This window comes from Pantoea sp. B566 (genome assembly GCF_024793925.1).
Classification (GTDB): domain Bacteria; phylum Pseudomonadota; class Gammaproteobacteria; order Enterobacterales; family Enterobacteriaceae; genus Pantoea; species Pantoea ananatis.
Genome location: NZ_JANUQL010000003.1, coordinates 56,899 through 114,361 on the forward strand (window position 1 = coordinate 56,899; position 57,463 = coordinate 114,361).

Annotated in this window: 54 protein-coding genes, 3 pseudogenes and 1 riboswitch (1 of these 58 cut by a window edge); of the genes and pseudogenes, 31 read left to right on the forward strand and 26 right to left on the reverse strand. The window is 48.6% G+C overall.

Features of this window, described 5'->3' with window-relative positions:
- The 3 genes in view from NYE92_RS01985 to NYE92_RS01995 are tightly spaced (at most 18 nt apart) and all read left to right on the forward strand, a layout consistent with a single transcriptional unit that may run on beyond the window.
- Positions 1–443, forward strand: the 3' end of a protein-coding gene (locus NYE92_RS01985) for a sugar porter family MFS transporter (RefSeq protein WP_014593545.1). Its footprint begins 1,003 nt before the window's first position; only the last 443 of its 1,446 coding nucleotides appear in the window; its start codon lies beyond the left edge, outside the window; the stop codon is at positions 441–443.
- 18 nt (positions 444–461) lie between these two features.
- On the forward strand, positions 462–1,385 hold the full coding sequence (locus NYE92_RS01990; protein ID WP_029568697.1) for a sugar phosphate isomerase/epimerase: 924 nt from the start codon (positions 462–464) through the stop codon (positions 1,383–1,385).
- A 14-nt stretch (positions 1,386–1,399) separates the two neighbouring features.
- Entirely contained in the window at positions 1,400–2,578 is a 1,179-nt protein-coding gene (locus NYE92_RS01995) for a Gfo/Idh/MocA family protein (RefSeq protein ID WP_024471205.1), read from the forward strand.
- A gap of 598 nt (positions 2,579–3,176) precedes the next feature.
- Here the strand turns inward: NYE92_RS01995 and NYE92_RS02000 are convergent.
- On the reverse strand, positions 3,177–3,473 hold the full coding sequence (locus tag NYE92_RS02000; RefSeq protein WP_029568698.1) for a hypothetical protein: 297 nt from the start codon (positions 3,471–3,473) through the stop codon (positions 3,177–3,179).
- A 358-nt stretch (positions 3,474–3,831) separates the two neighbouring features.
- Here NYE92_RS02000 and NYE92_RS02005 point away from each other — a divergent pair, with 358 nt between their 5' ends.
- The gene (locus tag NYE92_RS02005) at positions 3,832–5,796 is read left to right on the forward strand and encodes a methyl-accepting chemotaxis protein (RefSeq protein ID WP_033770758.1); all 1,965 of its coding nucleotides are present in this window, start codon (positions 3,832–3,834) and stop codon (positions 5,794–5,796) included.
- 173 nt (positions 5,797–5,969) lie between these two features.
- On the opposite strand, the gene NYE92_RS02010 is transcribed toward NYE92_RS02005, so the two are convergent.
- Together NYE92_RS02010 and NYE92_RS02015 are read right to left on the reverse strand one after the other, a co-directional pair.
- The gene (locus NYE92_RS02010; protein ID WP_259018447.1) at positions 5,970–7,394 is read right to left on the reverse strand and encodes a trehalose-6-phosphate synthase; all 1,425 of its coding nucleotides are present in this window, start codon (positions 7,392–7,394) and stop codon (positions 5,970–5,972) included.
- Positions 7,395–7,505: 111 nt separating this feature from the next.
- Entirely contained in the window at positions 7,506–8,057 is a 552-nt protein-coding gene (locus tag NYE92_RS02015) for a GNAT family N-acetyltransferase (protein WP_024472141.1), read from the reverse strand.
- 569 nt (positions 8,058–8,626) lie between these two features.
- Positions 8,627–8,800, forward strand: a riboswitch (M-box (ykoK) riboswitch).
- 73 nt (positions 8,801–8,873) lie between these two features.
- On the opposite strand from NYE92_RS02015, the gene NYE92_RS02020 reads away from it, so the two are divergent.
- From NYE92_RS02020 to NYE92_RS02060, 9 genes are all read left to right on the forward strand, one after another.
- Positions 8,874–9,893 carry a magnesium transporter gene (locus NYE92_RS02020; protein ID WP_014606023.1) on the forward strand — a complete coding sequence of 340 codons (1,020 nt, stop codon included), beginning with the start codon at positions 8,874–8,876 and terminating at the stop codon, positions 9,891–9,893.
- A 129-nt stretch (positions 9,894–10,022) separates the two neighbouring features.
- Complete coding sequence (locus NYE92_RS02025; protein ID WP_014606022.1) at positions 10,023–10,412, forward strand: hypothetical protein; 390 nt, start codon at positions 10,023–10,025, stop codon at positions 10,410–10,412.
- Between the two features lie 691 nt (positions 10,413–11,103).
- On the forward strand, positions 11,104–12,318 hold the full coding sequence (locus NYE92_RS02030; protein ID WP_014606021.1) for a phage integrase central domain-containing protein: 1,215 nt from the start codon (positions 11,104–11,106) through the stop codon (positions 12,316–12,318).
- 326 nt (positions 12,319–12,644) lie between these two features.
- Positions 12,645–12,845 (forward strand): AlpA family transcriptional regulator, encoded by a 201-nt coding sequence (locus NYE92_RS02035; protein ID WP_014606020.1) that lies wholly within the window; start codon positions 12,645–12,647, stop codon positions 12,843–12,845.
- Between the two features lie 149 nt (positions 12,846–12,994).
- Positions 12,995–13,279, forward strand: a complete 285-nt coding sequence (locus tag NYE92_RS02040; protein ID WP_019105355.1) for a hypothetical protein — start codon at positions 12,995–12,997, stop codon at positions 13,277–13,279.
- A 72-nt stretch (positions 13,280–13,351) separates the two neighbouring features.
- Positions 13,352–13,654, forward strand: coding sequence for a hypothetical protein (locus NYE92_RS02045; RefSeq protein ID WP_014606019.1), 303 nt, complete (start codon positions 13,352–13,354; stop codon positions 13,652–13,654).
- A gap of 68 nt (positions 13,655–13,722) precedes the next feature.
- Positions 13,723–13,974 (forward strand): DNA-binding protein, encoded by a 252-nt coding sequence (locus NYE92_RS02050; protein ID WP_014606018.1) that lies wholly within the window; start codon positions 13,723–13,725, stop codon positions 13,972–13,974.
- 187 nt (positions 13,975–14,161) lie between these two features.
- On the forward strand, positions 14,162–14,896 hold the full coding sequence (locus tag NYE92_RS02055; protein ID WP_019105354.1) for a hypothetical protein: 735 nt from the start codon (positions 14,162–14,164) through the stop codon (positions 14,894–14,896).
- Between the two features lie 9 nt (positions 14,897–14,905).
- The gene (locus NYE92_RS02060) at positions 14,906–16,018 is read left to right on the forward strand and encodes an ImmA/IrrE family metallo-endopeptidase (RefSeq protein ID WP_014606016.1); all 1,113 of its coding nucleotides are present in this window, start codon (positions 14,906–14,908) and stop codon (positions 16,016–16,018) included.
- Positions 16,019–16,202: 184 nt separating this feature from the next.
- On the opposite strand, the gene NYE92_RS02065 is transcribed toward NYE92_RS02060, so the two are convergent.
- The 3 genes and pseudogenes from NYE92_RS02065 to NYE92_RS23235 all read right to left on the reverse strand — a co-directional run bounded on the left by NYE92_RS02065 (position 16,203) and on the right by NYE92_RS23235 (position 20,438).
- Entirely contained in the window at positions 16,203–16,937 is a 735-nt protein-coding gene (locus NYE92_RS02065; protein WP_014606015.1) for a replication/maintenance protein RepL, read from the reverse strand.
- A gap of 1,016 nt (positions 16,938–17,953) precedes the next feature.
- The gene (locus NYE92_RS02070; protein ID WP_019105353.1) at positions 17,954–19,672 is read right to left on the reverse strand and encodes a retron Ec67 family RNA-directed DNA polymerase/endonuclease; all 1,719 of its coding nucleotides are present in this window, start codon (positions 19,670–19,672) and stop codon (positions 17,954–17,956) included.
- A 388-nt stretch (positions 19,673–20,060) separates the two neighbouring features.
- Positions 20,061–20,438 (reverse strand): annotated as a pseudogene (locus NYE92_RS23235) (hypothetical protein).
- Between the two features lie 638 nt (positions 20,439–21,076).
- Between NYE92_RS23235 and NYE92_RS02080 the strand changes: the two are divergent.
- Together NYE92_RS02080 and NYE92_RS02085 are read left to right on the forward strand one after the other, a co-directional pair.
- Entirely contained in the window at positions 21,077–21,628 is a 552-nt protein-coding gene (locus NYE92_RS02080) for a DNA-directed RNA polymerase subunit beta (protein WP_259018448.1), read from the forward strand.
- Between the two features lie 10 nt (positions 21,629–21,638).
- A complete protein-coding gene (locus NYE92_RS02085) occupies positions 21,639–21,914 on the forward strand; it encodes a hypothetical protein (RefSeq protein ID WP_014606012.1) in 276 nt (91 codons plus the stop codon).
- 91 nt (positions 21,915–22,005) lie between these two features.
- Here NYE92_RS02085 and NYE92_RS02090 read toward each other — a convergent pair whose 3' ends face one another.
- Positions 22,006–22,815: a hypothetical protein gene (locus tag NYE92_RS02090; protein WP_014606011.1), complete on the reverse strand. Its 810-nt coding sequence runs from the start codon at positions 22,813–22,815 to the stop codon at positions 22,006–22,008.
- 338 nt (positions 22,816–23,153) lie between these two features.
- Positions 23,154–24,542 (reverse strand): MobQ family relaxase, encoded by a 1,389-nt coding sequence (gene mobQ / locus NYE92_RS02095; protein ID WP_014606010.1) that lies wholly within the window; start codon positions 24,540–24,542, stop codon positions 23,154–23,156.
- A gap of 862 nt (positions 24,543–25,404) precedes the next feature.
- On the opposite strand from mobQ, the gene NYE92_RS02100 reads away from it, so the two are divergent.
- Both NYE92_RS02100 and NYE92_RS02105 read left to right on the forward strand, forming a co-directional pair.
- A complete protein-coding gene (locus NYE92_RS02100; RefSeq protein WP_014606009.1) occupies positions 25,405–25,659 on the forward strand; it encodes a hypothetical protein in 255 nt (84 codons plus the stop codon).
- Positions 25,659–25,943, forward strand: a complete 285-nt coding sequence (locus NYE92_RS02105) for a conjugal transfer protein TraD (RefSeq protein WP_014606008.1) — start codon at positions 25,659–25,661, stop codon at positions 25,941–25,943. Before NYE92_RS02100 ends, NYE92_RS02105 begins: the two co-directional genes overlap by 1 nt.
- Before the next feature lie 304 nt (positions 25,944–26,247).
- On the opposite strand, the gene NYE92_RS02110 is transcribed toward NYE92_RS02105, so the two are convergent.
- A complete protein-coding gene (locus NYE92_RS02110) occupies positions 26,248–27,039 on the reverse strand; it encodes a DUF6615 family protein (RefSeq protein WP_014606007.1) in 792 nt (263 codons plus the stop codon).
- Positions 27,040–27,334: 295 nt separating this feature from the next.
- Between NYE92_RS02110 and yafN the strand changes: the two genes are divergently transcribed.
- From yafN to NYE92_RS02125, 3 genes are all read left to right on the forward strand, one after another.
- A complete protein-coding gene (gene yafN, locus NYE92_RS02115) occupies positions 27,335–27,628 on the forward strand; it encodes a type I toxin-antitoxin system antitoxin YafN (protein WP_014606006.1) in 294 nt (97 codons plus the stop codon).
- Positions 27,625–28,029, forward strand: a complete 405-nt coding sequence (locus NYE92_RS02120) for a type II toxin-antitoxin system YafO family toxin (RefSeq protein WP_014606005.1) — start codon at positions 27,625–27,627, stop codon at positions 28,027–28,029. The genes yafN and NYE92_RS02120 overlap by 4 nt, the downstream gene beginning before the upstream one ends.
- Positions 28,030–28,892: 863 nt before the next feature.
- Positions 28,893–29,072: a hypothetical protein gene (locus NYE92_RS02125; protein WP_014606004.1), complete on the forward strand. Its 180-nt coding sequence runs from the start codon at positions 28,893–28,895 to the stop codon at positions 29,070–29,072.
- Positions 29,073–29,265: 193 nt separating this feature from the next.
- Here NYE92_RS02125 and NYE92_RS02130 read toward each other — a convergent pair whose 3' ends face one another.
- Together NYE92_RS02130 and NYE92_RS02135 are read right to left on the reverse strand one after the other, a co-directional pair.
- Positions 29,266–30,096, reverse strand: coding sequence for a hypothetical protein (locus NYE92_RS02130; protein ID WP_014606003.1), 831 nt, complete (start codon positions 30,094–30,096; stop codon positions 29,266–29,268).
- A gap of 22 nt (positions 30,097–30,118) precedes the next feature.
- A pseudogene (locus tag NYE92_RS02135) lies at positions 30,119–30,205 on the reverse strand.
- Positions 30,206–30,373: 168 nt separating this feature from the next.
- On the opposite strand from NYE92_RS02135, the pseudogene NYE92_RS02140 reads away from it, so the two are divergent.
- Positions 30,374–31,541 (forward strand): annotated as a pseudogene (locus NYE92_RS02140) (IS3 family transposase).
- Positions 31,542–31,811: 270 nt separating this feature from the next.
- On the opposite strand, the gene ychF reads toward NYE92_RS02140, so the two are convergent.
- Complete coding sequence (ychF, locus tag NYE92_RS02145; protein WP_259018451.1) at positions 31,812–32,903, reverse strand: redox-regulated ATPase YchF; 1,092 nt, start codon at positions 32,901–32,903, stop codon at positions 31,812–31,814.
- A gap of 106 nt (positions 32,904–33,009) precedes the next feature.
- Positions 33,010–33,597, reverse strand: coding sequence for an aminoacyl-tRNA hydrolase (gene pth / locus NYE92_RS02150; protein WP_029568701.1), 588 nt, complete (start codon positions 33,595–33,597; stop codon positions 33,010–33,012).
- A gap of 260 nt (positions 33,598–33,857) precedes the next feature.
- Between pth and ychH the strand changes: the two genes are divergently transcribed.
- Complete coding sequence (gene ychH / locus NYE92_RS02155; RefSeq protein WP_013025519.1) at positions 33,858–34,136, forward strand: stress-induced protein YchH; 279 nt, start codon at positions 33,858–33,860, stop codon at positions 34,134–34,136.
- Here ychH and NYE92_RS02160 read toward each other — a convergent pair.
- The 4 genes from NYE92_RS02160 to lolB form a co-directional block, all read right to left on the reverse strand.
- Positions 34,128–35,282 (reverse strand): GGDEF domain-containing protein, encoded by a 1,155-nt coding sequence (locus NYE92_RS02160; protein WP_029568702.1) that lies wholly within the window; start codon positions 35,280–35,282, stop codon positions 34,128–34,130. The genes ychH and NYE92_RS02160 overlap by 9 nt on opposite strands.
- 220 nt (positions 35,283–35,502) lie before the next feature.
- Positions 35,503–36,450 carry a ribose-phosphate diphosphokinase gene (gene prs / locus NYE92_RS02165; protein ID WP_006118899.1) on the reverse strand — a complete coding sequence of 316 codons (948 nt, stop codon included), beginning with the start codon at positions 36,448–36,450 and terminating at the stop codon, positions 35,503–35,505.
- Between the two features lie 136 nt (positions 36,451–36,586).
- On the reverse strand, positions 36,587–37,444 hold the full coding sequence (ispE, locus tag NYE92_RS02170; RefSeq protein WP_259018455.1) for a 4-(cytidine 5'-diphospho)-2-C-methyl-D-erythritol kinase: 858 nt from the start codon (positions 37,442–37,444) through the stop codon (positions 36,587–36,589).
- Positions 37,441–38,064: a lipoprotein insertase outer membrane protein LolB gene (gene lolB, locus NYE92_RS02175; RefSeq protein WP_014605999.1), complete on the reverse strand. Its 624-nt coding sequence runs from the start codon at positions 38,062–38,064 to the stop codon at positions 37,441–37,443. Before lolB ends, ispE begins: the two co-directional genes overlap by 4 nt.
- Before the next feature lie 217 nt (positions 38,065–38,281).
- Between lolB and hemA the strand changes: the two genes are divergently transcribed.
- From hemA to kdsA, 6 genes are read left to right on the forward strand one after another with little or no spacing between them, the layout of a single operon-like run.
- Positions 38,282–39,538: a glutamyl-tRNA reductase gene (hemA, locus tag NYE92_RS02180; RefSeq protein ID WP_014605998.1), complete on the forward strand. Its 1,257-nt coding sequence runs from the start codon at positions 38,282–38,284 to the stop codon at positions 39,536–39,538.
- A 42-nt stretch (positions 39,539–39,580) separates the two neighbouring features.
- The gene (prfA, locus tag NYE92_RS02185; RefSeq protein WP_013025524.1) at positions 39,581–40,663 is read left to right on the forward strand and encodes a peptide chain release factor 1; all 1,083 of its coding nucleotides are present in this window, start codon (positions 39,581–39,583) and stop codon (positions 40,661–40,663) included.
- On the forward strand, positions 40,663–41,505 hold the full coding sequence (gene prmC / locus NYE92_RS02190) for a peptide chain release factor N(5)-glutamine methyltransferase (protein WP_259018456.1): 843 nt from the start codon (positions 40,663–40,665) through the stop codon (positions 41,503–41,505). Before prfA ends, prmC begins: the two co-directional genes overlap by 1 nt.
- 41 nt (positions 41,506–41,546) lie before the next feature.
- A complete protein-coding gene (locus NYE92_RS02195) occupies positions 41,547–41,945 on the forward strand; it encodes a SirB2 family protein (RefSeq protein ID WP_013025526.1) in 399 nt (132 codons plus the stop codon).
- Positions 41,942–42,751, forward strand: a complete 810-nt coding sequence (gene sirB1 / locus NYE92_RS02200) for an invasion regulator SirB1 (RefSeq protein ID WP_014593560.1) — start codon at positions 41,942–41,944, stop codon at positions 42,749–42,751. The genes NYE92_RS02195 and sirB1 overlap by 4 nt, the downstream gene beginning before the upstream one ends.
- Positions 42,752–42,776: 25 nt before the next feature.
- The gene (kdsA, locus tag NYE92_RS02205; protein ID WP_013025528.1) at positions 42,777–43,631 is read left to right on the forward strand and encodes a 3-deoxy-8-phosphooctulonate synthase; all 855 of its coding nucleotides are present in this window, start codon (positions 42,777–42,779) and stop codon (positions 43,629–43,631) included.
- A gap of 65 nt (positions 43,632–43,696) precedes the next feature.
- Here kdsA and chaA read toward each other — a convergent pair whose 3' ends face one another.
- Positions 43,697–44,788: a sodium-potassium/proton antiporter ChaA gene (chaA, locus tag NYE92_RS02210; RefSeq protein ID WP_013025529.1), complete on the reverse strand. Its 1,092-nt coding sequence runs from the start codon at positions 44,786–44,788 to the stop codon at positions 43,697–43,699.
- Between the two features lie 365 nt (positions 44,789–45,153).
- Here chaA and chaB point away from each other — a divergent pair, with 365 nt between their 5' ends.
- Positions 45,154–45,384: a putative cation transport regulator ChaB gene (gene chaB / locus NYE92_RS02215; protein WP_176017827.1), complete on the forward strand. Its 231-nt coding sequence runs from the start codon at positions 45,154–45,156 to the stop codon at positions 45,382–45,384.
- 451 nt (positions 45,385–45,835) lie between these two features.
- Positions 45,836–46,510, forward strand: a complete 675-nt coding sequence (locus tag NYE92_RS02220; RefSeq protein ID WP_024472169.1) for a gamma-glutamylcyclotransferase — start codon at positions 45,836–45,838, stop codon at positions 46,508–46,510.
- A 60-nt stretch (positions 46,511–46,570) separates the two neighbouring features.
- On the opposite strand, the gene NYE92_RS02225 is transcribed toward NYE92_RS02220, so the two are convergent.
- From NYE92_RS02225 to NYE92_RS02260, 8 genes are all read right to left on the reverse strand, one after another.
- Positions 46,571–47,983 carry a serine/threonine-protein kinase gene (locus NYE92_RS02225; RefSeq protein WP_259018457.1) on the reverse strand — a complete coding sequence of 471 codons (1,413 nt, stop codon included), beginning with the start codon at positions 47,981–47,983 and terminating at the stop codon, positions 46,571–46,573.
- Between the two features lie 44 nt (positions 47,984–48,027).
- On the reverse strand, positions 48,028–48,975 hold the full coding sequence (locus NYE92_RS02230; RefSeq protein ID WP_014605993.1) for a hypothetical protein: 948 nt from the start codon (positions 48,973–48,975) through the stop codon (positions 48,028–48,030).
- A 13-nt stretch (positions 48,976–48,988) separates the two neighbouring features.
- Positions 48,989–49,765, reverse strand: a complete 777-nt coding sequence (locus tag NYE92_RS02235) for a PP2C family serine/threonine-protein phosphatase (RefSeq protein ID WP_013025534.1) — start codon at positions 49,763–49,765, stop codon at positions 48,989–48,991.
- Entirely contained in the window at positions 49,762–50,889 is a 1,128-nt protein-coding gene (gene tagH / locus NYE92_RS02240) for a type VI secretion system-associated FHA domain protein TagH (RefSeq protein ID WP_013025535.1), read from the reverse strand. The genes NYE92_RS02235 and tagH overlap by 4 nt, the downstream gene beginning before the upstream one ends.
- Positions 50,890–50,923: 34 nt before the next feature.
- On the reverse strand, positions 50,924–51,622 hold the full coding sequence (gene tagF / locus NYE92_RS02245) for a type VI secretion system-associated protein TagF (protein WP_014593563.1): 699 nt from the start codon (positions 51,620–51,622) through the stop codon (positions 50,924–50,926).
- Between the two features lie 13 nt (positions 51,623–51,635).
- On the reverse strand, positions 51,636–53,744 hold the full coding sequence (tssM, locus tag NYE92_RS02250; protein WP_013025537.1) for a type VI secretion system membrane subunit TssM: 2,109 nt from the start codon (positions 53,742–53,744) through the stop codon (positions 51,636–51,638).
- The gene (gene icmH, locus NYE92_RS02255) at positions 53,744–54,961 is read right to left on the reverse strand and encodes a type IVB secretion system protein IcmH/DotU (protein WP_259018460.1); all 1,218 of its coding nucleotides are present in this window, start codon (positions 54,959–54,961) and stop codon (positions 53,744–53,746) included. The genes tssM and icmH overlap by 1 nt, the downstream gene beginning before the upstream one ends.
- Positions 54,962–55,031: 70 nt before the next feature.
- Positions 55,032–55,520, reverse strand: a complete 489-nt coding sequence (locus NYE92_RS02260) for an SH3 domain-containing protein (protein WP_015700446.1) — start codon at positions 55,518–55,520, stop codon at positions 55,032–55,034.
- A 487-nt stretch (positions 55,521–56,007) separates the two neighbouring features.
- Here NYE92_RS02260 and NYE92_RS02265 point away from each other — a divergent pair, with 487 nt between their 5' ends.
- Positions 56,008–57,231, forward strand: a complete 1,224-nt coding sequence (locus NYE92_RS02265; RefSeq protein ID WP_064373651.1) for a nitrate regulatory protein — start codon at positions 56,008–56,010, stop codon at positions 57,229–57,231.
- Positions 57,232–57,463: the final 232 nt, after the last annotated feature.

The following is a 57,463-nucleotide window of genomic DNA, read 5'->3' on the forward strand; positions in this document are numbered from 1 at the left end:
TCGGCACCTTCATCTGTCTGGCGCTTACCTTCCTGACTTTCTATTTTGGTATTAAAGGCTATGCCTCAATCATCGGCCTGTTAGGCTTCATGTTCATCTTTGGCTTAACATGGTCGCAAATCGCCTGGACCGTGGTGGGCGAAATTCTGCCTAACCGCCTTCGCGCAATGGGCATGGGGATCGCTTATGCCTCGATGTGGGTATCCAACTTTATCATTAGCCAGGTTTTCCCGATTATCAATGATAATCCATGGCTGCGTGAAAAATTCCACGGTGGATTCCCGCTGCTGCTGTTCTCAGTATCCTGCCTGATATCCTGGTGGTTCGTAAAACGCTACATTCCGGAAACAAAAGGTGTGGCACTCGAGAAAGTCGAAGAACTCATGAATGCCCGTATCAATAAAAATTCTGTATCCGTCACGACCAGTGATATAAAACATTAATATAGTAAGGACGTAATTATGACTATTCATATTGCTAATGCACCTTGCAGTTGGGGGGTTGATGATCCAAAAAATCCGTTTCTGCCGCCCTGGCAAAAAGTTCTCAGTGAGGCAAATCAGGCGGGTTATAAAAGTATTGAACTCGGACCGTGGACATATTTACCAACGGATCCGGTCAAACTGACGGAAGCCTTAAATAAGGCCTCGCTTTCAATCGTGGCGGGTACAATTTTTGATGATTTAGTCAGTGACAGTAATTTTGATAACATGATTGAGTTGACGCATAATCTGTGTCGAAATCTTTCTAAAATACCCACTGCGGTGAAAGATCACAGCTCTAATTATCCCGCGCCATATCTGGTGATTATTGATTTTGGTAATGCAGAACGCGCTCGTTATGCCGGACATTCAGATAAAGCACCTCGCCTGAGTGCTGATGACTGGCAGCGCATGGTCTCGCATATTAAAGAAATAAGTTCTCTGGCCTGGAATGAATACGGTGTTCGCCCGGTAATTCATCCGCATGCGGGGGGATGTATTGAGTTCTCAGATGAAATTATCAAAATTGCTGAGGATATACCGCATTCAGTTGCTGGGTTATGTCTGGATACAGGGCACCTTTATTATTCTGGCATGGACCCTGTAAGCTGGCTTGAGAGTTATTTCGATCGCCTTGATTATATTCATTTCAAAGATGTGAACGAAAGTGTCCATAAAGATGTACTCAAGCGTGGACTGGATTTCTTTGCCGCATGCGCAGAAGGCGTAATGTGCCCCATTGGCAAAGGGGCAATTGATTATCCCACAATTAAGAAACTCCTTAACGACTTGAATTATCAAGGCTGGATCACGATTGAGCAGGAACGCGATCCACGCCAGGCTGATGGCAGTCTACACGATGTGACCGAAAGTCTTAAGTGGCTAAAATCAGTCGGCTTCTAACCGGAGATAACATTATGATTAACGGACTAAAACCGCTTAACAGATCTGTTCGTTGGGGAATGGTTGGGGGAGGTGGCACAAGCCAGATTGGTTATATTCATCGTTCTGCAGCCTTAAGAGACAACGCATTCACTTTACTGGCAGGCGTATTAGATATTGATGCTGAACGAGGTAAAGCCTTTGGTGTTCAACTCGGTATTGCAGAAGATCGATGCTATCCCGATTATGCAACCCTGTTCCGGGAAGAGGCGAGTCGTGAAGATGGCATTGAAGCTGTCTCAATTGCCACCCCAAACAATACACACTTTGCTATATGCAAAGCTGCACTGGAAGCCGGTTTGCATGTGATTTGCGAAAAGCCGCTCTGTTTTACCGGCGAGGAAGCAAGCATTCTTGCGGCGTTATGCAGAACCCATACAAAAATCATTGGTGTCACATATGGATATGCAGGGCATCAATTAATTTTGCAGGCGCGGCAGATGATCGAGGAAGGGCTGCTCGGTGATATCCGTATCATTAACATGTCCTTCGCGCACGGTTTTCATGCAGAAGCAGTAGAACTGGATAATCCCTCCACCCGCTGGCGCGTGGACCCTAAATATGTCGGGCCAGGTTATGTTCTGGGCGATCTGGCTACCCATCCGCTGTTTCTGGCTGAAACGATGCTGCCTCAATTGAGCATCACACGGTTGCTGTGCTCGCGGCAGAGCTTTGTCAAATCCCGCGCACCGCTGGAAGATAACGCCTATGTGCTGATGGAATATGACAACGGTGCGGTGGGTTCTATGTGGTGCTCAGCGGTGAACTGCGGTTCTATGCATGGTCAGAAAATTCGTGTTGTGGGTTCGAAGGCAAGCCTGGAGTGGTGGGATGAGCAACCTAACCAGCTTCGCTATGAAATCCAGGGGGAGCCTGTTCGGATCCTTGAACGCGGAATGCCTTATCTCAGTTCGCAGGCTCTGGCTGACGATCGCATCGGGGGTGGACACCCGGAAGGATTGTTTGAAGCATGGTCTAATCTTTATCGCCGCTTTGCGATTGCAATGGATGCAACCGATCGTGGCGACGCGAAATTCCTGGAATCATTCTGGTATCCCGATGTGCACGCCGGTCAGATCGGTGTGAACTGGGTAGAGCACTGCGTCAAATCTGCTGATGCGGGCGGTGAATGGATTGATTTCAATATTAAATAATCATTAACGTACCTGGCCACTGTGGCAAGTGGCCAGGTAATGGGTGAGGGCTTAAAACCACCAGTATTCTTACCCTCTCATAACGCCACTCCCGCTTAGTAATCCCCACCTGTATCAGAGACAACAAGGCCTTAACGGTGATATCTGCCCTCATCAAACAAGCCCGGAAATGAGCTTTCGAGCGTTATAAAACATAAACACGGGCGAAATAACCCGCCGCACCCGATTTACTGTAGAAACAGACATCCAGATTTAGGTCTGTTATCCCTAAGCTCCCGCGCGATGTGGCTCAAATGAAATGACGAACAGATCGCTCAGACAACACTTTCCAAAAGGAAGCGACGCATCTGTTCCCCCCTGGCAAAGATTAAACCCTGTTGTCAGGCAGCTCAGCGAAAGGCCGGGAAATGCGCCAGGCTCTGAATTCCCCGGAGAGCGTTTCGACCAATGTGTTTCATCCGTTGATTGAACTCACAGCCGGAAGTGAACCGATCAATTGCTTTCTGTCTGAACACCGCGATAAGGGCGACTGAGTTGCGGTGTACAAATTTCAGAGGCTAAAAAGGGAACGCCTCAGTTGACTGAGAACGTCGCGTGGTCAGAAAAGTGTTTCTTTAATGGTGATTTCGTCCACCCGGAGGATTGAAGACATGTCGAAACCTTTCATATCTGATATGAACGCCTCGCTGCTCATGTATTTCTGATTGATAGCCTGTATATCTGCTCCCTCCTGATAGGTCACTGTTGCAATGACCTGGCAGTTTTCTCCCAGATAGACATCATTGACATAAATGTCAAAAGCAGAAAGAGAAACCCTGTGTCGGGGCCAGTGTTTGTGAAAATAAATTTCTGCTGACTGGCTGTCTTTGAGTGTATAAATCCTGACCTGTTTCATCTTGTCCATCCTGTTGTGAAGGTGTTCATCAAGGCGGAAAGTCAAAGCATACCCATTTTATTTCTGGAAAATTAACAAAAGACCACTTCTCGCTCTGAGCCGACGTTCATTCTTTTAAACTGGCGCAAACTTTCTCTATACCTGACGGACATCAAACGCAAACGCTTACCCGCACGCATCGCTAATAATAATCCCGGTAATCGCTGAAGCTATGGCCGCGTGAGTCGATAACGCATGCTCAGCTCATTTTTGGGGCTGAAGAGGGCTCATGCGTTCTGGTCATACCGGCGCAGCATTTGGCCCTCTTTTTTACAACACCAGTACGTGCATTCCTTTTAATTACAATGGAAATAACAATATGTCTGTCATTAAGACAATGACCAGAAGCTTAACCGGTTCCCGTTTTGCAGGGGCCGCTCGGCCCGCGGACGGGATCTTTCACTGTGAAAGCTTACCTGCATCGCTCTCTGCTGCAGGCCTTAGCAAACGTGCTGCGGGTATTTTGCTGACGTTTGTACCGCCAGAGGCAGATTTTCAGAAGGTCAGTCAGGCATGGCAACGTTTAACATCGGCGGATCTGACCGTCATTACGCTCTCCTCGAACGGGGCGCTCAGCGCCAGCGGCAAGCAGACAACTTACTGCAAGGGAGACGGACAAGAGGGCAGCTGGCTCTGGCTGCCTCGCAACCTGATAGCGGAGCATGAAACGCACATTGTCGATCTGCATCTTCACGACACGCACACGGCGACCGATCGCATCAGCGCCATTCAGCATGAATTGGCCGCACTGAAGCTGCGCATGCCGCTTTCTGCCGATCGCACCTTCGCTATGATTTACTGCGACGGACTGTCCGCATCAGAAGGCTTTCTGATGCAGGCCTGGTATAACACCGGGCGCTTTCCGTGCCTGGCGATTGGTGGCTCCGCAGGAGGACGTGCAACCTTTGACGGCACATGGATGGGTGTCGGCGGTCGTGTGCTGCAGGGCAAGGCCGTTATCGTGTTCTGCAAAATGGCAGCGGGTAAATCCTTCGCACCCTTCAAAAGCCAGAATTTCGAACCGCTGAATAAAAGCTGGCTGATTGCAGAGGCCGATCCGGTAAAGCGTACGTTGACGTCGGTGTTCAACGCGCAGGGACAGCAGCAGCCATTCACCCAGGCGCTGGCCGAACATCTTGGCTGCAACGAACAGCAGCTCAGCGAGCGGCTTAAAGGTCTGACATTTGCCGTCAAGGTAGGCGAAGCCTTCTTTATTCGTTCCGTGGCGAAAATGGACAGCCAGAGCGTGCAGTTTTTCTGCGACCTGGAATTTGGCGATCGGCTTTACTTAATGCGTGAAACCGATTTTAAACAGGCCACGCAGCGTGACTGGCAGGCCTTTACCCAACGCCACGGCAAACCGGCAGCGATTCTGATGAACGATTGCATACTGCGTCGCGTAGGGAATGCCGATAAGCTGCACGATGCGCATTTCTTTAAAGGGATCCCGGCCGCCGGCTTCTCCAGTTTTGGTGAGATTCTCGGCGTGCCGATCAACCAGACGCTCTCTGCGCTGGTGTTCTTTAATCACAGCGTCAATGCGATGGCGCAATTCCCGGTGGAATATGCCAGCTATGCGGCTCACTACGCTCAGCGCGCCCTGCGTCGCTGGGAGGCGCTGAACAGGGTGCAGTCCGGCGTGCTGGCGCGCGTGGTGAATTATCAGCAGGAGTTAGCGCCTATCGTCCAGGCACTGCCGGTGCTTGAGGCGGCAACCCAGAGCCAGAGTGAGGCGTTGACGATGGCCGAGAGCAGCATCCGCGCTATCAGCGATATCGCCAAAGAGAGCCAGCAGGCACAGGGCCGCTTAGGCGACGGGTTGGACGATCTGGAGGCGATCTCCAATGGCATCAACGTCATTACGCATGGCATCAGCAATATCGCGTTCCAGACCAATATTCTGGCGCTTAATGCGGCTGTTGAAGCCGCCCGTGCGGGTGAGGCGGGCAGGGGGTTTGCGGTTGTCGCCGGAGAAGTGCGTCGTCTGGCGCAATCCTCCAAAGAGCAGGCGGAAGCCACGGCAAGCAATATCAACGATGCGGTCAGCACGATTTCCCGCATTCGCAATGTGGCGACAAACACCGTGCAAACTGCCACGGACATGGCAGAGCGCAGTATCCACGCAGCCGATGCCATAGCGGCGATGAGCGACCGCACCCGCCATGAGCGGGCAGGTATGGCGAAACAGCTGGATAGCCTGCGCACCTTAACGGCGGGAATGGATGCCATGCAGGAAGCGGTGGCCGAGCTGAAAGTGCTGCAAACCCTTTCGGCTTCTCGTTAACGCACGCCTCAGCCGTTATCACCACGCTGCACCAGCGGCTGCGATTCAATAGCTTGATGAAAATGGCTCAGGGCTGAGCCGTTTTCAGGCTATTTCATCGTTGTGTTGCAGCTAAAAGCCCGGTCCGCAAAGCAGAGGCGATGCAGACCTGCCGCTTACTGAGGACGGTAACGTCAGTATCGGGCCCGACTACTGTTCAGACGCAAAGAGGGGGCGGTTGCGACGACCGGCCCGGGCATCACGGGCTGATCGCTCAGCATGGACAAAAATGCCTGAGACCAGCGATGACTACTGTGCAAATGCAATCCCTTCATCAGACGCGCGTGAAGATGACGCCGTTCCCTGACCGGCATCAGCAGTGCGCTATGAATGGCATCGGCCATCGCATCGGGATCGTAAGGATTGACGATTATCGCGCCGTCCATCTGCTCTGCTGCGCCTGCAAACTGCGACAGGATCAGCACGCCAGGGTTATCGGGATCCTGAAGTGCAACATACATCTTCGCCATCAGGCTCATGCCCGCCATCAGTGGGGTCACCAGCGCAACACGGGAAGCGCGATAGATTCCCGCCTGCTCTTCCCGACTGTAAGCATGCGTCAGACAGTTCACCGGATACCAGTTCATCATGCCGTGCACGCCGTTAAACTCGCCGCACAGGGTTTCTAAGGTGTGACTGATTTCCGGCGCGCGATGCGCATACCCGGCAGAGGGCGGAGCCAGCTGCAACAGGGTAATATTTTTTTGGTAAACAGCATGTTTGCGCAGCAGCACTTCCACGGCGCTGATTCGGTAAGGCAGTCCGGCACTGTCATCAAGATGGCCGCCACTCAGTACGGTATTTTCTGGCAAGTTTTCGCGGCACTGCATTTCCATGAAGGCACAGCTATTGCTGTCGCGCAGACAGCGGGCATCGTCAAGGTCAATCCCCACAGGAAAGACGCCGAGCCGGACAATACGGCCTTGTACCCGAAAGCTGTCGCCAGCCAAACGCTCTGTACGGAATTCACTTTCCAGCCAGACAATAAAGTTGTTCATGTCCTGTACCGTTTGAAAACCCATCACGTCACAGCACAGCAGGGATTCGGTGAGCCAGCGCCAGTCGGGAATGGCCTCAAACATCTTGCCCGATGGGAAAGGCTGATGCAGAAAAAAGCCCACTGGATTGGTCAAACCGGCTTCGCGAAGATAGCGGGCGCAACCCAGCAGATGATAATCCTGTATCCAGATTCTGTCCTCGGGCAGGGCGTGCTCACAAATAGCACGCGCATAAGCCTCATTAATATTTTTATATTCCCGATAGCCGTCAGCGGAAAAACGGGCCAGATCCGGGCGCTGGTGGAAAACAGGCCAGAGTCCTTTATGTACGTAATTGTGATAACCCTCATTCGCCTCGCCGGGTGTCAGGGGAAAGGTCAGGGTTTCATAGTGATCTTTCTGCTGAGATGACAGAGGTCTTGCCGTATCCGATGGCAGAACTGCGGTCTGGCCATCCCAGCTCACCCAGAGCCCACCTTGATGGGCGAGAATGCCTTCGTAAATCGCAGTAAGCGTGGAACGTTGAGAATGATTATGTGATACCAGGATAAGACCTGACATGGTGTTTTCCTTGTGAGACAGAGGTTCGTCAGTCGCATTGCTTAACGACCAACAGCCGGATAATTGAGGCCGAATGAGAAACTGAAGCAGGCTGCTCATCGTTATAGTCGCTTAATGTCTACGTGTGATATCGGAGCCTGCTGGGTAGTCAACGCCGTGATACTGAGGCGGCGTCACGTAAATACCCGGCAGTGAGGGATGACAGATGAAGCCGTTGTGTTGAAGAAACTCCGGGGCGGATTCACTCAGGGCGATAATACGATGGCAGCCGCAGGCACCTGGATGCGACAGACAGCAGCGCAATAGCCAGGATCCCAGACCGATAAAGCGATATTCTGGCGAAATAAACAGATCCTGGATTACCCAGGTTTCGGCCATATCGGTTATGACGCGTGCAAAGCCGATTTGTCGTGCATTGCGGTAGACGCCAAAACAGAGACTGCTGTTCAACGCCAGCGTCAGAAGGCGCGCATCGGGGATCGTCGCCCCCAGCCATTGAGCAATCAGCCGCGGGTTAAGCCTGGCCGGATCGGTGTTGACCTCAATTGCGTCTCTGAACCATTTACGGGGTGACATCAGCCGAAGACGTTGCTGCTCAGCCAGCTCGATTAAAGCGGCATCGCCACTGACAGGCAGAGAAAAGGGCGCATTAACGCATTTCATCAACGACTTCCTTATGCATGGGCCATGAGTACCCGGTGCCGTTGATTAAAACGCCCGGCGTGTAAAAGTGGCGTAAAAAAGAAATGGCGAGGTGTAAAAAGGGTGCAAAGGAAAAGCGGTGATATGGGCTGGCTGTACCCATTATCAGGTGTTAAGGGATCGGTCTTAAACATAGCGACTATGTCTGAAAGCTGGCTGTGTGCCTGAAATGTCTCCTGAGTCTTTTTAGCAAAGATTCATCCCTGCAGAATGGAGACGTGCATGCGTTAAATGACGTTACTGATAAACGGCTAAGACAGTATCTGGGTAAACACAGGTACAGGCTCCCACGTTTTAGCAACGATTATTGACGAATGTTCATTGGGTTGGGAAATGAAATGGCACAGGAAGCGTCACTGATTACGCTGAACGATTCATAAAGGGGTGATTTCTATGGTTGTCCACCAAGAATATTAATGTAAAGTAATTTTATTTATATTTTTGTAATTCCTTAAACGTATTCTCAATAAGAATCGATTGTTTCTTTTTATATCAGCATTCTCCCTCTATATTAGCCGCGTTTTAAGTACACAGTATCTCGTTTGGCGAGGCTCCTATACAAACACAGGTTACTGATCTGACGACATCGAGAGATGCCCAAGGTTAAGACAGGCTTTATCGGATTAAGGTTCAGCCCAAGGTAACTTCTGATTAATGAATCAGATACGTTGTATAGTGCTAAAACCTGGACGCGGAGATAGCCTACGTTCACTCCCTCTTTGGTTACGCCCCTGTACGATTCGCTGATGACGTTTTAGCCGATATAGGGACACTTCAATGCAAAAAATACAGCATCTTTCTACCGGTTCGCGCCTCAATGCTGACGGCGTAAATGACGCCTCCGTTGCGCAGTATATGAACCCGAATTTTATTACGCTCCCCTACACACTGACGGTAAAAGAAGCAAAGCTTTATTTTCTGTCGCAGTTAAAAACAAATGAGATCCCTTCGTTAGTCTTTATTACCGCACGCGATTACCATTTACGCGGCACGCTTGCGGTTAAAACATTATTGCAATGCCATGATGAAGATAAACCGGTTGGTGTCATGATGCGTCATGCTTTCACGAAAGTGACGCCGGATGACAGTCGCGGTGATATTGCTCATATTCTGATGGAGGAGAATATCGATATCCTGCCCGTCGTCGCCAACCATACGCTGGTTGGTGTGCTGGGTGAACGGGAGATTGCACGCCTGATTGCGGATGAGAACACCGCAGATGCACAGCGTCAGGGCGCCAGTCTGCCGCTGGACAAACCTTATCTTGAAACCAGTCCTTGGGCGCTCTGGCGAAAAAGAGCCGTCTGGTTGCTGATGCTCTTTGTGGCTGAGGCCTATACGGGCAATGTCCTGAAAGCCTTCGAAGATCAGCTGGAGGCGGCAATTGCGCTCGCCTTTTTTATTCCTCTGTTGATTGGCACCGGCGGCAATAGCGGTACACAGATCACCTCTACCCTGGTGCGGGCCATGGCGTTAGGGGAGGTTAGTCTGGCAAGGCTTGGTGCAGTGCTACGCAAAGAAATCTCCACGTCCCTGCTGATCGCGGCCACTATCGGCCTTGCGGCATGGATACGGGCATGGATGATGGGCGTTGGCGCAGAGGTCACGCTGGTTGTCAGTTTGTCGCTGGTGGCCATTACTGTGTGGAGCGCGATTGTGTCGTCAATCATACCGATGTTACTGAAAAAGTTAGGTGTTGATCCGGCGGTGGTTTCTGCGCCCTTTATTGCCACTTTTATTGACGGCACAGGGCTCATCATTTATTTCAAAATCGCGCAGTATGTGATGGGAATTTGATTCGGGCTCTGCCTCAATAAATGGGGCTGACGCGCCATCGGGTGAGTCTGATGGCGCGAAAATGCAGCTGATCATTACTGGCTTGTTACCCTATCTGTCTGACAGACATTAACCCTCAGGAGTACAACGTTGAAAAAACACCTGCAGTATGATTTTCACCACTTAGGGATTCCAGTCAGTGATGGCCTGCAAGACGGCAGTTACAGTCAACGTGCCGGCATGTACACCGCCGATAACCCAGGCCAGTTCCGGGTGCAGTGGCACCGTTTTGAAGCCGATTCACCTTTGCATCATCTGATCCGCACTGTGCCACATGTGGCATTTAAGGTGGCCGATCTCCTGGAGGCCATTCGCGATGAGGAGGTTATACTTGGGCCCTATGAGCCGATCGACGGTTTTTTTGTTGCGATGATCAACGATGCTGGCGTGCCGATTGAACTCATCCAGACTGAACTTACGGATGATGAAGTGTGGCGGAAGGCGAGGTCGGGCGAGGGACGTCTTTATCAGGCTGAGTAATGCCAGATGGTTGTTGCGAATGCGAAGAAACAGTCGTATTCGTTAAGCGTAGTAGGATAGCAGCATGGCGAATACCACTTCTACCCTCACTTATTGGAGCAACCGTATTGAACTATGCACCTTAAAAATTCCTTTCAGGATTTCTATAAATGCTTACTTATAACTTGCTATGGTCGCTATGATTTCGGTGTTTCTCTTGTGAGGATGTAGATCGTGTGGAGGAAGTTACTTACGCTTTCTCTTTATGAAGCGTTTGTAAAATCAATTTGAGATAATATGAAAAATCCACGCAGTTGCGTGGATTTTAGAGGATTTTGAGAGTTCATGATATTTTCTGACATCTCAAAGACAACACATTTTATTTAGACGTTGAACCGTGACTTATGTTTTATTTTATTGATATTTATTGGTTTATTTAACGTCATATCTTTCATGCACTCATGCTTGTGCTCATTTTGAAGTTGGCTCGCTTTCGTAATGCGAAGGTCGTAGGTTCGACTCCTATTATCGGCACCATCCTACTTATTTTAACGTCTCCCAAAGTCTACTCAAACACCCTTTAAACCCTTATAATACGCGGTTTTACGGCCCTTATTGTCTCTGCTCGTATACTCGCGTTCACAGAAATCTACGGTGAGTTGGGGGCATCGGTGGGGGCATATCGTGTTCGGTCTAAAGGAGATGCCCCCAAATGCAGCTCAATGCCAGACAGGTAGAGACTGCCAAGCCCAAAGATAAACCCTACAAGTTAGCGGACGGTGGGGGCATGTATCTGGAGGTGTTCCCGAACGGCACTAAAAGCTGGCGCATGAAATACCGGATCGCAGGTAAAGAAAAATGTGTGGTGTTTGGTGTCTACCCGACCATTACCTTAGCCGATGCCAGAAGTAAAAGAGATGATGCTAAAAAGCTGCTGGTTAATGGCGTTGATCCGAGTGCGTTTAAGCAAGAAAGCAAACAAGCCCACATCGAAGAAGTCAAAAACACCTTTCAGCAAATTGCGCTCGAATGGCACAACATGAAAGTGAAGAAATGGTCGGCAGGGTATGCCTCTGACATTCTTGAAGCCTTCAACAAAGACGTCTTCCCGTTCATTGGTCAACGTCCTGTTGCAGACATCAAGCCGTTGGAACTACTGAACGTGCTGAAAAAGATGGAAGACCGAGGAGCAACCGAAAAAGCCAAGAAAGTGCGTCAACGCTGCGGCGAAGTGTTTCGCTATGCCATCGTGACAGGCAGAGCCGAGTATAATCCCGCGCCTGATCTCACCAGTGCTATGCAGGGGCATGAATCTACACATTACCCGTTCCTGACCACTGAAGAGCTTCCTGCTTTCTTTAAAGCCCTTGCTGGCTACTCTGGTAGTGAACTGATGGTGCTGGCAGCAAGATTGCTGATCATTACTGGCCTGAGAACAGGTGAATTGCGCGGTGCGTTATGGTCAGAAATCGATACCAAGAAAGCGCTATGGGAAATTTCTGCTGAACGCATGAAAATGCGCCGCCCTCATATCATCCCGCTATCTACCCAAGCGTTAGCCATTATCGAACAGATCAGAGCAATGACGGGGCAATTTCCTTTACTGTTTCCGGGACGCAATGACCCAAGTAAGACCATGAGCGAAGCCAGTATCAATCAGGTATTTAAGCGAATTGGCTATACAGGCCGGGTTACAGGTCACGGCTTCCGTCATACCATGAGCACCGTTCTTCATGAACAGGGCTATAACACCGCATGGATTGAAACCCAACTGGCGCATGTGGATAAGAATGCTATCCGTGGCACCTACAACCATGCGCAATACCTAGATGGTAGACGTGAGATGCTGCAATGGTATGCTGACTACATGGCAAGCCTTGAGAAAGGCGGCAATGTGGTGCAGGGAGCGTTTAATCGGCGTGAGTAAGGATAACTGCTGATGAAAGAAGGGCTATGTCTTAACGGGCATAGCCCTTTTTCTTGGCTAAAGCAGATAAGAATTAAGTCAGAATTTAAACTGACATTTATTAACTAATTGATTAATATGAAAATTATAAAATACTTTAAAACAGCAAAATAAATAGCACTTTTTGCTAAATCACTCTACACCCCGCCCAGTGACAGCTCTCCCACCATTTCATACTGATTTGTATAAAAAACGATCAATTCAGGTTCAATTCTGATTTTCCGAGGGTTGAACGTCATAAGCGATCTGCAGATACTACATTCATCAAAACAACAACGGAGAAATATATGACAACAAGAAGACTTATTCGCCTGCCGGAAGTGATGAATAAAACAGGATATAGTAAAGCATGGATTTATCGACTTATTAGCAAGGGCGTATTCCCCGAACCGATAAAGATCGGAATAAGAGCCAGAGCTTTTGTTGAAAGTGAAATCGATGAATGGATTGAAAATATTATTCAGTTTTCACGTAAACATGCTGATTAATGGAAAATACACTATTAATACGATGAGGAGGTTCTATGTAAAATGTTAAACGCTGTGTTTTTTACAATACTATAAAATAAAAACTAAAATATTTTATGCATTAATAATGCAGGGTATTTTACACTTTAAACAAAGAAAAGGAAAAATATATGAATAAGAAAAATAATGGTTTTGATAGGATCGCTACTGAGATGTTTCTACTATCAGCGATGAAAGAGTATTACCGTATTTATTGGGATATAGTCAAAAAAGGGCCCAAAGAGGCATTTAATTTACTTACTGATAATCATCATATGGAAACAGTCTATGACCAAGTAATAGAACGAGCTAAAAAGGGTGTAGCAAAAAATAAGCGCTATCTTATCGATTTCGAAGGGGTGAGAATGGAGGTAATGACATTGCATACCAAAGCCTTAGTGTTAGCCTATATGTAAATCTATTTGGCCCCTTCTTGGGTCTGAAAATAAACTAAATATTAAATAATCATATAAAAGTGAGAGTTAATCATGTCTAAAGATAATAAAGTTAAAAACAAATCTACAAAACTGTTCCTTGATCTTGCTAAAAGATCGTTTGAGGCAAGTTGGAGCAGTTTACAAAATGATCACGATGGGGATATAAGAGAGTATATTAGTGATCATGATTTTATGAGTGCAACTATCATGTGCGTGATAATGCATATTAAAAATAACTTTGAGAGTTTAACACAGAAAGAAGGAAATAATGGAAATATTGACGAAGTTGATCTTAAGGTTATTTCTAATCTGTTGGTAAGGCATTCGTATTTATTTGTTCATAAATCTTTGTAGTTTCCTTTGAAGATATATTTACCCCGTAAGGGGCAGATAAAAACACTTACGACAATAGGAGAAAACTGATGATTGATGAGTTCCACGTTATGTTTATGTATAAAAAAATCCAAGCTGAAGCCGCCACTACAGATATGAAAACACTGAATCAACTATTGAAGAAGTTTCGAAAAGTGGTAGAGGAGCGGCGTGATGAGTATTATCAGGAGATTGGTGAGAAAAAGGCGCGTAAACTGAGGATAAAGAGGATTCTCACGTTGATGGGGAAGGATAGAATTTCACCAGAGGAACTATGCTCTGTTGGCTCAGATTTGATCTAAAACTTCTGTAGCTCAGGGCAATACCAAATCTGACAGACAGCTTTATGCCAGAGGCGAATGCTAAACCATCAAAAGAGATAGTAAAGCGGAAGTAGCTCAAAACGACGTGCCTTGCGCCTCTGTTGATTCATCCAGTTATTTTCTTGTTTTCACCCCTCAAATGAGGTATAAAAAAGAGAAAATGAAGATGGAGCCTTTACCGATGTACTCGCATAATCTCGCAAAAACCGTTGTATTGGCTGATCCGAATGATGTCGAATCTTACCTGCAGCCGATGAACCTTAGCCAAAGCGATCTTGCGCTTATCCTTGAGCGTGGCTTGTCTGGTCGCTATTCGACGACACAAAACCACCCCGCAACTTCTCGGGGGCAGTATTTCTACGGTGAAGGTGTAAGTGCAGCCCGTGAAATTCTAGCATCCAAAGGATATTCGCGATTGTCTTTGCGAAACGTAGAGTTGACTGTCAGCGATAAGGTGGCAATTTACCTTTGCCGTGGTTGCAGCCAGACTGGCTTTGTTCATGGCTATCCTGAGTCACGTATGAAGAAGGGAGACTTTACTCGCGAGCTTATGGGGTTAATCCATAATAACAACCCGGGTCAGGGGGAGTTAACGCTGGGCGATAGTCAGATCAAGCTAGATTTAGACCTGCCGGAAGGCGATATTATTCCCCTACTTCCTAATAAAATCGGAAGGGACTTATGGTTTTTACTTTACGAGTTATATGATCTGGATGAGTTCGATCGGAAAGGCATTCGTGCAGAGCTATCTCGACCTGTTTCTTACAATAACAAGAATGTTGTTAACAGCTTCTCTACTCGTTTGATTCTTGATATCCATCAACCGGATCCAATTGTTCGGAAAGGTGATGCTCCTCAGTTTACACCTGACATCGATCTCGACATTTTGAAAACAGGCTAAATATGCAACATGTTTAATTCAGAGCGTTTATGTATAGCAAGAGAACGAAGAGGCCTGACTCAAAGAGCACTAGCTGAAGCGGCTGGGTTAACCAGCAAGACAATTTCTAACTATGAAAAAGCCGGTATCTTTGATGCGATCGCAAGCGATAGCATGGAGAGAATCTCTGCTGTCTTAGAATATCCCATCGAGTTTTTCCTCGATCGGGATGTTCCTTCGTTAACACCCGAGGCAGTCAGTTTTCGCGCAATGACAAAATTAAGTGCGCAAAAACGTGATTCAGCTCTTGGGGCTGGGAAGTTGGCACAGGAATTATCGGCATGGATTGACGGGCAATTCAAGCTACCAAAACCTAACGTTCCTGACAGTAGCTTCGATGGCTATTCAGAGCCTGAACGTGCCGCCAGAACGGTTAGGGAAGCTTGGGGGATAGGTGAACTATCGATATCCAACATAGTTCACTTGCTTGAAGCCAATGGTATTAGGGTTTTTTCACTTGCTGAAAATTGCGTTGAGGTGGATGCTTTTTCTTTTTGGATGGACGAAAAACCTTTTGTTCTGCTGAACACAATGAAAACTCCAGAACGAAGTCGTTTTGACGCGGCTCATGAGCTTGGTCATTTAGTTCTTCATAAGCATTCATGTAACAATGGGCGTCAGGCGGAACAGGATGCAGATCGTTTTGCATCGGCATTCTTGATGCCTGAACGTAGTATCTTAGCCTCGGTTCCAAGGATGCCAAGACTGGAACAGCTCATTTTGCTAAAGAAGAACTGGAAAGTTTCATTAGCTGCACTAGTGCGACGTACGTTTGATGTTGGGTTATCGACAGAGTGGCATTATCGCCAACTCTCAATAGAGCTTAACCGTCGTGGTTACCGTACGGGAGAACCTCAAGGTATGCCGGAACGTGAGAAGTCATTGATTTTGGAAAAGGTCTTTTCAGCATTGCGCACTCAAGGGATAAAGCGCACCGAGATCCTCGGGCAACTTAGGTTCCCTGCTGATGAAGTAAGTGCCCTGACGTTTAACAACCGCTTCTTCATGGAAGCTATTACAGGCGACGGTTCTCAATCGAATATTGAGCGTAAGCAACCTCCCCAGTTAAGCCTTGTCAAATAGGATTATCTGTTACGAACGGCGGTTGATTCCGCCGTATTTATAGTTATCTCCACAAGCCCTGTATACTGTTCCTTCCAAATAAATTTTAATACATTTTCTATACTCAATTTTCGTGTGTAATTTAGGCTGTTGTATCATTTATTCTTAAACTACGATGTTAGTTCCTCACTGAATATTCACTTCTTCAGGAAGCAGTTTTTAAGTGAATGTTTAAGTTAACTAAGTCTTTTCTTGCCGCTTCATTTTCCTTCGTTCGTTTGTATACCTTTCTGGGTTTATCGATGTTAATACTATTTTTAGCATTGGGAACGGCGTTATTCTTTTTCTTCTTACTAAAAACAAAAGCATCCGTGTAGATCTCTTTCGTTTCTGTTTCCAACGCTAAGCTTCGTCTTTCTTGCTTTGAGTAATCAGTATAGTTTTCTGGATATTGTTCAATCTCAGCATTAAGACTTCTGGCATTACTTAAATGCTCTTTACGTTTCTCATCAAGTTGATGACTCATACCCTTAGCGAAAATATTTGAGTTGATATACAGATGTCCATGATGCTCAACGAGTATTCCTTTCTGTTTTAGCTTTTTAAAGATGTTTGACATATTACCTGACGCGATATTCAACGCTTTACAGAGTGAAGACTGTGAAAGGTTGATAAGATTTCCGAACTCCATGTATTCTAAAATATAAGTTAATACGCGGAATTCATTCTTAGATATATCTAAATCAGAAAGAATACGAAAGTTGGAAGTGAAAGCAAAAACATAAGGCTGTGCAAATGAGATTGCTTTATCTTCTTCTGTTGCAATAACGGTAGTTGATTTTATATCTTTGTTTTGCAGTAAGTGTCTTGCGATATCAATCTTTTGTTCAGTGTTTAATGTTTCAAATAAACGAAGTAGTTCAGTGTCATTAGTATTCATATTATTCTCTCTTATAGTTTTTATTATGTTATTTTTAATACTATGCAGAAAAATAAAAGTCAATAGTTAAACTATAAATAAAATAGAACTTTTATTATTATGCTATTGCTATATGTTAAAAAACCTATGTTCAAACATAGATCTTGCTATGTCCGAACATAGGACGGATCTATGTGCGCACATAGGTATTTACTATGTTTGAACATAGCAAAAAGAGGTGTGAAACCTTGATTTTATTGGGCTGGGACCGTGCTTATAATTAAATAATTAGTAAGAAGTTAAGAGAGTCTAGCTTTCCTTTTTTCTTATTTACAGAGAGTTTAGGTAGAAATATGTGGTTTTCATGATGATTATATTCAGCGATGTGATTGTTTCGTACAATCACGAAGCGCTGCTTTCTGTTGCTAAATTAATAATCATAGTATTGTCATTAAGAATTAAATTTCCTTTTAACTTTATTAGCGGCTGTCGCCGCTATCTTTTCTGGATAAATCCATCACTAACAGGGCAAGCCCTGTTCCAGCAATGTGATTGTTTTGGACAATCACTAAGTGCTGCTTCTTTGAATATAGTTTTCCTATACGTTTAAGAGCAAATGCTATATGTTATCGCGGTAATGCTGTGTGCAGATATAGGATCAATTTTGTTATTTTATGATGAAATAATCTGAAAAAGATCGTCCCTCCATATACTATCAATATTGAAAAGTAACTTCATCGAGATAAAAACACATATTTCAGAGTTAAGGCGTAGCCGTGCTCATGAAAACAGGTTCATCGTTTTCGATGGAACATGAGCGTTAGCTCATAATATAAATATATTTTCAAAAGAAGATGGAAATAAAAAAAGGAAAATGTTATCACGAAAAAGTTAATTTTTTTGCTGGAATTGATGAATAACATTAAAATCAAGAGGCATATTATTATGCCAATAAGCTCTTACTATTTATGGCTTGTGACCTTAAATATGTTAACGGAATAAAGAAATAATTAAAAGGCACATCGCAACGATAAAATTTATTTCTTCGAATGATGCTTGATTATTTCCTCAATTGAATCAAAAATTTTGATGAAATTTTTAAAGTCAATAGTGTCTTTGTTTTTTAGAACAACGTGTTTGGCAAAATATTCTTTACCATATTCATTTGGCTTACAGTCTTTATTGGTATTGTTAAATACTTTACCATTCAATGTAGTGGCTAGTGTTTTAGTATCAAATAAATCTTCCAGCGAAGAGTCTTGACCATCTTTTAAAGGTGTGAATATAACATAAAGGTTTTTTGTAACCCATAACCAATCTACCTTTCTTATATCCTCACGACTTAACTTTATATTAGGAAAAACATTCGACAAGAGCAATGAAAAAATACCCCCGCTTCCAGTGGAACCGCTATCATTATCCAATATAATTATAACGGGGTTAACACCACCATCTGCCTTATACTTCTCTATATTCCGGTCATAATCTTTTATGAAATTTTTGATATGTGAACTGCCATCTTCCAATTTCAGCAAAAATTTTGTTTTTGCATTTTTAATAAAAAATGAAAATTTATAATCATTAATCTCGCCTTTATATGATTTCTTTTTTTCAATAAGAGAAGGATATTTTTTGCACAGTGCGTTTAATGCCACTCTTAAGTAGGTTATATCAGTCTTACCTTCTGTAATAATCGTTGGTTTTGTATTGAAATGAAATCTAGTAAAATAAATGAAATCAGCAAGTAATCTTTCTCGCTTATTAGGCGTATGTTTTGAATTATTGGGAAGGTTGTTATTATACTTATCGATTGAATCAACAAATCCAAGCATGCCTTGAATTTCATTTATTGTTCCAAATCGGGGTTCTCTTGTCTTTTTGTCTATAAGAGTGTATTCTCCGCTAAGAAATAGTTTATGAACCATAGATCTAACTCTACGTGAATATTTATCATCAACTGAAATCTTAGAATTTACAGTTAACCCAGTAACCTCTTGTCTTAGTGTATTAAAGCGTAGGCGAGTCTTATCATTGTTTATACTAAACCCAGCCCTTAGTATTTCTTTAATAAATCCATTATTTAGATTAATCTCTTTGTCACTGTGGTTTGATACAATGGCCTTTGGAAATTTCTTCTTGTTTGTTGATATGGTTATATCATCAGCGTATCGACTATAAGTACATCCATTTTTCTTACAGATATTGTTAAGTCGCTGATCAAGTGATTGTAAAATTAAATTTGAAATTACTGGTGAGCAAGGGCTTCCCTGAGGGAGTTTGTTTTTATAACAAGCTATCTTAGCTATAAGATTGGCAATATTACTATGGAGTTCAAAAAACTTGTTTTTGATGAAATAGCCACTTACTCTCCCATAATTAAATTGATCAAAGAAATTTGAAAGATCAATATTCAGAACCCATTTTTTTGATTTATGTCTCTCAGCATTAGTTATTATATTTTTACCAAGTTCAAAACCATGAGATAATTTATTATTGGATTTGTTCTCATTTCGTATAGTGGTAAGACAATCTAAAAGCAAATCAGAAATTTTTCTTTGAATCTCTTTCAACTCTTCGTCAGGAGCCGAAATAACTCTTTGGGTTTTATTTTTTTTTAATATGGTAAAGTCGGTATAGAGTTTTTCGGTGTCTCTCATATAGACAACTCTAGTTAGAAATACCGGATCTAATTCTAATAACCGAGCGAAGTCTGGTTTACTGAAGCAAAGCTTCAAGCGTGCAAGCTGAGTTGTCATCGTCTCTCCTTGAATAGCGGTGCGCGGGCACTCCTATGCATTTAACCGTTGACCGCAAGATACGCTATGAGAATCATAGCAGGCGAGAACTTGTAACATTGAAAATAAAAGATTGCGAAACACAACCTAAAAATCTGCCTGCGCACCTCTAATTAATATCCCATGATGTAAATCACTTTGCAATTTTTTTTCATTAAATTGCTCTAAATTTATTGTCGCAACTATTCTAAATAGCTTCACGTAATAGCACTACATTTGGAAGTGCGCGCCCTTCCGTCCGCGTTGGCCTCGTTCGATGCGTAGTGAAGCATCAATGTGCGAAGCTATTTAGTTGTGAATTATACGAAATTGAAACCATTTGTCATGTTGACAAGTAGTCATGGCAAGATTAATCCAACATTCCGCGCGAAACCTTACTTGCTGTCTGGCTGAAATTATATCGGTCAACAACATTCCCCTTGAACCAGATCTCAAGGGAGTTCATATGCGTTGTGTTGCTGTTTTTCAGCAGGGCCAGACCGGGGATGTAGTTCGAGATCTGGCTTTCGCCTGACATGCTGGAGTAAGATCACATTTCCTGACCGTCATTGGTAGCTCGTGTTTGTGGTTCTCCGAATGCGTTAATAACATCTTGCTGGGTAGTTTTCTCTTTAACTATTTTGGTTTTTACGGTTTGTTGCGATTCGTCTTTCAGGGATTTGTTGCCATAGGTGGTGCAAGCGGCAAGAGGTAGGATCACCAACGCAGCAATAAACAGTTTTCTCATGTTAACTCCATATAAATAGTAAACGTAAAAATAGGCGCAAAGAATCCGGGGCCAGTGTTGTGCCGCATCTAGCTATTAAAGTTTGTGTTAATTAATAGTGAAGAAAGCCGCTTATCAGAAGCCTGTGAGTTTTTTTTATCTAATCAGCTACCGGCATCCTTCATTGTTGTTTTCCCTGATGTTGCATTAATAAAGGCCAAGGAAGGGCCATAGGGCAGTGCTGGCTGTTAGTCATTAGATTTGACGTTCTATACCCATAAACCTACCCACAAACGGTCCAGTGATCCTTCTGTCTGTTCACTTTATCCAGTAACGATTCATCTAGCAAGAAAATGATCGGTATCACAGATCAATTTGCTATCATTGATAGTTTATAGCGATTGATGATGCTATATCGATCGGTGCTTTAATTGATTTAATCGATCGAATAATTAAATATGATAGTCAATAGTTATCGTTATTTTGATTTTGATCGTTACAAACGATATGACGGCCCACAAAAATAATTGAATCCTATCAATTGGTTAATCAGGTGGTTTTGTTGCGTTATGCCTGTAAGAACAAGCTTTAACGACTACAGGTGCGCAGCAGACTACCTCTACATAACAGCATTGTTGATTATCAGGATGGAAAGGAAGATGAAGAATATTTTGCTCGTTGCTGGTGCTGCTCTCGTTTTGGCAGGATGTGGAGAGAAAGGAGACTTTGAAAAGGCTATCAACGCGAAAATTTCAAAATCAAAGGTGTGCTACTCACTGCAAAACAATGATTTTGCATTTAACAAAGGTTTTCCAGTAAAGGTTAATCATGGCTACCGTTCTGCCGGATACAATGCGGGTGATGATATCCTGAAAGGGCTTGTTGAGCAGGGGCTGCTCACTGTTTCACAACAGGCGAATGGTTTTAGCAGTGTTGATGTTCTGGAAGTAACAGACAAAGGCCAAGAGGTTGAGTTTTGGGACCGTGAGGAAGGTGCCTGTGTCGGTCATCAAGAAGTTTCTGAGATAAAGGACTGGACCGAACCGGGAAACGGTAATCAGAAAGTTGTTCGAGTGTCCTATACATGGAAGCTGGATGGCGTTCCGGGCTGGGTTGATAAAAATGCTTTCTCCAGCGTCAAAGGTATGAATGAAACTGAAGAGAGAATAATTAATCTTGTTAAAACCAGCAATGGCTGGAAAGCGATTTAAGGGGGCTATCATGGAAAACAATACAATCCAGTGTCCGTTTTGCCTGAAAGAAAGCCAGCGGGGTGTTCATGTCTGCACCGGCTGCATGGCGACTGTTTTATATGGAGCCTACCCCCGCTGGTATGCTGTTGTGGTTATCTTACTTACATTCGGCCTGTCTATTCTGATCGGAATGTCTACAGGCATGGCGGGAGCTACTATCAGCCTACCGATAATTGCTGCTATTGGGTTTGTCGCTGGTAAGGCAATTTTCTCTGATAATGTTGTGTTCAGACGAAGAATGTAGTTTTACTACTATTAGTTAACCTGAACCACGTCTGGTTATACAGACGTGGTTTAAATTTGAATTTGAAAACTCATAATTTAATAATGCTTTTTTAATTACCTCTACGATTAAATATATCATCAATTAAACTATTTTCATTACTGTTTGTTAATGTTAAAGATTCTTGAAATGGATGCCCAATCATCACTTCTGTGCTTTGAAGTTTAATATTATTGTCTTTGTTTATAGCATCTTTAAGGTATTTCCATGTTGTATATGAAATTATATCACTTACAAATGTCAAAGCACTATTTTCAGTTTCTATACTGATGTTTATATCTTCTAATGTATCAAACGCAGGCTCTTTATTCCCAGACTCATCTTCTTTCATTACAGTAACTTCGCCACGAAGAAATCTTAAAGGGTATGCTATATCTTTTTTGAATTTATTTATAGTGACGGTTTCAATATGATCACTAATACATTTAAGAGAAAAGGAATTTATTTTTCTAGATATGGCGAGTTTAATTCCATTTATGAGGAATTTTGTCATTAAATGCTCAAATAGAGTGCTGTGTAATAGCTCTTTATTTTTAGAGTATTTATCAGGTGAACCATTGAATCGATGGTATCCTTTAACGTAGAACGCAGAATATGACCATTTTATTTTGTAAATTTTAAGGAGATTTTTTACCCTTAGTATTGCTCTCTCTTTATCATCTTTATTTAATTCTGTCATATGAAGTTTCCCTTCACTAACAAAGTCATTGAAACTTTCATTGATTATATATCTCATTCTAGATAAATCATTTTCATCTAATAAGAAGCCCGCCATGATTCCGAAATCACCAATGTAATGCTCTGTATTTTTTGCATAACCTTTCGCTCCGGATTCATCTATTATAATTACATGTTTCAACATCACTTAACTCCTTGTGTTTCTTTGCGTTTTTAAAAAAAACCAAAATTATTCTATACCGATTGTTAATTATTTAAAATACTATGTTGCGATTTTTTATTTGGCTGTTTGATATAAATTTCACACATAACATGAACTGTTCAGTTGATGTTTATTAAGCTAAATAGCTACGCGGAATAGTGCTCCACTTTCGACCGTCTCTTGCAAGTAAAGCATCAGGGCTGTGTCCACTACCTAACAGTGCTTAATCGGGCTTGAGATGTGTTGCCCATACACAACATCAGTAAACGGCAGGTGTAGTGGTATTAGGTGCAGCTATTTAGCTATAAGGATTTTAGATGCTATTTCACTCGAATTCTACTCGTATCAAACTTTGGCCCAGATGATTTTTTTCTGGTCGCCGGAATAGGTCTGTAGTCGAGATCGCTATCAAGTTGGGCTGGTTTAACCGCACGGCTTGGAAAACGCCTTATCTCCTCCTTGGTTGGCTTATAATCATCACTGTTGAACCTTGCGCGTCTCTCATGTTCAGCGCGTGGAACATAGATCCCCAGTACCTCATCAAACACGTAGTTTTCGGCAATACGTTTATCGTGCTCAACATCAGAGGCAACGGGCTTCTTCTTGGCCCAGACGAATTTCTCCCTTATATATTCAACCACCAGTAGGGTGAAACGCTTGAACAAACCATCTTGACGAGGTTTAACCTGCTTTCTCTTACTTTTAACAGGAGCGCGTTTAACCGCTCTGGCCGTTGTAGAGGACGGGGTTTTCAGTGTAGTGCGTGTATGAGGTGTAGGGGCAACCAGAACAGGCTGTTGCTCTTCGGATGATGACGACTGCGAACCTGTTTCAGGCAATACGATTTCAACAGGCTCAGGCATTTCTGATACGGTAAAGCTTTTAAGGTCAACAACGATCTGCAGATCTAAATCTTTGAAGGTGTTGTATGTGGCCTGAGCTTCTTGTTTCATCTCATCACGAACAGCCTGTTCAGCAGCACGATTCTCCTGAACGTGCTTACTGTTCCATTTGGCACGATGAACACGCTGCATTGGTGGACGGCTGGTCAATGTTGCCTTGGCAAGCCATAACGCTTTTTCTTCAACATCCAATGTAATAGCAGCGTTTTCGAGTGTTTCAGCGTGTTGAGCATCAATAGAGCGATGATCAATACGTTCATTACTGCCAGCAGCAGTAAGATAGCGATTGGCAATCACTGACCATGATTCGCGCCAAAGGATCACGTTTTTCTTGTCGTTCCAGCTTCTTTCTTTTTTACCGAAGCCATCGGCGGTGATCGATTTTAATGTCAACATCACATGTGCATGAGGATTAGTGCCATCGAGATCGTGAAAGGCGATATCTGCAATCATGCCCTTATCAACGAAAATTTTCTGGCAGTATTCAACAACCAATTTTATTTTATCTTCATTGTTAAGCTCACAGGGAATAGCAACATCAAAATAACGGGCTGTTTGACCATCTTTCTGACGCTCAACCTTTTCTACTTCATTCCATAGGGCGGTAGAGCTTTCAATAATATGGGCGGGTGCGGGAGCAGGTGCTAATATCTGATGATAGAATAAATCTGATCTGTGGCTGAAATCATATGTGTTGCCTGTGCGATCATCTGTTATTTTGCAACGCGCATGGTAGGCAGCCTTCCTACAGGAAGACATGCCCTCAGAACGTTTCACAATTTTAAACTCCAGATGAAATATCGCCATATACTAATTAACCTCAAATATAACCATGCTGCTATTAGTTTTTTGCAAGAAAAACTCTATGTCTTGATCTTGGTTTTGCTTTTAGCTTGCGGCAGGCAACCCCCGGTAGGGCCCACACGCTCACGAAGTGAGTGTATAAGTGGGCATTGTTTTTTCTAGCAATGTAAAAACCGCTTACTTAATTAATACGAAATATATGAATGTCTGTAAAACCAGAACAGAACAAAACGCCAAATTAAGCGGCGCTATATGGATGAAAGGGCGAAGTATTCCGCTATATTAAACAGAGGGGTTTTGGATGGTTTTATATGTAGTTTTCCCTGTTGCACAATTCACAGCTTAAGATGGAAAATTAGAGTGAAAAACTAACAGGTAAAATTAAAAACACTAACGAAAAAAATTAAGTAACGTGGTGAGCATTAGACGAAATAGTTAGTAGTTACTATTGTGTAGTGTTGCTTAATTTAATTTTCCGCCATGATTTTTGCATTTCATTCAACTGGTCAGACCGTCACATCCTTATAGTATGAATATTCTGATACTCTTAAGCTCTCACATATAAATGCTTAATCTACTTAATCGCTCATATATAATCGATTAAGTTAATTATATAGTGGCTAATAACTGAGCTTGCCAACGTAAGTGATATAGGTTAAATAAAATAAAACGTGAAAAGGAGTATGATATGAAGTTAGATGAGTTGGATGAGACAGCATTAATTTTAATTGGCATTAATGCTGCGGCATGAGCTTTAAATACCAGTCTTATGATTTTTTGTTTTATAAAATATAATTAGTTTCCTGTGTTGATAATTATTCAAAATATGGTAAAGGATAATTTATAACAAACGCAAGGAGGTTTAATGTATAAAAATAATGATGAAGCCATTGATTGGGAAGCCAAGCGACTTCTTGATGATGGCATCTATACCGATACAGAACAAGCCTATTTAGAAGCAGAAAAAATAGTAGTTAACATAAGGGATAAAGCAAGGCAGCGCCAGATAAAGCAACAGTTCAAGATGAAAATAAAATCAATCAAGAAACAGATTGGTAATAGTTATGACTATGCTGACATCCCTTATTTCAACAAGAAAAAATATTGGGGAGATGAATAATGACAACAAAGACGATTAAACAACAAATAGCTTCAGCACAGGAACGCCTATACTTCTTGGAAGCTAAAAAGAAACAACAAACGAAAAAAGAAAATACCCGTCAGAAAATTATTTTCGGTGCAGAGGTTGCCAAAGTTTTAGGATGTGATATTGGTTATGTAGATAAGGAACTGGTCTTTGGGATTCTGCTTGATATCCCGAATCTTCATGAAAATGATGTTGATGCCTACAGAGCACAAGGCCAAGCCTATATCGAAAGTGTTTTAAATAAATCTAAGTCCTAATCATGTTTTTCACGTCCGAACGGTGAACCGGCCTAAAACTTGCTTCAATGACTGAAGCCTGCAGAAATGGTGGAAACAACAATACGCTTGTTCTGACATCTTTATAAATTAAATGATGGCTAATCTGTTTTTAATGAGTATCAGTAAAAATAATAAATGAAAAAACAAGACTGTTTATTATCTGAATTTGTACCAGTTTTTTGGGTATTCTGTCTTTTTTGAGCTATCATCACTCAACTAGACAGATTAAAAAGCTGAACCAAGGTATATCTGAATGAGAAGCGGGCGTTAAAGCCCGCTGTATTTACTCGTTTAATTTTTCATCGGTATCTATAAGTAAAATTCGCCTTGGATAAAATCCCAACTCGTGATCGTAATACTCACTGGGCATTTGTTTGAAAGAACTTAGGTGGCCCATTTCACTAATCCACCCCCAAGGATTCTTATAGACCTTTGCTTCTATCTCGAAACGCTGAATATTTATCGTTCCATTCTGCTCAGGTGCAAAAGCTATGTTTGGACACTCGGCAAGACATCGTAGCGGCACTGTTTCAGGGAACTGGTGTATCTTTTCGAACGTTCTCCAGCCTCTATTTTTAAGAGCCGTTTTAATATTTTTTAAGGGAGTGACGGTACAACCAAGCTTTGTTAAATCAAAATCATGTGGGCAATTCCATTCATTTGGACAATTACTAGGATCTAAATGATTGTAAAAAACATATAAAGGAATTGCCTGATTGGCCTGTGCATATTGTTCAAGGATATCATGCTGAAACAATGCACTTGTCCCTACACCAACTTTGTGATTCAAAGAGGTGTAACGATTAGATTTAGCATCAAGTTTTTTCGCTTGGACAGCGTATCGTAAATAGCCTTGGTTGCGATTGCCAATCCACCACTCCCAATCTGTTCCTTTTACACTTTCCACATCTTTAGGTGTTTGAATGATTTTTATTTCAGAAAGATTTTGCGATGCAAGATATAGTAAAATATTATCAGTAAGAGTTTCCTCTCCTTGGGAAATTCCGTATTTCTTTCCATTTCCAATTTTATCCCAGACATCGTCGCAAACAGTGTTCAAGTGATGCTTAAGCATAGACACTCCTTGTTAATTTATTGCCGCGATAGAAGCCTAAATTTAACGGCTGCTAACTGGCTATTATAAATAAAAATAACTGCACTTAAAAATTTTTATTAGCCGAAGGGTTGGTTTTACACTAAGCCTTACAGCTGGTCTTGTTTTGGCAACGTAAACACTACCACGCTTTTTTAGCTCATCTTGTGATCATTGGCAGGCTTCAATTCCCTCCGTATATTTTATAAACAAAAAATTGATGCACAATTTGTTGTGCATTATAATGTATGTAATAAAACACGTTTTAAGGTGATCTATGGAACGCATTCTCGCAGAAAAATCTATCAACATCACCGAGTTAAGAAAGAACCCGGCGAAATATTTTATTGATGAACCGGTTGCCGTTCTTTCCAACAACCGTCCCGCTGGTTACATGGTCAGTGCCAAGGTTTTTGAAGAGCTGCTCGATCTGTTGGAAGAAAAGCAGGGTCGGGTGCATGCTGCTGCGCGTTTCAGGCCAACGGCTGAACGTTTAAGTGATATTGCGGATAGTGGACACAAACTGCTGCAAAACCCCTCTGACAAGGATCTGACCGAGTTCACGGAATGAGTATCAGGATTTTCAAGTCAGCACTGATCCGTCAACAATTAAGCCAACAAGAGCTTGATGATTTAGCAGCGGATTTTCTGTCCTATAAAAAGGATGGCGTGTTGCCAGATACCTTTGGGCGTGATGCGCCTTATGATGATGACCGCACCTATCCCTTGGTAAAAGAAGAGCAGGTGGCCCACATTCATCTTGCCGATGCGGATGCCCCTTTCCCGAAGTTTTTACGTCAGTTCAAACGAACCAGCGATCAGGCGCATTTGGTATACTGCCAAGGTGCGATGGATCCCGATGCCTATCTGCTGATTATCATCCTGAAACCTGAAGCGCATAAAATGGCGCGCAACAATAACTATATGCATAAGATCGGGATGATAGCCGAAGCGTTCAAGATGAAGTATTAAGTTGGTCAAAAAACACTCTGTCATTTAGGGCAGAAAAATATATGGGGGCATCATTGGGGGCATGTAGATAGTTGAAACAGGATATTAGTTAATATTATCAATGTTATATAAATCAGGTTTTGTTCCTATTATCGCACCATCTTTTATAATAAAATCATCTGGTTACCGTTGCATTTTTTTGCTTTTTTTAACACGAATGTGCATTTTTGCGCGTTGTGTGTGTGGCAAAATTGTGGCATATTCAGTTAAATTGTTTGTGGCTCAATGCAAAGGTATGCTAATAGCATGTGTAACCTTGTAGCCCCGCCTGTCTTGTCTTTTGGGCAGTATTGCTACTATGATGGCTTCTGGTTACAGATATTTTCAGTCCAGTTCACTGATTGCACGGATGGGTCGAAAGGATGTTACTACAAAAAAATACATTTAAACACGTTTAGTAGACCATTTGGATATTTGCATTCACTTGACTACCCACTTACATTTTACTACTGTCATCTCTGACAAAATAATGCATCCAATATCCAGCTAAATTGACAGGCGTCTTTGAGCGAGAAGCGGAAGTTCACTAAATCCTGAATCATCAGGAATGGGCGCAGGCCCATAGATCTCTATGCTCGCTTCCAAGGTAGCGTAACCACTCTCTAAAAGAGAATGGCGCGGATTTCAGGGTTACTTACAGTCTATTTAATAAGAAATAAAAGTAGCTTTAATTAACTAAGCAACTATAGATGAAAAGAACAATAATTCTGATACTAATAACCGTTGGTTAACTGGCTGGTTGTGGCGAGAAAACGCCAAAGTGTAGTTGTGATGACGCAAAAAATCTGGTCGTGGATATCGCCAGAAAGACAATCCAGAAAGGTATGACACTGGATAAGGATGTGCATATTTCTGTTGAAAATGTCAGAACAATAAGCCACGAATCAGGCCTTGATGTCTATCAGTGTGCGGCTGATTTAACATTCACAAAACCAGACCTGAAAAATTCTCTACCAATCACCTACCGAATTCAGAAAAATGATGAAGGTAAAGGTCAGTTCTAAATAAACGTATCAGGCTTATAAAAAAGCATGTAATCTACTCACGCCAAACATTGACTTGGCTTGAGACTCATAGCATAAGTACTGAGAGTTATAACTATTTTTATTGCACTGTCAATAAATACATCAACTTCACATTATTATTCATATCATTACTCACAATCAATAAACCGCCGTATTATACTTTATACAGGCATCAAACGATTCCTTGTACATACAACTGTTCAATTTTTTCTTTTACTTTGAATCTGTTTATGAAGAGAAACTCTTTATCTACCTGCGAAATGCTGGGAAAGTTGTTATTAATAAACTTATAAAACTTACGTTCTTGATTGTCTTTTCCATTAACGCCAAGAATGTTTTTATAGATAACCTCAAGTTTTTTTTCATTAATAATCGCGGCGAAAGACTCAATACTTGAAATAGTTGGAGTTAATTCATCGTCAATATGACGAATAAATCTGATAGTAATGGCTATTAGTGTAGAAAAATCTTTTAGCGTAATTCGACCAGAGTCAAAATTATTTAATGTTTCACTAATCGATATTGCTGCATGATTTTCTCTGATGTCCGCCTCATGGTTAATCAAAACTTTCCGATAGTGGGCAGATAAATCAGTGTTACTATCGTGCACTATCTTGTTCCTCCAGCGTATGAGAAGAACAACCATGGGCTCCCAATAAGGCAAAATATTATGAACTTGCTTAGATAATTTTGTAATTTTTTCAACTGCACCATCAGCAGCACAAGCAGTTTGAATAGAACTACTTTGATTCGCGCAATTGCCAATAAATGATATGTAATTTAGAAGAGACTCTTCAACGAAGACAAGTGAAGATTTTATTGCATGTGCCCTGGCACTAAGAGCAGTAGCTTTAGGGTCTCTAGGATTCCAGGAGATTGTAAGTTCGTCGGATTTTGTCACCACGCCATTAGCAACACCATCAAGCCCAACGCAAATTGTATTAAGAAGGAATACTGAATTACCAACTGACTTTAAAAATTGTTTTAAGCCTTCGCTTTCCACAAATAAACCTCAAAAAATGTGATGGTACCGTTGGGGCTCGAACCCAAGATCTCCTGCGATAAAATCTAAGATAATAAGCAGGCGTCTTAACCAACTCGACTACAGTACCAATGAAAAAATATATTTTAAAAATTAATATGTCAACTGTTACGCAGCGAATTTAACAGTTTTTTTTCAACGGGCAATGTCTACATTGTTCATAAGACCGAATAAAATCTTACCCAGCTATAGTGGACACGCGACTAAGTGAGTAAACTCTCAACCAGAGTTAGCTCACATGACAAAATCCGTACCAGTCTGTAAAAAGCCCCGCAAACAATACACGCCGGAATTTCGCGATGAAGCCCTTAAACTCGCTGAACACATCGGCGTTGCCGCTGCCGCACGCGAACTCAGCCTGTATGAGCCGCAGCTCTGTAACTGGCGCAGCAAACAGCAGAGCCAGGCAACGTCTTCTGAACGAGAGAGCGAACAGGCTGCTGAGATTGCCCGCCTCAAGCGGCAACTGGCGCAGCGTGATGAGGAGCTGGCCATTCTCCAAAAGGCCGCGACATACTTCGCGAAGCGCCTGAAATGAAGTATGTCTTTATCCAACAGCATCAGGCTGAATTCAGCATTAAGGCGATGTGACGGGTACTGCGGGTTGCCCGCAGCAGCTGGTATGCCTGGCGTAAACGGCGCACGGTCGTCAGCGCCCATCAGCAGTTCCGGCGTGGCTGCGACAGCGCCGTCCGGGAAGCATTCACCCGCGCAAAGCAGCGTTACGGTGCTCCCCGGCTGGCGGATGAACTTCGTGAGCAGGGGCGGAAGTTTAACGTGAAAACCGTGGCTGCGAGCCTGCGCCGTCAGGGGCCCAGAGCAAAAGCTGCCAGGAAGTTCAGCCCGGTCAGCTACCGTGAGCATGGCCTGCCGGTGTCGGAGAATCTGCTGAAGCAGGATTTCAGCGCCAGCGGCCCGAACCAGAAGTGGTCAGGAGACATCACATAGTTACGTACCGACGAGGGCTGGTTATATCTAACGGTGGTCATCGACCTGTGGTCGCGGGCAGTTATCGGCTGGTCGATGTCATCACGGATGACAGCGCAACTGGCCTGTGATGCGCTGCAAATGGCACTGCACTGTGGCGGCGTAAACGCCCGGAAAATGTCATCGTACAAACAGATCGTGGCGGGCAATACTGTTCAGTGGATTATCAGACTCTGCTAAAGCGGTACAACCTGCGTGGTAGCATGAGTGCAAAGGGGAACTGTTATGACAATGCCTGCGCGGAAAGCTTCTTCCACTCCCTGAATGTGGAATGTATCCATGGCGAGCGCTTTGCCAGCCGGGAAACGATGCGGACGGCGGTGTTTAGTTATATCGAGTGTGATTACAATCGCTGGCGACGCCACAGGGCCTGCGGCGGTCTCAGTCCGGAACAGTTTGAAAACCAGAACCTCGCTTAGAGCCGTGTCCACATTACGCGGGTAGGATCAGTGCAGCATTATGTATCAATGAGCATAACGGGGCCTTGTTTATTTATTACACCGTTTCTGTACTCACTTAAAATGAAGATGGAAGAATGTTGTACTCATCCATGTACTCATTTTTGACAGCGTTGTTACGAGATGAATTGAGACATTGTGAAATGAAAAATCCACGCAGTTGCGTGGATTTTAAAGATATTTGTGATTCTCATGAGATTAATTAAAACCTCATAAGACAACATATTTTATTTAGACGTTAAACAAGAAGTTCATCACGTCGCCATCTTTAACGATGTATTCTTTGCCTTCTGAACGCATTTTTCCGGCTTCTTTCGCGCCTTGCTCGCCCTTATAGGCAATAAAGTCTTCGAACGCGATGGTCTGCGCACGGATAAAGCCCTTCTCGAAGTCGGTATGAATTTTACCGGCTGCCTGTGGCGCGGTGGCACCGACAGGGATAGTCCATGCGCGAACTTCTTTCACGCCAGCGGTGAAATAGGTTTGCAGGTTCAGTAGTGAGTAACCGGCGCGGATCACTCGGTTCAGGCCTGGCTCTTCAATGCCCAACTCGGCCATAAACTCATCACGATCTTCATCTTCCAGCTCGGCGATGTCGGACTCAACGGCGGCGCAGACGGGCACCACAACAGAACCTTCTTTGGCCGCGATTTCGCGCACTTTATCCAGGTAGGGGTTGTTCTCAAAACCGTCTTCGTTGACGTTGGCGATGTACATGGTGGGCTTCAGCGTCAGGAAACTCAGGTAACGCAGGGCGGCCTTGTCTTCTTCCGTTAGATCCAGCGCGCGCAGCATGCCCGCATTTTCTAAATGCGGCAGGCATTTTTCCAGTGCGGCCTGTTCTGCTTTAGCGTCTTTGTCGCCGCCTTTGGCTTTCTTCTGTACGCGCTGCAGAGCACGTTCACAGGTGTCCAGATCCGCCAGCGCCAGCTCGGTGTTGATGGTTTCAATATCATCAGCCGGATCGACTTTGTTATTCACGTGAATGATATTGTCGTTCTCGAAGCAGCGCACCACGTGACCAATCGCTTCGGTCTCACGGATGTTGGTCAGGAACTGGTTGCCCAGGCCTTCACCTTTGGAGGCGCCTTTCACCAGGCCGGCGATATCAACGAATTCCATGGTGGTGGGCACTACGCGCTGCGGCTTAACGATCTCAGACAGTTGATCCAGACGCATGTCTGGCATAGGGACGACGCCAGTGTTGGGTTCAATCGTGCAGAAGGGGAAGTTAGCCGCTTCAATACCCGCTTTAGTCAGCGCGTTAAAAAGAGTGGATTTACCGACATTTGGCAGGCCCACGATACCGCATTTGAATCCCATGGTTTAGTACCCTTTATAGCTGTATGGGCAGAGCCATTAGCAGGCTCCGCCGGAAACGTAAGATAATTTTCGCGCATTATACACAGATTCGCGACAATCTGGGCGATTAGACAGGCTTAAAGGCATGCAGGCGGTTCATCGCCTTGATGCGGTCTTCCTTTAGCCACAGTTCGGTGCAGCGCGCCGCCTCATCAATGGCATCATCAATCAGTTTTTGCTCGCTGGCTGGGGGCTTGCCCAAAACAAAGCCGGTGACCTTATTGCGATCGCCGGGATGGCCGATGCCAATCCGCAGGCGGTGAAAGTTATTGTTGTTGCCGAGCTTGCTGATAATGTCTTTCAGGCCGTTATGCCCGCCATGTCCGCCGCCTTGTTTAAATTTGGCGATGCCAGGGGGAAGGTCCAGTTCATCATGGGCCACCAGGATCTCTTCCGGCGCGATGCGATAGAAGGTCGCCATGGCTGCCACGGCTTTGCCGCTGAGGTTCATAAACGTGGTCGGCACCAGCAAGCGCACGTCTTCACCGGCTAAAGCCAGTCGTGCCGTATAGCCATAAAATTTGGCTTCTTCTTTCAACGACTGATTGTGACGCTCAGCCAGCAAGTCCAGATACCAGGCACCCGCATTGTGGCGCGTGGCGGCATGTTCCGCGCCGGGATTCGCCAGGCCCACAATCAGTTTTATGCTGCTCACAAGGAATATCCTGCTGTAATAACTCAAGGGCGATAGTTTACTGTGCCGCGACGCGGATCACAAAGACCGCGCAGGGGAAATTATTAGTGTCAGTGATTAATTATTTTTCATCTAAATCAATAAACTGGAATAACGTATTGGTCACAAATCATCTGGCCTTTATGTGAGTTAGTGCACAAATTAGCCTGAGGGCATTGCCTACACTACTATCAGTTTAACATTGTGTGCGCTCATCCGACCGCGCATAAAGGAGGTGAAAGATGAAACGTCATCACTCACGCATGGCAGGTAATGCCTTGATGGGAATTGGACTCGTGACCATGCTTCTCGGCATCGGTTTTTCGATTATCAACCAGCTGCCTTCGCTTGATTTACCACAGATGCTGGCTCAGGGCGCGATGTTCGGCATTTTCTTTGGCGCACTGTTATGGCTGGTGGGCGCCTGTATTAGCGGTCGTGAAAAAGTAGAAGATCGCTATTATTGGGTGCGCCATTATGGCGATAAACGCTGTCGCCGCACCCATCATTCGTCACATTAGATTTTCTGACATAACCAGGTAAGGTTCTGTCCGATTTCTGCCCTTGGCTTTGGCGCGATAGAGTGCTTTATCCGCCAGAGCCATCAGTTGACCAAAATCTATTTCGCCGTTATCTGCAGTCGCAAAACCGATACTGACTGAATAGGCGATCTGGCCGGGACGCGAATGCTGAACGGTCTGGCGTACCTGTTCGCACCACACTCGGGCTTGCTCAAAGCTGAGCGGCAGCAGCGCTGCAAACTCCTCACCGCCCAGTCTTGCAAAGCGGCCATCCTGTGGCAGCGTTCCCGAGACCCTGTTACAAAAATCAATTAACACCCGATCCCCTTGCTGGTGCCCGTAGCGGTCATTGATCCCTTTAAAATGATCAAGGTCGAATAACACCACCGTCAGCGCTCTGTTTTGCTTCAGGCAAAACCGGATCATAGCGTCCGCCCCGGAAAACAGTGCACGACGATTCCAGATATTGGTTAGCGGGTCATGAAGCGAGGCGTCCTTAAGTGCATTACGGGTGCGTTCATTCACCATAGCTAATATGGTGACGGTGAAGCCAATCACGAAAAGCATGGATTCCAGAATCACGTAGATCGAAAAGTCAGAACCGCTGATCGCCCCCTGTATGCCAACAGGACGGGTGTTATCCAGAAATAACCGGGCGACGTGAAAAAGCAGGTGAGTCCAGAGCAATAATTGTGCGGGCCAAAAGGTGGTATTCATATCACGGCGTGCCAGCCAGAGCAGATAAATGAGTGCGGCGGTATAGGCGATGCAAAGCAGGCAGAGCACCAAAACACGCAGTGATAAGCTGTAATAAAAGGTCGGAAACAGGCAGAGCAGAGACCACAGTGCCGCCCCTGCTAAGCCGGTCATGCCTGGGGATTTACCACAGAATGTGCGAAAAGCGCTAAATAACCCCCCGTAGGCCAGCATCACTAATACGTTGCTTACGGCCACCGGCAAGAACTGGTCGCCCCTGCTGCGCAAACTGCTGAGAAAAAAGGCAACAAGCGTGAGCACGATGGCGACACAGACATAGCCCAAAATGCGGTCATAGTGAGATCCGACCCAGGCAAAGATCATAATCAGGCTCATAAACCCCAGTACGTAGAGTTCGCAAATAAATAACGTAAAGACGTCGAGGTTCATAGTGGGCGGCGATCGCAATAAAAAGTGCGGGCAAATTACCACTCAACTCAAAAAGGCAAAAGGCCAGATAACATAATTTCAGCGAAAGAGTTTTTCGTAGTGATCGTGACAATAACTGAGGTCACTCATAATGAAAATTTCTGAAAACCAAGCAGCTTTGTCGGAGGGAATAAACAGGAGACAAAAGAAAAGGCCGGGCATAATGCCCGGCCTGCGAAGATTAATGTTCGAACATTGCCGAAATGGACTCTTCGTTACTGATGCGACGAATCGCTTCGGCCAGCATACCTGACAGCGTCAGGGTACGGACGTTTGGCAGCGATTTCATCTCTTCTGATAAAGGAATGGTGTCACAGACGATAACCTGATCGATAACAGATTTACGCAGGTTTTCCACCGCATTGCCAGAGAAGATAGGGTGCGTAGCGTAAGCGAACACGCGCTTGGCACCGCGCTCTTTTAACGCTTCTGCGGCTTTGCACAGTGTGCCGCCGGTGTCGATCATGTCGTCGACCAGCACACAGTCACGGCCCGCAACGTCACCAATGATATGCATGACCTGAGAAACGTTCGCACGCGGGCGACGTTTATCGATGATTGCCATATCGGTGTCGTTCAGCAGTTTGGCAATGGCACGAGCGCGCACTACGCCACCAATGTCCGGAGACACAACAATCGGGTTTTCCAGACCGATTTGTAACATATCTTCCAGCAGAATCGGGCTGCCGAATACGTTATCAACCGGGACGTCAAAGAAGCCCTGGATCTGCTCGGCGTGCAGGTCAACCGTCAGAACACGGTCAACACCGACGCTGGAAAGGAAGTCAGCCACTACTTTAGCCGTAATAGGCACGCGGGCGGAGCGCACGCGGCGGTCCTGGCGGGCATAACCAAAGTAGGGGATAACAGCGGTAATACGACCAGCTGAAGCACGACGCAGCGCGTCGACCATCACGACCAGTTCCATCAAATTATCATTGGTGGGAGCACAGGTGGACTGGATGATGAAAATATCACCACCGCGTACATTTTCATTAATCTGTACGCTTACTTCGCCATCACTGAAACGGCCAACGGCGGCGTCTCCCAGGCTGGTGTAAAGGCGGTTGGCAATACGTTGTGCTAGTTCCGGGGTAGCGTTACCAGCAAAAAGCTTCATATCAGGCACGAGAAGAACCTCAGGCTTTGCGTCCAGAGAATGAACGTCATGACAGTAACCGGCGAATACTGTCGTGAACGTTCACACGGGTATGTGAGTGCGAAACGTGCTGTGTCTGGAACAGGGTGACACAGTCACGCTATCGCTAATCGCCTTGCAGAGTACGCTGTAACGGCGAGACGTTAAGGCCTCGAGCTACAAAACCGCGCACCCATGGTGGGGCAAGTTCCAGCACCTGGCGAGCAGCATGCTCGGTGTCAAATTCAGCAAACACACAAGCACCTGTCCCCGTCAGGCGCGACGGCGCGTATTCTAGCAGCCATGAAACAAGCTCATCAACCTCACGAAAACGTTTTCTTACTACTGATTCGCAATCGTTGACGAACGGAGCCTGTAAAAGTGCTGATAAACTGCGCACGGGCGTGTCACGGGTAAGCGCCGGATCGTTGAAGACCACCGGCGTGGCCACGCTGACGCCTGGATGGGCAACAAGATACCATTTTTCTGCAGGCGATGCTGGAGAAAGCACCTCACCGACGCCTTCGGCAAAGGCGGCATAGCCTTTAACAAAAACCGGGACGTCGGCGCCCAGTTTCACGCCCAGCTCCGCCAGCGCCTCAGGGGAAAAGCCGGTCTGCCACAGGTGGTTTAGCGCAACCAGCACGGTTGCGGCATTCGATGAGCCGCCGCCCAGCCCGCCGCCCATGGGCAAACGCTTTTCAATGGCAATGCGCGCACCGGCCCTGGCAGGCAGGCTGCCGTTTTCACGCGCCGCCGCCTTGAGGCTCTCTGCCGCCCGGACAATCAGGTTTTGCGCATCCGGCACGCCAGGCACCGGCGTTAACAGCCTGATCTCATCGCTCGTGTCGGGCGTGATTGTCAGGCTGTCGCCATAATCAAGAAACTGAAACAGGGTTTGCAGATTATGGTAACCATCAGGCCGACGACCGGTGATGTACAAAAACAGATTCAGTTTTGCCGGAGCAGGCCAGATGGTCATCATTTCAGCGTCCAGTTATCCATACGTAATTTAATACGCTGATCGCCTTCTTTTAACTCCAGGCTGGCCGGAAGCGGTGGATTGACCTTGTTGTCATAGTCAGCAATGGTCACCTGCCAGGTCTGGCCGTCATGCTTGTAGGTCAGGCTGCTTAGCTGGTACTGATCGTTGAGCTGGTAATCGGTCGCATCGCCCGGCAGGCCCATCATCCACTGGCGCAGGTTGGTCAGCGGGATATCCATGCCGGTCAGCTGCGAAATCATCTTCTGCGCATCGTTGCTGACATAACGTTTGCCTTTGTTGTCCACAATCTGCACCACTGAACCCTGAGCATCCAGCTGAAGCTCGGTGCTGCCTAACGGGTTGGTTAACAGCAGGCGATAGCGGTCGGCCGCGGTCTGCTGCCAGTTAAAGCGGGCATAGACTTTTTGTTTATCCGACAGATAGGCGAACGCGCCGCGCGTCTGATACTGGGTCACGTGGCTGACGGCTTGCTGATGCTGTTGCCACTGTGGCGCGGTGACGCTCGGGCCAGGACCTTGTGGTTTATTGATGCTACAGGCAGCCAGCAGAACACTGGCAAGGGGTAAAAGGCGCAACAGGTTGCGTGTAGAAGTCAGCATCAAGTGGTCATCTCCTCGGACACATTTTTAATTGATAACAGGTAACGCTAACCATCCGCGTTTTAACCGTCAATGCTCTTATACGGCAAAAACGCTATGATCGGCTTAATCTTATTACAGTCATAGCCTTTGTATGGCTTTTCTTGATCTGCTGCATCTTGTAGAATGCGCTTCACAAAACCCTGACATTTATTGGGATAACCCAACCTAAAACGCTATGACGCTGCTCGCACTCGGAATCAATCACAAAACTGCACCCATTGCTCTGCGCGAACGCGTTGCGTTCGGGCCGGAGTCGCTGGAGCAGGCCTTAAACAGCCTGTTATCCCAGCCTATGGTGCAGAGCGGCGTCGTGCTCTCTACCTGTAACCGAACCGAGCTGTACCTCAGTGTAGAGCAACAGGTCGATCTTCAGGAACGTCTGGTGCGCTGGCTGTGTGAATACCATCAGCTTGATGAAGCGGACGTGCGCAACAGCCTCTACTGGCATCAGGATAACGAGGCGGTTAGCCACCTGATGCGCGTGGCCAGCGGGCTGGACTCGTTGGTGTTGGGTGAACCCCAGATTCTGGGGCAGGTCAAAAAAGCCTTTGCCGACTCTCAGCGTGGTCATGCGCTGAGCAGCGAGCTGGAACGCATGTTCCAGAAAACCTTCTCGGTGGCCAAACGCGTTCGTACCGAAACCGATATTGGCGCCAATGCTGTCTCCGTGGCCTTTGCCGCCTGTACGCTGGCTCGTCAAATCTTTGAGTCGCTGTCCACGGTGAACGTGCTGCTGGTGGGCGCGGGAGAAACCATCGAACTGGTGGCCCGTCATCTCAGCGAGCATCAGGTGAAAAAGCTGATCATTGCGAACCGTACCCGTGAACGTGCGGAACTGCTGGCTAACGAAGTCGGTGCGGAAGTGATTAGCCTGGCCGATATTGATTCCCGCCTGGCCGATGCCGATATCGTGATTACCTCCACCTCCAGCCCGCTGCCGATCATCGGTAAAGGCATGATGGAGCGCGCGTTAAAAGCGCGTCGTAATCAGCCGATGCTGCTGGTGGATATTGCGGTTCCTCGCGATGTGGAGCCGGAAGTGGGCAAATTAGCCAACGCCTATCTTTACAGCGTTGACGATCTGCAGGCCATCATTGAGCAAAACCTTGCCCAGCGCAAAGCCGCTGCGGTGCAGGCCGAAAGCATTGTGGTGCAGGAATGTAGCGATTTTATGGCCTGGCTGCGTTCGCAAGGCGCGGTTAACTCCATTCGTGAGTACCGCTCGCAGGCAGACGATATTCGCGCTGAGCTGGAAGGCCGTGCGCTCCAGGCGCTGCAGCAGGGGGCAGATCCGCAGAAAGTCATGCAGGAACTGGCCCATAAGCTGACCAACCGTTTGATTCATGCTCCAACCAAATCTCTTCAGCAGGCCGCCCGCGACGGCGATAGCGAACGCCTGCAGATTTTACGCGACAGCCTGGGTCTCGATTAGGCACACTGCTGTCGTCATCTGTTACGGGAATCCCACAGTTAAATGAAAACCTCTATTGTTGCTAAACTGGAAGCGCTGCAGGAGCGCCACGAAGAAGTGGAAGCGATGCTGGGCGATGCCGGCGTGATTGCCGATCAGGACCGCTTTCGTGCTTTGTCGCGTGAATATGCTCAGTTGACCGATGTCACGCGCTGCTTCCGCGACTGGCAGCAGAACCAGGACGATATCGAAACCGCCAAAATGTTGCTCGACGATCCTGAGATGCGCGATATGGCGCAGGAAGAGCTTCTGGAAGCACGGGAAAAAAGTGAGTCTCTGGAGCAACAGCTGCAGCTGTTACTGCTGCCGAAAGATCCAGACGATGAGCGCGACTGCTTTGTGGAAGTGCGGGCCGGCACCGGCGGCGACGAAGCGGCAATTTTTGCCGGCGATCTGTTCCGGATGTATAGCCGTTACGCCGAGTCACGTCGCTGGCGCGTTGAAATCGTCAGCGCCAACGAGGGCGAACATGGCGGCTACAAAGAAGTGATCGCCCGCGTGATGGGTGAAGGCGCCTACGGCCGCTTTAAATTCGAATCAGGCGGCCATCGCGTTCAGCGTGTGCCAGAAACCGAATCTCAGGGACGCATCCACACTTCCGCCTGTACGGTGGCGGTGATGCCGGAACTGCCGGAGGCCGAGCTGCCGGAGATCAACCCGTCTGATTTGAAAATTGATACGTTCCGCTCCTCAGGGGCCGGTGGCCAGCACGTCAACACCACCGACTCTGCGATTCGTATTACCCACCTGCCAACCGGTATTGTGGTGGAGTGCCAGGACGAACGTTCTCAGCACAAAAACAAAGCCAAAGCCCTGTCCGTACTGGGCGCGCGTATCCATGCGGCCGAAATGGCAAAACGCCACGAAGCTGAGGCCAGTACGCGCCGCAACCTGCTGGGCAGCGGCGACCGTTCTGACCGTATTCGGACCTATAACTTCCCGCAGGGCCGCGTCACCGACCATCGTATCAACCTGACGATCTACCGTCTGGATGAAACCATGGAAGGCAAGCTGGACAGTCTGATTGAACCTATTGTGCAGGAATATCAGGCTGACCAACTGGCCGCGCTGGCCGGTCAGGATTGATGGATATCCGTCACTGGCTTAAACAGGCGGTCGCCACCTTGTGTGGGGGCGACAGTCCGAAACGAGACGCAGAGATTTTGCTGGGGTTTGTGACCGGTAAATCCCGCAGCTGGCTGGTGGCGTTTGATGAAACTCTCCTGACGGAAGCGCAGCTGCAAGAGTTAGACGTGCTGCTGGCGCGTCGCGCCCGGGGCGAACCTGTTGCGCATCTGATCGGCGAGCGGGAGTTCTGGTCGCTGCCGCTGCAGGTGAACGACGCGACGCTGATCCCCCGTCCTGACACCGAAATACTGGTGGAGCAGGCGCTGGCGCATCTGCCTGAGTCACCCGCACGCGTCCTGGATATGGGCACCGGAAGCGGGGCGATAGCCCTGGCGATTGCCAGCGAACGTCCGGATTGCGACGTCATCGGTGTCGATCGCATTCCTGCCGCGGTCGCGCTGGCTCAACGCAACGCCGCGCATCTGGCCATACCTAACGCCACCTTCATACAAAGCCACTGGTTTACGCAGATTGCGCCAGCCAGATTCGACCTGATTGTCAGTAATCCGCCCTATATCGACGCGAACGATCGCCACCTTAACGAGGGCGATGTGCGTTTTGAGCCACGCAGTGCGCTGGTGGCGGAAGAGGCGGGCCTGGCGGATTTACGGCTGCTGATCGAGCAGGCGATAAACTGGTTACAGCCAGGCGGCTGGCTGCTGCTGGAGCATGGCTGGCAGCAGGACGAAGCCGTGCGCCACTTGATGCAGCAGCATCATTACCTGTCGGTGGCGACGGCGAATGATTATGGCGGTAACCCCCGGGTCACGTTTGGGCAGGCAGCCCCGCACCCGGCCTGAGCGCGCTATTGAAGAATACTCAAGAACAACATGGATGAACGATGTTTGCTTACTATCCGCTAATCAAGAATCTGCACCTGCTGACCGTGGCAGTAACTATTTTGCTGTTTTTGCTGCGATTTTACTGGCAGCGCACAGGCTCTGCGATGCTGCAACGCCGCTGGGTACGCATTCTGCCTCATGTCAATGACACGCTGTTGCTGCTGAGCGGTGCATCGCTGGTGATGATCACCCATTTCTATCCGTTTTCGCCTCAGGGAAGCTGGCTGACTGAGAAGCTGTTAGGCGTTATTATCTATATTGCCCTTGGGTCGGTTGCGTTAAGCCGCCGCCCACGTTCTGACCGCACCCGCTGGATCGCCTTTATCGTGGCATTGATTGCGCTGGTGACGATCATTAAGCTGGCACTGAGTAAAATGCCGTTACTGGGGATAGTATGAGCTCCACCGAACAACTCGATTACAGTGAGACACCGCTGTGTGAGGCAGTGATTGGTGCCACGATGGCCATCCGCACTGATTTCCCGGCGTTGTCGGTTGAAGAACAGTTAGCTGCGTTAGTGGCTGAAGCCCGTGACTACGTCAGTCATGAACAGGATGCCGATTTAAAGCTCGAAAAGCTGCTGGAGCTGTTTTACAAGCAGTGGAAATTTGGCGGTGCCAGCGGCGTCTATAACCTGTCAGATGCGCTCTGGCTGGATAAAGTGTTGAAAACCCGTCAGGGCACGGCGGTATCGCTGGGCGTGATCCTGCTGCATATCGCGGCTGAACTGGAATTACCCCTGATGCCGGTGATTTTCCCGACGCAGCTGATTCTGCGCGCCGACTGGCTCGACGGCGACAAGTGGCTGATTAATCCCTTTAACGGGGAAACCCTGGACACGCACACGCTGGAAGTGTGGCTGAAGGGCAATATCAGTCCGCTGGCGCGTCTGTATGATGACGATCTGGACGAAGCCAAAACCGAGAGCGTCATGCGCAAGATGCTGGATACGCTGAAAGCGGCCCTGATGGAAGAGAAGCAGATGGAGCTGGCCCTGAACGTCAGTCAGGTACTTCTGCGAATTGATCCGGACGATCCCTATGAAATTCGCGATCGTGGTTTAATTTACGCTCAGCTTGAGTGCGAACATATCGCGTTAAATGACTTAACCTACTTCGTTGAACAGTGTCCTGAAGACCCGGTCAGCGAGATGATCAAAGTTCAGATTCACGCAATCGAACAAAAACGCGTGACGCTGCATTAAGCGTCACCCCAGATAAGGAAAGGGCATGACACAGAAAGTCGTCAGTATCGGTGATATCAAGGTCGCAAACGATCTGCCATTTGTTCTCTTCGGCGGCATGAACGTGCTGGAATCTTACGATCTCGCCATGCGCATCTGCGAGCACTATGTAAAAGTGACCGACAAACTCGGCATTCCTTACGTGTTCAAAGCGTCTTTTGACAAAGCCAACCGTTCCTCAATTCACTCTTACCGTGGTCCCGGCCTGGAAGAAGGCATGAAGATTTTTCAGGCGCTGAAGCAGGCGTTTGGCGTGAAAATCATTACCGACGTTCACGAAGCATCCCAGGCCCAGCCGGTTGCCGACGTCGTGGATGTGATTCAGCTGCCGGCTTTCCTGGCGCGTCAGACCGATCTGGTCGAAGCGATGGCAAAAACCGGCGCGGTGATTAACGTCAAGAAGCCGCAGTTTGTCAGCCCCGGCCAGATGGGCAATATCGTGGATAAGTTTGCCGAAGGCGGAAATGACAAAGTCATTCTCTGCGATCGCGGCAGTAACTTCGGCTATGACAACCTGGTTGTGGATATGCTGGGTTTCAACGTGATGAAGAAGGTGACCAATAATTCTCCGGTCATTTTCGACGTGACGCACGCGCTGCAAACCCGCGATCCTTTTGGTGCCGCCTCGGGCGGGCGCCGTGCTCAGGTGGCAGAGCTGGCCCGTGCCGGTATGGCCGTGGGCATTGCGGGTCTGTTTATCGAAGCGCATCCGGAACCCAACAGTGCTAAGTGCGATGGCCCGTCGGCGTTGCCACTGGACAAGCTGGAGCCTTTCCTGGTGCAGATGAAAGCGATTGATGATTTGGTCAAAAGCTTCCCGGCGCTGGATACCAGCAACTAAGCCAGCGGCTGCCGATAAGAAAAAAGAGCGAATAGTCGCTCTTTTTTTTTTCTTGGATCAGCGGATTACAGCATTATCGTCATCAGGTAACCAATAAACAGTGCCAGATGGGCCGCGCCATTCAGTACGTTGGTCCTGCCGGTTGAGAAGCTGATCTGGCACAGAATCAGTGACGCAATCATAATCACCATCTGCGGCGGCTCCAGGCCAAAGATCAGTTCCTGTCCGGTCAGGGTGGCGATGATGGAGACTGCGGGCACCGTCAGTGAAATGGTCGCCAGCACCGAGCCAAAGAACAGGTTCATGGCGCGCTGAACCTGATTCATCAATACAGCCCTTATCGCGCCCAGCCCTTCCGGCGAAAGAATCAATAAGGCCACCAGGAAACCGGTGAACTGCTTAGGTGCGTTCATCTCGCTCAGCAAATGCTCCAGCGGGTTGGCATTCATCTTGGTTACGGCAATGACCGCAATCAGATGGATAATCAGCCAGATAGCGTGCCAGACGCTGCTGTGGGCAGAAGGCTTACCGTGATGGGGATCGCCATCATCGCTTTCATCTTCGTGCTCGTAGATAAACAGGCTCTGGTGCGTTTTAGTCTGAATCAACAAGAAAACGCCATACATTGCGGCAGAAATCGCAGCGATCAGCAGCGCCTGCGCCGTAGTGAAGTTTCCACCCGGCAGAGCATTCGGAAACACCAGAACCAGAATCGCCAACGGGAAAATGGCAATCAGATACTGTTTTACCCCAGCCAGATTCACATACTGAGTGGCAAATTTATTTCCACCCAGCAACAGCGCGAAGCCCACCAGACCGCCGGTCACAATCATGATGATGGAATAAAGCGTATCGCGCATCAGCGCCGGTGCCGCATCGCCGGTGGCCATCAGCGCCGAAATCAGGCTGACCTCGAGGATCACCACAGAAAGACTGAGAATCAGCGAGCCATAGGGTTCACCCAGACGGTGAGCCAGAACGTCCGCATGGCGCACGACGCTGAAGGCGCTGCTGAGGATCGCCAACAGCGCCAGTAAGTTAATACCGACCACAACAGGCAGTGAGGTTTGTGCGCTAAAAAAATAGAGTATGCCCAGGGCAATAAGGGGAAGTATTAGTGAAAACTCTTTGTGACGTGTTTTTTCATGTGAAGGCATTCACCATCCTCTCTGCTGAATAAAAGGGGTAATTCATTTACCCATCATTACATTGAAACTTATAGGTTACGCAGTTTAACTTTTCAATCACAATGAATGTGAAAATTTACCGCTTTTTACTTTCAGGCTTTTTTTGTTTGAAGGGCGAATAACTTTCGCTTATCGCACGTTTCCTCTGTGAAATCAGGCGGAAGAAGATGCAATTACCAGGGTTATCCTGGCATTTAGCCCCATAAAAGGTAGTGAAAGGGGGGCATTAACCTGCCATTGAAGAGAAAAATCGCGGAAGGCACAATAAAACCCGGTTTGCATTTATGTCCATCTGCGCCAGACTTACTCATTCCCCTGTTAACTGAGGAGTGGCTATGCCCTATGATAAGCGAAGCGATCTTCCGGAGCCTGTTAAACATGTTCTTCCTGCCCACGCGCAGGACATCTACCAGCAGGCTTTTAACCACGCATGGACAGAGTACAAAGACCCTGACGATCGCCGTGGGGATGAATCCCGTGAAGAGGTTGCACATAAGGTGGCCTGGGCCGCGGTGAAGCATGAATATCAAAAAGGGGATGATGATAAATGGCATCCTAAAAAATAACATCCGCTCAGCCGACGCGCTCACCCATCCCGCCCCGAACGGGATGCTGTGTTTCTGCTTCAACGCCTGCCCCAATAATGATGTCGCCTGCCAACGCAGGCGCGGCAGCCTCCGCCGTTGTCCCTCATGCGCCCAATCCGATATTAACGAACTGTCGTATTTGTTTCGTATTTTTTATTAATAAAAAGCCGTTATTATCGTGTCCATAATCCGCGATAACGAGCTGTTACATCTCAGCATTTTTTAAAATAAGATTTTGGTATGTAATTAACCTTTCTTTTAATACCGCAATATAAGTAGATTTTTACTTTCTACTCCGACTCTTGCTTGCAACTCATTGTGTTAATAATTAATGTCAGTTAAATGAACAGAGCGTGAATCAGTGAATGTTGAACGTCACAGAGCAGAGGAGCCACTTGCACAGGATGTGATGAACGTTGAGGAGGTCGCATTGCTAACCCGGGAATTCTTATTAAAAGCAGATTGTAAAACGTCATTTGGTGATATCGAGGAAACACTCCTGTGGAGTTGTGAACAGCGTGCAGCATCGCTGGCAGCAACCCTGGCGTGTCGGCCCGATCACAGCCCGGTATGGATCTTCGGCTACGGTTCGCTGATGTGGAACCCGGTATTTGAGGCAGACGAGGTGGCATCGGCGTCACTGGACGGCTGGCATCGGGCATTCTGTTTACGCCTCACGGCAGGACGCGGCACGGCTGCACATCCGGGCCGCATGCTGGCGCTGAAAGAGGGCGGAATGACCCAAGGGCTGGCCTTTCGTCTGCCGGAAGCGCGCCTGCATGACGAGCTGGCGCTGCTGTGGAAGCGAGAAATGATTACCGGCTGCTACCTGCCGACCTGGTGTGAACTTTCACTGGAAGACGGCCGCCGCGTGACCGCGCTGGTGTTTATTATGGATCCGCGTCACCCGCTGTATGAGGATGACACCTGTCCGCAGGCCGTTGCGCCATTGATTGCCGCGGCTACCGGGCCGTTGGGGTCGAATGCCCAGTATTTGTTCTCGCTGGAAGCCGAGCTGACCCGGCGCGGGATGGAGGAGGAAGACCTGATCCGTCTGGCGCACCAGGTACGTGCGTTGCAACAAGACTGGCTGAAACAGGCCTGAGCCAGCAAATCCTTGAGCAAAACGGGCAGCCAGGCTGCCCTGATCCTGTATTGACGCGCACTAATTGGTGGGATTAATCAGCCAGGTGCCGGGTTTATCGATCACCAGTGACTGACTGCGCAGCCTGTTACCGGCGCGTACGTCAATGCGGTACTGCCCGGCGGCCAGGTTGAGCACCGCAAAACCGTTGCTGCTGGCACGTACTGCAACGGGCTGGCCGTTCAGTACCACCTGCTCGTCGTTGGTGAGCTTAAGGTAAACCATCGCCAGCCCGGCAGGCACCGTGCCTGTTACGGCGCCCGATGATGACGGGCCCTTACTGACGAGGGACGCCGCAGGCGCGCGCGAATTCTCAATCCAGACCACCACCGCAACGGCAATCAGCGCCACAGCGGCCAGTGCCACTAATCCTGGCGACAGACGACGGACGTTACGTCCGGTCACGGGTTCTGCCGCCGTGGCACCATGATTCATTGCTAACACGACCGGTGGCGCGGTATCTGCTGAGGCGGCCTCGCTGTTATTCTGCTCGTCGTTACGCTGTTGCAGGCTGTTTACCACCGCCTCAACGTCGCTAACCGGCAAATCAATTAACGCGGCAAACTCATCGATATTCTGCGGGCGATCGTGGGGCTTCATCATCAGCGCGCAGTCAATCGCGTGCAGCAGCGGCAGCGAGTAACCTGCCGGTTTGCGCGTGACCAGCGGCAGGTAGTTATCTTCAATGCAGCGCACCACGCTGACCGGCGGCGGGGCGCCTGTAATCAGCGTATGTAATACGGCGCCCAGGGCATAAATATCCGTCCACGGCCCTTGTTCGCTTTCACCTTCTTCGCTGTACTGCTCAATCGGTGCAAACCCCGGCTTGAGCATGATTTCGGTTTCGTCGGACAGGTTGCCAATTTCTTTACGGGCGGAGCCAAAGTCGAGCAGGACCGGCAGCTGATTTTCCTGAATCTGGATGTTGTCCAGCGAGATATCGCGATGCAGATAGCCAGCCTGATGAATGGTGTTAATCGCCCCTAACAGCGGCGGCAGCAGGCGGCGAATCCAGGCTTCTGAAATCGCCTCATGGCTGGTGATCTGCCACTCTTTCAACGTCATGCCGTTGTAGTAGAGCGTTCCCATATAGGCGGTGCCGTTCTGTTCCCAGAAACGCAGAACGTGCAGCAGGCCGGGATGGTTAAAGCGCGCCAGCAGTCGGGCTTCCTGAATAAAACTGTTCAGACCGGCGTTAAACAGCTTTTGAAAGCGTTCACCGCGCAGCTCCAGCGATAAGTCTTGTGTTCTGACCGCCAGCGACACAGGCATGTACTCTTTGATCGCAATGGTGCGTTCAAGTTGATGATCCCATGCGCGATAGACAATGCCGAAACCGCCGCCGCCAATCACCTCTTTAATTTCGAACTCGTTAAAACGATATCCGTCAGGTAAGGCATTCGGTATTGTTTTCTGACTGTCATTAGCCGACATAATAGACTCTCTGAACGGGGCCTGCTTGTCAGGCTACGCGGTAATTAATTGATGTTACGCCATGCACCTGCGCCAGGATCGACCCGATCCGCGCGCAAGGCATCGACAAGTAACACATTCACTTTTTGCGACGACGTAAAACCGGTTGCCCAGCGGCTGCGCAGGGTGCTGATGCGCGAGGCCAGCGCGGTAGTATCCTGCTGTGTCGTCGCCTGATCGGCTTTGATCAATAAGGTTCCGTCAAAGCGCCACAGATGCTGCTGTTCATCAAAGGGCAATACAATCCAGCTGTCTGGCGCATCGGATCGGGCCAGAATCATACGCTGTTTATTCACATCCACAATTTGCAGGCGTTGGTCGGTGAGCGTCAGGTTGGCAAGGGGATAACCCTGGTAAAAACTGACCGCAACCGTCTGTGGCTGCGCGCCACCGCTCAGGGTTATTTCACTTTTGCCTTCCAGCCAGCCCTCAGATGAGCACTGCTGCTTACCTTTGTCGGGCACAAATATCGACAGTCCACGCTCGTCCCACGCGGTGCGGAAACGGCAGCCGTTCGGTAAAGCGAAATGCTGCAGCGGCGTGTTGTCTGCCGGACGCGACGGACTGGCTGCGCTGGCCCGTGGTGCCGGGGCGGCTGCATCGGTATTCACGATCATTCGCCAGTTCTGCAGCTTGCTGGCGCTGCCTGTCGCCAGCACCTTGCCCTCGCCGTTCATCATCTGCCAGGGCAAGACGTCCAGTTCGTTACACTGGTTGGCTAATAGCGTACCCACGCGCGGCAGAAAGGATTTTAAAATCGCTGAATCCTGGTCTTTGCCCGATACGATACGGATCGGTAGCGTTTCCTGGCACCAGTCATCAGGCGTTTTGCCCGCAACATTGTCAATGTACACTTCCAGTTCAAGACTGGGTGAATACACCACACGATAATTTTCCGCCTGCGCAGCAAAGGCCATAAACAACGTGGCTATAGCGGGCAACCACAATTTCATAGAGTTCCTTTAATCAATAGCCTGAGGGCAGAAAACGTGCTGAGTCAGCCAGCGTGTAGAGCAGGGTGGCATCCTGCGGCTCACCGATCCACACCGCCAGGGCGCTGAGGTTGTCTTTCTTTACGTCGCGGCTCACCGCCTGCGCCATTAACGTCAGCCACTCATCACAGTCATTGACCATGCGCAGAGCCTGTTCCATTTCCGTGGTGGTCAGATTCAGCCAGAAACCGTCGCTACAGACTAAAAACGCATCCCCATCTTCCAGCAAAATTTCGTCAGCGAAGGTCACAGGATGAGCGGGTTCTATGCCGAGCGCATTATAGAGTAAATTACTGTTAATTCCGGTATTTTCATAGCCCGCATCGCTCAACTTTTGCGCCAGGCTGTGGTCGCGGGTCACCTCATTCAGCACCCCGTGACGAAAGTGATAAACCCTGCTGTCACCTGCGTGCGCCCACCATGCGCGCTGTCGGGTGCGGTCGATAAACAGGCCCGCAAGCGTGGTGCACATGGTGGAAAAATTCGGATTATTACCCTGGGCCATTTCAAGTATTGAACGGCACTTTTCCACCGCCTGATGCGTCACGGCGGGGGTAACCTGCTCGCAATCCTGCAATTGTTCAATCAGCACATCGCATACCAGCTGTGCGGCCTGATCGCCGCCGGGCAGGCCAGCCACGCCGTCACACACGACAAAGCAGGCTTTGCGCGCATCCAGTATCACACCGGTTCGATCCTGATTCTCATCGCGCAGCCCCTGCTGACAATGACTGGCAAAGGCAATATTCATGCGTCGTCCGTGCGCGTCTGGGAGTCTTTATACTGATTGACCTCCATGTCGTAGGCATGCAGGAAGGCTTCCCCAAAGAGCGTATGAAAATCGTCTTCGATCTCGCCGGCGGTGCGCTGGTAGCGACGAGTAAAATAGTCCCACAGGGCGGCTTTCTTAAAGGACGAGAACGGGGTTTTGGATACGGCACCGTCAGCGCGCGCCTGCTCCTCCAGTCCCTGAGGATTAAACGACTGCAGCATCGCGGCGATAATCGCGCGGATCCCGGCAATCATGCCCAGCTGGTGCGCCTGCAGATCGACCAGCGCATCGCGCACGGCCTGCTCGGGCTGCATAAAACCCGGCATCTGGCTCTGGTACATCTGCATCAGAACCGTTTTGCCTGAAGGCAGGATTTTGAACGGATTATTTGCCTCGTTCAGGATCATCGTCATTTCGGCTTTCACGCCACGTTTCAGAATGGAACGTGATGACAGCAGGGCAACCGTCCCCTGCGAGAACAGGCTCAACATTCTGCCCGTGGTGCGCATTTGCTCTTCGCTGATAGCCGTATTATGGCCGTTATTAAGGCCCATGCCGTCGAGCAGGGCCGCCACCAGTTTGTCCTGCTCCACTCCAGCGGCGAAGGGTACGTGAAAAGTTTCGCTGGTCTGGGGATCAATGGCCAGCCTCGCGTCGCCGCGCCGTTCCGGCCGCTTCACTACAGGCTCTTCCACCACTTCCTCTACGTCGGCATGGTCGGGAATATCCAGCGGATTCGTTCGCGTCGCGGCATCGGTAAAAAACGCCAGGGGATCGCTGTTTACGCCGTGAACTGCCGGATCGCGCACGTCGATGGCGTAGTCACCAATGCGCAGGGCGTCGCCGTGCTTCAGGCGCACCTGCACGCCACGCTTCAGCGCCACACCGTTATGTTCAACAGGCGTGACGCTGCCCTGATTGGTCAGACGGCATTCGCCTTCGCCTGACAGGTGCACCAGCGCCTGCAGGCGGGAAATAGAACGGGCTTCATCCGGTAGCACCAGGTCGTTATCCTGGCTGCGGCCAATCGTGCCGCCGGGGGGATGAAAGGTGACGGTTTTCACCGGAACATCAGACGTGCATTGAACGATGGTAAATTGCATGAGTTATCCCGTCAGTGAGGACAGTAGCAACGCCTCACTCAAACATCGGTGGATAGAGGCCATTGCGACCCGGCTGTGCACCTGCCGCCGGATTAAACAGTAATGAGAACAGTTCGGGGGTGAGGTTGCCGCTATGCTTGTGCGTGGCATGAACGAAACCGTCACTGCGATTGCTCCACCAGTAACTAATATGTTGCTGAGGGTCGAAACGTTCAGCAACGTCCTGCCAGCTCAGGGTGCAAGGTAAATCCTGGAAACCGATTACATCCATGATATCGGAGTGCTGCTGTACCGGGATCATCAGCGGCGTCATGGTCTGGATCGCCTGTTCCAGCTGTGCCGGACTCTGCTGCTGCGTCACGGCGTTCAACAGTGTCGCGCCCAGATCCCGATACCAGTCGCCCGAAATCGTTAACTGTGCCGGATGCCACTGGGCCAGGGGGAAACTCAGCAGCGCCAGCAGTGGCCAGGCACGGCCTACCCGATCGCAGGAGGGCAGCAGGCAACCCATTTGCACCTGATTGCGTATTGGGGTGATCGGTAACACAAAATTCCAGACCGGGGCGCGCAGGAAGTCGGCGCTCACCGCATCATCCTGATGATGCCAGTGCACCAGACCTTGCTGAAACCAGTGGTTCCAGGGCGCAATCAGCTGCTCGGTTAACCGATGATGCAAAAAGTCCCCCGTGGAGGGTAATTTACCGTACCAGCCAGGGGCCAGAGAGACAGGCATGTTCACCTCGCTATTATGGGTTATGCGTCGTCAGGCGCTGAGCTTTGCGCGGCGCAGTGGCCAGCAGGGTACTGTCGCGACCCGCATTATTTAAGTTATCAGCCAGCTTGCGCATCATCAGCGCATTGTCGCGCGCGTAGGGTGACGACTGAATTTGCTGATCGAGCAGCTGACTCAGGTGCCAGTCCAGCTGCTGCAAATCCCGGGCGCTGACCTTCTCCGGTAACGAATGCTGCAGATTCTGCAGCAGCCAGGCGCGGAGGAATTCCCCATCATAATTTCTCGGCTGATACAGCATCTGATAAGCACGCAGCGCATTTCGGCTGTACTCGTTATCATCCCCCGGGTCATTACGCAGCAGGTTGGTGATCTGTTGCGCCACGCGGGGCAGCAATAAAGACTTAAGCGCATTTTGATAAAGCGCCCAGGCTGCATCGCTGACCTGGTTTCCACGATATAAACCGGCTCGCATAGTAAGCGGCGGATTATCGAGAGAAAACTGGTCGGACACGGGTAACTTCACCAGGTTATTCAGAAAGGGTAGCAGATCAAAAATATTATCAGCGGGCTGATGTATCACCTGCTGACTTTGTTGTGAGATAACCGGCAATCGCGCCGTAACCTGCTGCAGATAGTGTTGGTTCTGATAGTAACTCGTCAGCCATAAGCCGCTCATGATCACCAGCGCGCCGGCCAGCATGCCGTAGCCAATCCAGTGCAGCAGCTGATTGCGGTACTCCCAGCGACGGTTGCTGCCCGCCAGACCACTCTCCCTGAACACCAGATTGCTCAGCAGATCGCGAATAAAAAAGCTCTGGCCTTTATTTCCGGGAATCGGGCTGCTGCGGTTCACGCGGTCCCAGGCGGCAATCGAATGGGAACCGGCCTGGCGCAGTTGCAGTTTGCGGCTGAGCTCACCCATTACTCTGTCGAAAGGTAAGCCCTCCTGGGTGCCGCTGGTAAAGAACAGCCCGCGCGGATTCCAGGCGACGGTTTCAGCGCGGGGTGAAAACACAATGTCCAGGTATTCGCTGAGCAGCGGGCGCAGAGACGAGAACTCCTGAGGAAACAAGAAACACTCTGCCCGCTCATTGAGATCGCGCTCGTGGGTCATCTGATCGGCCAGCTGTAGCTGCAGCTTCTGCTCTAACTGGGTAAACTGCAGGTCAAAGTGCGGATGCCAGTCCTGCTTATTGGGCTTACCGGCATCCCAGGGAAAGGTGAATCCCCAGATGGCATCGCGTCGGGCTTTATCCAGCGAGCCGTGATAGCTCATAAAGCCTTTCAGCAGGTCGGTCTTGGTCACCATGATATACACGGGAAAGTGAATACCGGTGTGCTGATGCAGTTCGTTCAGGCGGTCGCGCAGGGCGTTAGCCTGCTCAAAACGCGCCTCGGCCGAGTCGCTCAGCAAATCTGCGACGCTGATGCTCATGATAACGCCATTGATCGGCTGTCGGGCACGATAGCGCTTCAGCAGATTAATAAAGCTCTGCCACTCGCTGGCATCACGGGCGCGTTGACTCTCCTGTAACGCATAACGTCCGGCTGTGTCGATCAATACCGCACTGTCGGTGAACCACCAGTCGCAGTTGCGTGTTCCGCCGACGCCGCGCACAGCCTCGTTACCAAAAGTATCGGTAAGGGGAAACTTCAGTCCGGCGTTCAGCAACGCGGTGGTTTTACCGGCACCCGGCGCGCCAATCATCAGGTACCAGGGAAGCTGGTAGAGATAATTCGCGTTGATGCGTGCCCACAGGCTGCCCTGACGCCGGCCAAAATGGGTGCGTTTCAGGCGCATGGCCGCTTCGCTAAAACGCTGACTCAGCAGGGCTTCCGTCGCCTGACGCTCGGCGGGATCGTCGCTTTCAACCACCTGCAGCCGATCCAGCAGACGACTGTTATACCAGGCACGGTAAGCCGCAGGGATTAACTGAAGCACGATCCAAAGCAGATAAAGCGTGCTCACGGCGATTTCGCGGTGCAGGGCGGGTTCAAGCGGACGGGTTTCATTCCAGGTGATAAGCGGCCCCAGCATCCACAACAGGCAACTCAGTGCTGTTACACCGATAAAGCTCCACAGCAGTCGATGCGTTAAAAATAAGCGAAAAGAAGCGCGCATCAGTGTGTTCCTTGGTGAGTGCTCAGTGTTTCAGGTGCAGCGAACAGCGTAATTTCAACACGGCGGTTGCGGGTTCGGTTCTCGCTGCTGTCGTTCGGCAGCAGGGGATCGCTGTCACCGCGTCCTTCAGAGCGGATAACGTGGGTGTCAGCGAGCTGCACCTGCAGCAGTTGGCTGACGGAACGCGCCCGGGCAAAAGAAAATTCGTAGCTGGAGGCAAAGCGGCTGCCGTCCACGGGCTTGTCGTCGGTAAACACCGACACCAGAATCGTGCCCTTCACATCTTTCATCGCGCTGGAAACCCGGGCCAGGATGGCCCGTCCTACCGGGTTGATGACCGTTCCCTGCTCGGCAAACAGCTTGTCAGCAGGAATAATCACCTTGCTGCCAAACGCGCCATCACTGACCTCCAGCTGACCGGCGGCGATCACGTCATTGAGCCGCTGGCGTAAATCCAGCAGGGCCTGCGGCGAGGAGGGGCGGCGATTTACCGTGATTTGCGGCAGCGGCATGTTGTAGAGGCTGCGCAGCAGCGGTTCGGCCGCATTGCCTAGTCGCCAGTTCAGCCCGCTGTAAATCAGACAGCCGATCAGGGCGACGAGCATCGCACAGGTCCAGAGCGGCACCATCGGCCGCGCGAGCGTGCTGACCAGCGGATGCACCTGCACCAGCGGGGCGGAATCGGTACTTTGCTGAGCGCGGGTTTCATCAATCAGGGCCTTGAGTCGTGCCCGCAGGCTGTCGCACTGCGCCCGGCCTTTTTCACTGCCCCGATAACGACCTTCATAACCCAGTAACAGACAGTAATGGATGATTTCCAGCAGCCAGAGATGTTGCTGAGGGCTTTGCGAGATGCGAGACAGCAGCTGAAAGAATTTTTCACCGCCCCAGCTTTCATTGTGAAAGGTGACCAGCATGCCGTTACCGGACCAGACGCCGCGCGTGCCCCAGGGCGTTTGCGCGGCCGCCTCATCCAGCGCGCTACAGACGCAGTAACGTGCGCCAATGATCATTTCAAACGGCAACCCCGCCTGCTTGCAGCGCTGTTCAAAGACGCGCACTTCATCAATCAGTGACTGACGTAAACCCGCAGGATCGTCGTGCGTGGCGGCCTGACGAATCTGCACCACCGCATTCAGCAGTGGCGCGGCCGCTTTAAGCAAAAGATTTTCGGTACCCGAGGTCGTGACCTCTCGCGGTGAGGATTCCACGCTCATTACTGTGTGTTCTTCCCGCGACAGATAGCGTTTCTGGCAACGTGACCAGCACGGCAGGTAGTTAATTTCATTAGTTCAGAATCCAGGTCGCCGTCGCGGTATTACGACAGGCTTTGCTGTCGCCTCCGACGTCAACGCACACTTGTTTAGTTTTTCGCGGACGCGGACGGTCATTGCGTAACGTGTCATCATAACGATGACTTTCTACGCCCGCCTTCAGCGGCACGTAACCGGTTAACATGCCATCCGGCTTATCAGCAATGGCCAGCCAGTGGTTCTCAACGCTGCCAAGAACCTCAAAAGACTTGCCCGCCTCCAGGTAACGAACAACCTTGCCGCCGTAATCGGGTTGGGTCATCACCGACGCCTTGTACAGGGCGCGCCAGGTTTGATTTATGGGCGTAAAGGTTGTTGGTGCCGCCACGGCATGACGGTGTACCAGTTTCACACCGTTCACATCACTGGTGACCAGGGTGTCATCATTCACCGCAGGCGGTGGCGTTTTACAGCCGGACAATAAAAGTCCCGCTAACAGGATAAACGCTAAATTTTTTTTCACCTTTTTCCTCACGATATTATCAATATACCTGCATGTTGTTTATCAGAACACGGCTGTTCACCTTCACTGGGGAGGAAGCGCAGTCGGGTAGGTAAGCCGTTAAGATAATGCGGTAAATGACATTTATCCTGTACAGCGCTCAGTCTACCTAAGACTTTTGAGAATTCAAACCATTGCACCCAATGATATAGCATGGTAAAGCGCGTTCATCACCTTCTTATCACACCGCGTTGTCGTGTCGGTTTCACCTTGCCGCGCACAGGGAAAAGCAGACATGCCGAGGCCAGCCAGACACGTCGGGCTGGATAGTGGCACAGTCAGATGACAGGCAAAAAAAAGCCTAAGCGCCAATAACAATTTAACAGCACGCATTGCCTGGGCTGCGATCCTGGCGGTCATTGTTCAGGCACCCTCATCCTTATGGCCCTGCGATCGGAAGCGGCACGGCTTTTGCTTGACTCTTTTTTTGCATTCAGAGGGTTGAGCAATGGATGACGCACTGAGCTGGTTGCAGGCCTCACGGCAAAGCGATATTGCCAGTCTGGAGCGACTTCGGCAGACCGGTAAATTAATTACTACGGTCAGCGAGCTGGTTCATCAGCTGCAGCGCGAACGGGGGGCCAGCAACCTGTGGATCTGTTCGCAAGGGCGGCTGTATGGCGACGAGCGCAGTGCAAGTGAGCAGGATGTCAGCCGGAGCCAGCTTGCGTTCAGCCGGGCATTACCCAGAGCGGAGGCTCAACCCGGATACAGCCGTTTTTGCAACCTGATCGCGACAGCGTTACAGGCACTGGCAGACTTGCCGGTTCTGCGCCAGAAGATCGCCCGTCAGGACGTCACACATGCGCAGGCGATGGCGGCGTTCAATGCGATTATTCGTAGCCTGCTTAATCTGGTGTTTGAAGCGGCCGACACCGCCAGCCATCCGGAAATTACCCGGGCACTTATCGCCCTGTTCAGCTTTATGCAGGGCAAAGAGCTGACGGGACAGGAGCGGGCCCAGGGCGCGGCCGGATTTGCGGCCGGGGAGTTTACGGCCGAACAGCGCAGCACGATGGTGGCGCTTATTGAGGCGCAGGAACAGAGCTTTAATACCTTTCAGCAGTTTGCCGATGAGACCGTGCTGCGCAACTGGCAGCCGCTGGCGCAGCCCAGCCGGGAAATTGAGCGGCTGAGGCGCATCGCCTGTACCGACGGCAGGCGCGACGACAGCGGGGCGCTGCACTGGTTCTCGCTGCTATCTGAGCGCATCGATCAAATGAAGTCGCTGGAGGACCAACTGTCTGCCGTGCTGATGGCGCACTGCCGGGACGCTATCGCCCTGGCGCAGCATCAGGCTGGCGCGCCCCTGAGCGTGACGCCGTCAGGCTGTGACTTCACGCTCTATGTGTCTGGCGCAGACTGGCTGGCTACCCGGCCCACCGCGCTTAACAGCGAAGGCCTCGCCCCACAGCTGGGGCGATCGTTACTGTCGCTGATTGGTGAGCAGTCTCAGCATCTGCAGCGCCAGGCCAATGAGCTGGCCGCCATGCGCGCCACGCTCGAAGAGCGCAAGCTGCTCGATCAGGCTAAAAACTGGCTGATGCAGCAGCATGGCCTGAGCGAAGAAAAGGCCTGGCAGACGCTGCGCAAAAGCGCGATGGATCAAAACAAACGGCTGCCGGAAATCGCCCAGGCGATCGTGACGGTCGCGGCCACAGTGAAGCGCTAACCCGAAAGGGTTAGCTGCACAACGCTTGTGCGTGACCTGCGTCACCAACGTGCAAAAACGATTAAAAATCCGCCACCTCTCGCCGCGCAGGGCAGACGTGACGGCAAATAATTCTGGCACGCGGTTTGCTTTACCTTAAAGAGTGTACGTATTTGCTTTGCCAACGGCGGTAGAGCGAGTGCTTTGGATAAAGGCGTCCGTCCCCTTGCGAGAGCAGTGGGGAGGACGCCTT

Excerpts from the sequence above, each read along its gene's own strand:
- NYE92_RS02050 (WP_014606018.1), top strand. The coding sequence starts at position 13,723 with ATGATTGATGAGTTCCACGTTATGTTTATGTATAAAAAAATCCAAGCT.
- mobQ (WP_014606010.1), bottom strand. The coding sequence starts at position 24,542 with ATGGCGATATTTCATCTGGAGTTTAAAATTGTGAAACGTTCTGAGGGC.
- prmC (WP_259018456.1), top strand. The coding sequence starts at position 40,663 with ATGGATATCCGTCACTGGCTTAAACAGGCGGTCGCCACCTTGTGTGGG.
- NYE92_RS01990 (WP_029568697.1), top strand. The coding sequence starts at position 462 with ATGACTATTCATATTGCTAATGCACCTTGCAGTTGGGGGGTTGATGAT.
- ychH (WP_013025519.1), top strand. The coding sequence starts at position 33,858 with ATGAAACGTCATCACTCACGCATGGCAGGTAATGCCTTGATGGGAATT.
- NYE92_RS02160 (WP_029568702.1), bottom strand. The coding sequence starts at position 35,282 with ATGAACCTCGACGTCTTTACGTTATTTATTTGCGAACTCTACGTACTG.
- icmH (WP_259018460.1), bottom strand. The coding sequence starts at position 54,961 with ATGAGCGTGGAATCCTCACCGCGAGAGGTCACGACCTCGGGTACCGAA.
- ispE (WP_259018455.1), bottom strand. The coding sequence starts at position 37,444 with ATGATGACCATCTGGCCTGCTCCGGCAAAACTGAATCTGTTTTTGTAC.
- NYE92_RS02125 (WP_014606004.1), top strand. The coding sequence starts at position 28,893 with ATGACACTGGATAAGGATGTGCATATTTCTGTTGAAAATGTCAGAACA.
- NYE92_RS02085 (WP_014606012.1), top strand. The coding sequence starts at position 21,639 with ATGGAAAACAATACAATCCAGTGTCCGTTTTGCCTGAAAGAAAGCCAG.
- NYE92_RS02010 (WP_259018447.1), bottom strand. The coding sequence starts at position 7,394 with ATGTCAGGTCTTATCCTGGTATCACATAATCATTCTCAACGTTCCACG.
- kdsA (WP_013025528.1), top strand. The coding sequence starts at position 42,777 with ATGACACAGAAAGTCGTCAGTATCGGTGATATCAAGGTCGCAAACGAT.
- NYE92_RS02100 (WP_014606009.1), top strand. The coding sequence starts at position 25,405 with ATGTATAAAAATAATGATGAAGCCATTGATTGGGAAGCCAAGCGACTT.
- ychF (WP_259018451.1), bottom strand. The coding sequence starts at position 32,903 with ATGGGATTCAAATGCGGTATCGTGGGCCTGCCAAATGTCGGTAAATCC.
- NYE92_RS02120 (WP_014606005.1), top strand. The coding sequence starts at position 27,625 with ATGAGTATCAGGATTTTCAAGTCAGCACTGATCCGTCAACAATTAAGC.
- NYE92_RS02070 (WP_019105353.1), bottom strand. The coding sequence starts at position 19,672 with ATGACAACTCAGCTTGCACGCTTGAAGCTTTGCTTCAGTAAACCAGAC.
- NYE92_RS02055 (WP_019105354.1), top strand. The coding sequence starts at position 14,162 with ATGGAGCCTTTACCGATGTACTCGCATAATCTCGCAAAAACCGTTGTA.
- NYE92_RS02035 (WP_014606020.1), top strand. The coding sequence starts at position 12,645 with ATGACAACAAGAAGACTTATTCGCCTGCCGGAAGTGATGAATAAAACA.
- tssM (WP_013025537.1), bottom strand. The coding sequence starts at position 53,744 with ATGCGCGCTTCTTTTCGCTTATTTTTAACGCATCGACTGCTGTGGAGC.
- tagF (WP_014593563.1), bottom strand. The coding sequence starts at position 51,622 with ATGCCTGTCTCTCTGGCCCCTGGCTGGTACGGTAAATTACCCTCCACG.
- yafN (WP_014606006.1), top strand. The coding sequence starts at position 27,335 with ATGGAACGCATTCTCGCAGAAAAATCTATCAACATCACCGAGTTAAGA.
- NYE92_RS02090 (WP_014606011.1), bottom strand. The coding sequence starts at position 22,815 with ATGTTGAAACATGTAATTATAATAGATGAATCCGGAGCGAAAGGTTAT.
- NYE92_RS02045 (WP_014606019.1), top strand. The coding sequence starts at position 13,352 with ATGTCTAAAGATAATAAAGTTAAAAACAAATCTACAAAACTGTTCCTT.
- NYE92_RS02020 (WP_014606023.1), top strand. The coding sequence starts at position 8,874 with ATGCAAAAAATACAGCATCTTTCTACCGGTTCGCGCCTCAATGCTGAC.
- NYE92_RS02235 (WP_013025534.1), bottom strand. The coding sequence starts at position 49,765 with ATGAATATTGCCTTTGCCAGTCATTGTCAGCAGGGGCTGCGCGATGAG.
- NYE92_RS02265 (WP_064373651.1), top strand. The coding sequence starts at position 56,008 with ATGGATGACGCACTGAGCTGGTTGCAGGCCTCACGGCAAAGCGATATT.
- NYE92_RS02105 (WP_014606008.1), top strand. The coding sequence starts at position 25,659 with ATGACAACAAAGACGATTAAACAACAAATAGCTTCAGCACAGGAACGC.
- chaB (WP_176017827.1), top strand. The coding sequence starts at position 45,154 with ATGCCCTATGATAAGCGAAGCGATCTTCCGGAGCCTGTTAAACATGTT.
- NYE92_RS02000 (WP_029568698.1), bottom strand. The coding sequence starts at position 3,473 with ATGAAACAGGTCAGGATTTATACACTCAAAGACAGCCAGTCAGCAGAA.
- NYE92_RS02040 (WP_019105355.1), top strand. The coding sequence starts at position 12,995 with ATGAATAAGAAAAATAATGGTTTTGATAGGATCGCTACTGAGATGTTT.
- sirB1 (WP_014593560.1), top strand. The coding sequence starts at position 41,942 with ATGAGCTCCACCGAACAACTCGATTACAGTGAGACACCGCTGTGTGAG.
- prfA (WP_013025524.1), top strand. The coding sequence starts at position 39,581 with ATGAAAACCTCTATTGTTGCTAAACTGGAAGCGCTGCAGGAGCGCCAC.
- NYE92_RS02080 (WP_259018448.1), top strand. The coding sequence starts at position 21,077 with ATGAAGAATATTTTGCTCGTTGCTGGTGCTGCTCTCGTTTTGGCAGGA.
- NYE92_RS02005 (WP_033770758.1), top strand. The coding sequence starts at position 3,832 with ATGTCTGTCATTAAGACAATGACCAGAAGCTTAACCGGTTCCCGTTTT.
- NYE92_RS02110 (WP_014606007.1), bottom strand. The coding sequence starts at position 27,039 with ATGCTTAAGCATCACTTGAACACTGTTTGCGACGATGTCTGGGATAAA.
- NYE92_RS02230 (WP_014605993.1), bottom strand. The coding sequence starts at position 48,975 with ATGAAATTGTGGTTGCCCGCTATAGCCACGTTGTTTATGGCCTTTGCT.
- NYE92_RS02060 (WP_014606016.1), top strand. The coding sequence starts at position 14,906 with ATGTTTAATTCAGAGCGTTTATGTATAGCAAGAGAACGAAGAGGCCTG.
- hemA (WP_014605998.1), top strand. The coding sequence starts at position 38,282 with ATGACGCTGCTCGCACTCGGAATCAATCACAAAACTGCACCCATTGCT.
- chaA (WP_013025529.1), bottom strand. The coding sequence starts at position 44,788 with ATGCCTTCACATGAAAAAACACGTCACAAAGAGTTTTCACTAATACTT.
- NYE92_RS02225 (WP_259018457.1), bottom strand. The coding sequence starts at position 47,983 with ATGTCGGCTAATGACAGTCAGAAAACAATACCGAATGCCTTACCTGAC.
- NYE92_RS02065 (WP_014606015.1), bottom strand. The coding sequence starts at position 16,937 with ATGAATACTAATGACACTGAACTACTTCGTTTATTTGAAACATTAAAC.
- NYE92_RS02195 (WP_013025526.1), top strand. The coding sequence starts at position 41,547 with ATGTTTGCTTACTATCCGCTAATCAAGAATCTGCACCTGCTGACCGTG.
- lolB (WP_014605999.1), bottom strand. The coding sequence starts at position 38,064 with ATGCTGACTTCTACACGCAACCTGTTGCGCCTTTTACCCCTTGCCAGT.
- NYE92_RS01995 (WP_024471205.1), top strand. The coding sequence starts at position 1,400 with ATGATTAACGGACTAAAACCGCTTAACAGATCTGTTCGTTGGGGAATG.
- NYE92_RS02015 (WP_024472141.1), bottom strand. The coding sequence starts at position 8,057 with ATGAAATGCGTTAATGCGCCCTTTTCTCTGCCTGTCAGTGGCGATGCC.
- tagH (WP_013025535.1), bottom strand. The coding sequence starts at position 50,889 with ATGCAATTTACCATCGTTCAATGCACGTCTGATGTTCCGGTGAAAACC.
- NYE92_RS02030 (WP_014606021.1), top strand. The coding sequence starts at position 11,104 with ATGCAGCTCAATGCCAGACAGGTAGAGACTGCCAAGCCCAAAGATAAA.